Annotated in this window: 49 protein-coding genes, 1 tRNA gene and 1 pseudogene (1 of these 51 running past the window's edge); 14 read left to right on the plus strand and 37 right to left on the minus strand. The window is 72.9% G+C overall.

The genetic code is table 11. The features are described 5' to 3' along the window. Nucleotides 1-1,230, plus strand: the 3' portion of a protein-coding gene (locus ACGGAQ_RS01770) for a UDP-glucose dehydrogenase family protein (RefSeq protein ID WP_393043672.1). The gene continues 198 nt to the left of window position 1, outside the view; 1,230 of the gene's 1,428 nt are visible here — the last part of the coding sequence; its start codon lies off the left edge, out of view; its stop codon occupies nt 1,228-1,230. Nucleotides 1,231-1,380: 150 nt separating this feature from the next. Further along, on the plus strand, nt 1,381-6,279 hold the full coding sequence (locus tag ACGGAQ_RS01775) for an SCO7613 C-terminal domain-containing membrane protein (RefSeq protein ID WP_393043674.1): 4,899 nt from the start codon (nt 1,381-1,383) through the stop codon (nt 6,277-6,279). A gap of 213 nt (nt 6,280-6,492) precedes the next feature. Here the strand turns inward: ACGGAQ_RS01775 and purE are convergent, their stop codons facing one another. From purE to mca, 6 genes are all read right to left on the minus strand, one after another. Further along, nucleotides 6,493-6,984, minus strand: a complete 492-nt coding sequence (gene purE, locus ACGGAQ_RS01780; protein ID WP_393043676.1) for a 5-(carboxyamino)imidazole ribonucleotide mutase — start codon at nt 6,982-6,984, stop codon at nt 6,493-6,495. A gap of 31 nt (nt 6,985-7,015) precedes the next feature. Next, nucleotides 7,016-8,191 (minus strand): 5-(carboxyamino)imidazole ribonucleotide synthase, encoded by a 1,176-nt coding sequence (locus ACGGAQ_RS01785; RefSeq protein ID WP_393043678.1) that lies wholly within the window; start codon nt 8,189-8,191, stop codon nt 7,016-7,018. A 117-nt stretch (nt 8,192-8,308) separates the two neighbouring features. Next, the gene (locus ACGGAQ_RS01790; protein WP_393043680.1) at nt 8,309-10,345 is read right to left on the minus strand and encodes a thioredoxin domain-containing protein; all 2,037 of its coding nucleotides are present in this window, start codon (nt 10,343-10,345) and stop codon (nt 8,309-8,311) included. 40 nt (nt 10,346-10,385) lie between these two features. Further along, the gene (locus ACGGAQ_RS01795) at nt 10,386-12,866 is read right to left on the minus strand and encodes a putative bifunctional diguanylate cyclase/phosphodiesterase (protein WP_393045613.1); all 2,481 of its coding nucleotides are present in this window, start codon (nt 12,864-12,866) and stop codon (nt 10,386-10,388) included. Between the two features lie 230 nt (nt 12,867-13,096). Beyond that, nucleotides 13,097-13,390, minus strand: a complete 294-nt coding sequence (locus ACGGAQ_RS01800; RefSeq protein ID WP_393043682.1) for a hypothetical protein — start codon at nt 13,388-13,390, stop codon at nt 13,097-13,099. A gap of 48 nt (nt 13,391-13,438) precedes the next feature. Further along, complete coding sequence (gene mca, locus ACGGAQ_RS01805) at nt 13,439-14,320, minus strand: mycothiol conjugate amidase Mca (protein WP_393043684.1); 882 nt, start codon at nt 14,318-14,320, stop codon at nt 13,439-13,441. A 198-nt stretch (nt 14,321-14,518) separates the two neighbouring features. On the opposite strand from mca, the gene ACGGAQ_RS01810 reads away from it, so the two are divergent. Together ACGGAQ_RS01810 and greA are read left to right on the plus strand one after the other, a co-directional pair. Continuing rightward, the gene (locus ACGGAQ_RS01810) at nt 14,519-14,959 is read left to right on the plus strand and encodes a DUF4307 domain-containing protein (protein WP_393043686.1); all 441 of its coding nucleotides are present in this window, start codon (nt 14,519-14,521) and stop codon (nt 14,957-14,959) included. Nucleotides 14,960-15,127: 168 nt separating this feature from the next. After that, entirely contained in the window at nt 15,128-15,625 is a 498-nt protein-coding gene (gene greA / locus ACGGAQ_RS01815; RefSeq protein WP_354854199.1) for a transcription elongation factor GreA, read from the plus strand. A 102-nt stretch (nt 15,626-15,727) separates the two neighbouring features. Here the strand turns inward: greA and ilvA are convergent, their stop codons facing one another. From ilvA to ACGGAQ_RS01840, 5 genes are all read right to left on the minus strand, one after another. After that, the gene (gene ilvA / locus ACGGAQ_RS01820; RefSeq protein WP_393043687.1) at nt 15,728-16,948 is read right to left on the minus strand and encodes a threonine ammonia-lyase; all 1,221 of its coding nucleotides are present in this window, start codon (nt 16,946-16,948) and stop codon (nt 15,728-15,730) included. A 124-nt stretch (nt 16,949-17,072) separates the two neighbouring features. After that, complete coding sequence (locus ACGGAQ_RS01825; RefSeq protein WP_393043689.1) at nt 17,073-17,891, minus strand: DUF4328 domain-containing protein; 819 nt, start codon at nt 17,889-17,891, stop codon at nt 17,073-17,075. Between the two features lie 46 nt (nt 17,892-17,937). Then, nucleotides 17,938-19,347 (minus strand): amidase, encoded by a 1,410-nt coding sequence (locus tag ACGGAQ_RS01830; protein ID WP_393043691.1) that lies wholly within the window; start codon nt 19,345-19,347, stop codon nt 17,938-17,940. Between the two features lie 12 nt (nt 19,348-19,359). Further along, nucleotides 19,360-20,502 carry a cystathionine gamma-synthase gene (locus ACGGAQ_RS01835; protein WP_393043693.1) on the minus strand — a complete coding sequence of 381 codons (1,143 nt, stop codon included), beginning with the start codon at nt 20,500-20,502 and terminating at the stop codon, nt 19,360-19,362. Between the two features lie 113 nt (nt 20,503-20,615). After that, complete coding sequence (locus tag ACGGAQ_RS01840; protein ID WP_393043695.1) at nt 20,616-21,659, minus strand: YncE family protein; 1,044 nt, start codon at nt 21,657-21,659, stop codon at nt 20,616-20,618. A gap of 95 nt (nt 21,660-21,754) precedes the next feature. On the opposite strand from ACGGAQ_RS01840, the gene ACGGAQ_RS01845 reads away from it, so the two are divergent. From ACGGAQ_RS01845 to ACGGAQ_RS01860, 4 genes are all read left to right on the plus strand, one after another. Then, on the plus strand, nt 21,755-22,177 hold the full coding sequence (locus tag ACGGAQ_RS01845) for an HIT family protein (protein ID WP_393043697.1): 423 nt from the start codon (nt 21,755-21,757) through the stop codon (nt 22,175-22,177). A 74-nt stretch (nt 22,178-22,251) separates the two neighbouring features. Then, nucleotides 22,252-22,914 (plus strand): peptide-methionine (S)-S-oxide reductase MsrA, encoded by a 663-nt coding sequence (gene msrA, locus ACGGAQ_RS01850; RefSeq protein WP_393043699.1) that lies wholly within the window; start codon nt 22,252-22,254, stop codon nt 22,912-22,914. A gap of 363 nt (nt 22,915-23,277) precedes the next feature. Continuing rightward, the gene (locus ACGGAQ_RS01855; protein ID WP_393043701.1) at nt 23,278-24,207 is read left to right on the plus strand and encodes a ribonuclease Z; all 930 of its coding nucleotides are present in this window, start codon (nt 23,278-23,280) and stop codon (nt 24,205-24,207) included. Then, nucleotides 24,204-24,713 (plus strand): GNAT family N-acetyltransferase, encoded by a 510-nt coding sequence (locus ACGGAQ_RS01860; protein ID WP_393043703.1) that lies wholly within the window; start codon nt 24,204-24,206, stop codon nt 24,711-24,713. Before ACGGAQ_RS01855 ends, ACGGAQ_RS01860 begins: the two co-directional genes overlap by 4 nt. Before the next feature lie 95 nt (nt 24,714-24,808). Here ACGGAQ_RS01860 and ACGGAQ_RS01865 read toward each other — a convergent pair whose 3' ends face one another. Both ACGGAQ_RS01865 and ACGGAQ_RS01870 read right to left on the minus strand, forming a co-directional pair. Next, the gene (locus ACGGAQ_RS01865; RefSeq protein WP_393043705.1) at nt 24,809-26,179 is read right to left on the minus strand and encodes a cystathionine beta-synthase; all 1,371 of its coding nucleotides are present in this window, start codon (nt 26,177-26,179) and stop codon (nt 24,809-24,811) included. 72 nt (nt 26,180-26,251) lie between these two features. Next, entirely contained in the window at nt 26,252-26,608 is a 357-nt protein-coding gene (locus ACGGAQ_RS01870; RefSeq protein ID WP_393043707.1) for a YkvA family protein, read from the minus strand. Between the two features lie 150 nt (nt 26,609-26,758). On the opposite strand from ACGGAQ_RS01870, the pseudogene ACGGAQ_RS01875 reads away from it, so the two are divergent. From ACGGAQ_RS01875 to ACGGAQ_RS01885, 3 genes and pseudogenes are all read left to right on the plus strand, one after another. After that, nucleotides 26,759-27,840, plus strand: a pseudogene (locus tag ACGGAQ_RS01875) (SGNH/GDSL hydrolase family protein); the annotation flags it as partial. Beyond that, entirely contained in the window at nt 27,832-28,620 is a 789-nt protein-coding gene (locus ACGGAQ_RS01880) for an SGNH/GDSL hydrolase family protein (protein WP_393045615.1), read from the plus strand. The pseudogene ACGGAQ_RS01875 and the gene ACGGAQ_RS01880, both read left to right, overlap by 9 nt. 78 nt (nt 28,621-28,698) lie before the next feature. Then, on the plus strand, nt 28,699-29,961 hold the full coding sequence (locus ACGGAQ_RS01885) for an acetyl-CoA C-acetyltransferase (protein ID WP_393043709.1): 1,263 nt from the start codon (nt 28,699-28,701) through the stop codon (nt 29,959-29,961). Between the two features lie 7 nt (nt 29,962-29,968). Here ACGGAQ_RS01885 and ACGGAQ_RS01890 read toward each other — a convergent pair whose 3' ends face one another. The 4 genes from ACGGAQ_RS01890 to ACGGAQ_RS01905 all read right to left on the minus strand — a co-directional run bounded on the left by ACGGAQ_RS01890 (nt 29,969) and on the right by ACGGAQ_RS01905 (nt 32,240). Continuing rightward, entirely contained in the window at nt 29,969-30,289 is a 321-nt protein-coding gene (locus ACGGAQ_RS01890; protein ID WP_393043711.1) for a hypothetical protein, read from the minus strand. Between the two features lie 46 nt (nt 30,290-30,335). Beyond that, nucleotides 30,336-31,094 (minus strand): Bax inhibitor-1/YccA family protein, encoded by a 759-nt coding sequence (locus ACGGAQ_RS01895; protein WP_354854175.1) that lies wholly within the window; start codon nt 31,092-31,094, stop codon nt 30,336-30,338. Nucleotides 31,095-31,232: 138 nt separating this feature from the next. After that, entirely contained in the window at nt 31,233-32,048 is an 816-nt protein-coding gene (locus ACGGAQ_RS01900; RefSeq protein ID WP_393043713.1) for a Bax inhibitor-1/YccA family protein, read from the minus strand. Nucleotides 32,049-32,159: 111 nt separating this feature from the next. Continuing rightward, nucleotides 32,160-32,240, minus strand: a tRNA-Leu gene (locus ACGGAQ_RS01905). Nucleotides 32,241-32,341: 101 nt separating this feature from the next. On the opposite strand from ACGGAQ_RS01905, the gene ACGGAQ_RS01910 reads away from it, so the two are divergent. Next, nucleotides 32,342-34,201, plus strand: coding sequence for a hypothetical protein (locus ACGGAQ_RS01910; protein WP_393043715.1), 1,860 nt, complete (start codon nt 32,342-32,344; stop codon nt 34,199-34,201). Between the two features lie 58 nt (nt 34,202-34,259). On the opposite strand, the gene ACGGAQ_RS01915 is transcribed toward ACGGAQ_RS01910, so the two are convergent. From ACGGAQ_RS01915 to eno, 16 genes are all read right to left on the minus strand, one after another. Continuing rightward, nucleotides 34,260-35,591, minus strand: a complete 1,332-nt coding sequence (locus ACGGAQ_RS01915; protein ID WP_354854169.1) for an NAD(P)/FAD-dependent oxidoreductase — start codon at nt 35,589-35,591, stop codon at nt 34,260-34,262. Nucleotides 35,592-35,694: 103 nt separating this feature from the next. Then, a complete protein-coding gene (locus ACGGAQ_RS01920) occupies nt 35,695-36,258 on the minus strand; it encodes a hypothetical protein (protein ID WP_393043717.1) in 564 nt (187 codons plus the stop codon). 46 nt (nt 36,259-36,304) lie between these two features. After that, nucleotides 36,305-37,747 carry a DUF58 domain-containing protein gene (locus ACGGAQ_RS01925; protein WP_393043719.1) on the minus strand — a complete coding sequence of 481 codons (1,443 nt, stop codon included), beginning with the start codon at nt 37,745-37,747 and terminating at the stop codon, nt 36,305-36,307. After that, nucleotides 37,747-38,754 (minus strand): MoxR family ATPase, encoded by a 1,008-nt coding sequence (locus ACGGAQ_RS01930; RefSeq protein WP_357573301.1) that lies wholly within the window; start codon nt 38,752-38,754, stop codon nt 37,747-37,749. Before ACGGAQ_RS01930 ends, ACGGAQ_RS01925 begins: the two co-directional genes overlap by 1 nt. After that, complete coding sequence (locus ACGGAQ_RS01935; protein ID WP_393043721.1) at nt 38,754-39,341, minus strand: hypothetical protein; 588 nt, start codon at nt 39,339-39,341, stop codon at nt 38,754-38,756. Before ACGGAQ_RS01935 ends, ACGGAQ_RS01930 begins: the two co-directional genes overlap by 1 nt. 22 nt (nt 39,342-39,363) lie before the next feature. After that, on the minus strand, nt 39,364-40,173 hold the full coding sequence (locus ACGGAQ_RS01940) for a DUF4129 domain-containing protein (protein WP_393043723.1): 810 nt from the start codon (nt 40,171-40,173) through the stop codon (nt 39,364-39,366). Nucleotides 40,174-40,193: 20 nt separating this feature from the next. Then, nucleotides 40,194-40,934 (minus strand): uracil-DNA glycosylase, encoded by a 741-nt coding sequence (locus tag ACGGAQ_RS01945; RefSeq protein WP_393043725.1) that lies wholly within the window; start codon nt 40,932-40,934, stop codon nt 40,194-40,196. Next, a complete protein-coding gene (locus tag ACGGAQ_RS01950) occupies nt 40,927-41,613 on the minus strand; it encodes a dienelactone hydrolase family protein (RefSeq protein WP_393043727.1) in 687 nt (228 codons plus the stop codon). The genes ACGGAQ_RS01945 and ACGGAQ_RS01950 overlap by 8 nt, the downstream gene beginning before the upstream one ends. A 211-nt stretch (nt 41,614-41,824) precedes the next feature. Continuing rightward, complete coding sequence (locus ACGGAQ_RS01955) at nt 41,825-42,331, minus strand: hypothetical protein (RefSeq protein WP_393043729.1); 507 nt, start codon at nt 42,329-42,331, stop codon at nt 41,825-41,827. Between the two features lie 130 nt (nt 42,332-42,461). Next, nucleotides 42,462-43,475: an HAAS signaling domain-containing protein gene (locus ACGGAQ_RS01960; RefSeq protein ID WP_393043731.1), complete on the minus strand. Its 1,014-nt coding sequence runs from the start codon at nt 43,473-43,475 to the stop codon at nt 42,462-42,464. Continuing rightward, nucleotides 43,472-43,804, minus strand: coding sequence for a PadR family transcriptional regulator (locus ACGGAQ_RS01965; RefSeq protein ID WP_234584103.1), 333 nt, complete (start codon nt 43,802-43,804; stop codon nt 43,472-43,474). The genes ACGGAQ_RS01960 and ACGGAQ_RS01965 overlap by 4 nt, the downstream gene beginning before the upstream one ends. A 160-nt stretch (nt 43,805-43,964) precedes the next feature. After that, nucleotides 43,965-44,894: an exopolyphosphatase gene (locus ACGGAQ_RS01970; protein ID WP_393045617.1), complete on the minus strand. Its 930-nt coding sequence runs from the start codon at nt 44,892-44,894 to the stop codon at nt 43,965-43,967. Nucleotides 44,895-44,941: 47 nt separating this feature from the next. Then, nucleotides 44,942-45,463 carry an amino-acid N-acetyltransferase gene (locus ACGGAQ_RS01975; protein ID WP_234584104.1) on the minus strand — a complete coding sequence of 174 codons (522 nt, stop codon included), beginning with the start codon at nt 45,461-45,463 and terminating at the stop codon, nt 44,942-44,944. Further along, complete coding sequence (locus tag ACGGAQ_RS01980) at nt 45,460-46,017, minus strand: DUF501 domain-containing protein (RefSeq protein ID WP_393043733.1); 558 nt, start codon at nt 46,015-46,017, stop codon at nt 45,460-45,462. The genes ACGGAQ_RS01975 and ACGGAQ_RS01980 overlap by 4 nt, the downstream gene beginning before the upstream one ends. Before the next feature lie 34 nt (nt 46,018-46,051). Further along, nucleotides 46,052-46,690 carry a septum formation initiator family protein gene (locus ACGGAQ_RS01985; RefSeq protein ID WP_354854147.1) on the minus strand — a complete coding sequence of 213 codons (639 nt, stop codon included), beginning with the start codon at nt 46,688-46,690 and terminating at the stop codon, nt 46,052-46,054. A gap of 78 nt (nt 46,691-46,768) precedes the next feature. Continuing rightward, complete coding sequence (gene eno / locus ACGGAQ_RS01990; protein ID WP_393043736.1) at nt 46,769-48,052, minus strand: phosphopyruvate hydratase; 1,284 nt, start codon at nt 48,050-48,052, stop codon at nt 46,769-46,771. A 213-nt stretch (nt 48,053-48,265) separates the two neighbouring features. Here eno and ACGGAQ_RS01995 point away from each other — a divergent pair, with 213 nt between their 5' ends. Next, complete coding sequence (locus ACGGAQ_RS01995; RefSeq protein ID WP_393043738.1) at nt 48,266-48,958, plus strand: hypothetical protein; 693 nt, start codon at nt 48,266-48,268, stop codon at nt 48,956-48,958. A 19-nt stretch (nt 48,959-48,977) separates the two neighbouring features. On the opposite strand, the gene ACGGAQ_RS02000 is transcribed toward ACGGAQ_RS01995, so the two are convergent. The 4 genes from ACGGAQ_RS02000 to mfd form a co-directional block, all read right to left on the minus strand. After that, the gene (locus ACGGAQ_RS02000; RefSeq protein WP_393043739.1) at nt 48,978-50,597 is read right to left on the minus strand and encodes a DUF885 domain-containing protein; all 1,620 of its coding nucleotides are present in this window, start codon (nt 50,595-50,597) and stop codon (nt 48,978-48,980) included. Nucleotides 50,598-50,687: 90 nt separating this feature from the next. Further along, entirely contained in the window at nt 50,688-51,698 is a 1,011-nt protein-coding gene (locus tag ACGGAQ_RS02005; RefSeq protein ID WP_393043741.1) for a nucleoside triphosphate pyrophosphohydrolase, read from the minus strand. Between the two features lie 2 nt (nt 51,699-51,700). Further along, entirely contained in the window at nt 51,701-52,468 is a 768-nt protein-coding gene (locus ACGGAQ_RS02010; protein WP_393043743.1) for a hypothetical protein, read from the minus strand. Between the two features lie 98 nt (nt 52,469-52,566). After that, the gene (mfd, locus tag ACGGAQ_RS02015; RefSeq protein ID WP_393043745.1) at nt 52,567-56,208 is read right to left on the minus strand and encodes a transcription-repair coupling factor; all 3,642 of its coding nucleotides are present in this window, start codon (nt 56,206-56,208) and stop codon (nt 52,567-52,569) included. A 355-nt stretch (nt 56,209-56,563) separates the two neighbouring features. Between mfd and ACGGAQ_RS02020 the strand changes: the two genes are divergently transcribed. Next, entirely contained in the window at nt 56,564-57,478 is a 915-nt protein-coding gene (locus tag ACGGAQ_RS02020) for a cyclase family protein (RefSeq protein WP_393043747.1), read from the plus strand. The last annotated feature ends 193 nt before the right edge of the window (nt 57,479-57,671 follow it).

A 57,671-nucleotide genomic window follows, 5' to 3' on the forward strand; every position in this document is an offset into this window, starting at 1 on the left:
GGCGAGGTGCCGATCCACGAGCCCGGCCTGGACGAGTTGCTCAAGCGCAACCTGGCCGCCGGTCGGCTGCGGTTCTCGACCGACATCGCCGAGACCGCCGAGTTCGGCGACGTGCACTTCATCTGCGTCGGCACCCCGCAGCGGGCCGACGGGATGGGCGCCGACCTGTCGTACGTCGAGGCGTCCGTGACCAGCCTCGCGCAGCACCTGACCCGCAAGGCGCTGATCGTCGGCAAGTCCACCGTGCCGGTGGGCACCGCCGAGTGGGTCGAGCAGCTCGTCGGCAAGCACACCCCCGGCGACCTGGGCGTCGAGGTGGCCTGGAGCCCCGAGTTCCTCCAGGAGGGCTTCGCCGTCGACGACGTGCTGCGCCCCAACCGGATCGTGGTCGGCGTGAAGAGCGAGTGGGCCAACGGCATGCTCTACGCCGCGCACAAGGGCGTCTTCGACCTGGCCGCCACCGAGGACCGCGAGGTGCCCCTGGTGGTCACCGACTTCGCGACGGCCGAGCTGGTCAAGGTCGCGGCGAACGCGTTCCTGGCCACGAAGATCTCCTTCATCAACGCCATGGCCGAGGTCTGCGAGGCCAGCGGCGGCGACGTCACCCAGCTGGCCCGCGCGATCGGGTACGACCCCCGGATCGGCAACCGGTTCCTCCAGGCCGGCCTCGGCTTCGGTGGCGCCTGCCTGCCCAAGGACATCCGCGCCTTCCAGGCCCGCGCCCAGGAGCTGGGCGCCGGCGAGGCGCTGCGCTTCCTGCACGAGGTCGACCTGATCAACCTGCGCCGCCGGACCCGCGTGCTCCAGCTCGCGGCGGACCTGCTCGGCCGCCGCTCCGGGCCGGCCGGCCCGGACTTCTCCGGCACCCGGATCGCCGTGCTGGGCGCGACCTTCAAGCCCAACACCGACGACGTCCGCGATGCCCCAGCGCTCGCCGTCGCCGCGCTGTTGCAGAAGGCCGGCGCCGACGTGCACGTGTACGACCCGCAGGGCACCGAGAACGCCCGCCGCGCGGTGCCCGAGCTGACCTACGAGGCCGGCATCAACGAGGCGGTCGCCGGTGCCGACCTGGTCTGCGTCCTCACCGAGTGGGCGGACTTCCGCAACGCCGACCCGGTCGCCCTGGGCGAGCTGGTCGGTGGCCGCAAGGTCGTCGACGGACGCAACTGTCTCGACTCGGCACTGTGGACCCAGGCCGGCTGGGAGTACCGGGGCATGGGCCGCCCCTGACGGTTCGCCACTCACCGGCCGGTCGCGACGCACTCTGCGCGGCCGGCCGGTGATGTTGTTTGCCCCGGACCCGCCGACAAGTGTCGAAATCCGCGCCAGCTTTGGGCATGCTGCGACAGTGGGAGTCCACAGTGCGGGTGGAGGGGTGTCGTGGCGACCTTTCAATGCTCCTCGTGCGGCCGGGAGATCAAGCCGGCCGTGCAGTGCCCGAACTGCGGGGCCGACCAGCCCCAGTGGGTCGAGCATCTGGCGGACATCGAGCGCTCGATCGCGGAGATGAAGGCGCGCGACGCCGCCATCGCGCGCGAACAGCGGCAAATCGCCGCCAAGATGCAGGCCGCGCTCTTCCAACGGGACATCCTCGCCCACGCCGGTGAGGAACGGATCAAGCAGGCCACACGGCCCCGCCGGGTGCTGCGCCGCCGCCCCGGTCGCCGCCCGCCGACGGCCACCGCCGGCGCGCCGCCCCGGGTTCCGCGCCAGGGCACCCCGCCCAGCCCGGAGGATCCGCCGCCGCCCCCGCCCCGGGCGTCCTGGCTGGACGCCGACGACCCCGAGCACCCGCCGGAGGCGTCCTCGCGGGAGGTGCAGAACATCCCTCTCGGGTTGGGCGCGCTGCTGCTCGCCGTGGCCGCGGTGGTCTTCGCCGCGGTGGCGACGAGTTCGATGGACGCGCTCGCCCGCCTCGGCGTCCTGCTGGTCGCCACGGTGTTGATGCTGCTCGCGCCGCCAGCGCTGGCCCGGCGCGGGCTCACCTCCACCGCGGAGACGATCTCCGCGGTGGGTCTACTGCTCGTGCCGTTGGCCGGGTACGCGCTCTGGGCGGTGGACCGGATCGACGACGGCGCCACCTCCGGCGCCGTCTTCGCCGGTTTGATCTTCGCGGCCACCGCCGCCGTGTCCGTCGGGTACGCCGCCTGGACCGGGCTGCGCGCGCCCCGCTTCGCGACAGTGGTCGCCGCGCAGCCGGTGCTGCCGCTGCTCGCGTACGACCGGATCACCGGGCCGGGTGGCTGGGCGCTGGTGCTGACCCTGGTGGCCCTGGTCGACCTCTGGCTGGCCCGCTCCCCGATCGTGGTGGAGCGCCCCGTCCGGCAGGACCCGCCGGGCCCGGCCACCGGATCGGCGGCCCCCCGGCAACGTGCCGCCGAGGCGCGACCGGAGGCCGACCCGGAGGAGGCCGGCGAACTGATCGACGCCGGCACGGGCACCGTCGACGCCCGGCCCGCCCGCCCGGTGCCCGGGCTGCGCGAGCTGACCTGGTCGCTGCACGCGGTGGCCGTCGCGGTCGCCCTGGCGTACGCGGTCACCGCCCTGCTGCGGGCGCAGGCCGTGCCGACAGCGACCGGCGCCGGGCTGGTGCTCCTGCTGGCCGCCGCCGTCGGGCTGGCCGGCGCGCTGGTGCTGCGCCGCCCACCGCTGCCGGACGTGGCGGCCGGCATCCTCACCCTGGCCGTCATCGGCGCGTGCGGCCGGATCGTCTCCGTGGCCCTGCCCGGCCAGGCGTTGCTGCTGATCGCGGCGGTGATCACGGTGACCGGGCTGGCGGTACGCGCGGTCCCCGAGACCGCCCGACGCGGCCCGCAGATCGCCTCGGCGATCGCACTCACCGTCAGCGGACTGGTGGTCGCCGGAGGAGCACTGCGCGCCGGGGTCGCCCCGGTCCGGGCGGCACTGCCCGCGTGGAGCGCCGACCTCGACGGGTACCCGGCCGAGCTGGCCGCCGCCGTCGGCCCGACCACGTGGCAACTCGCCGCCGCCGCGTTCCTGCTCACCATCGCCGCGGTGCTGGCCCTGCCGCCGGAGATCCGCCGGGAGTTCGCGGTCGCCGGTGCCGCGCTGACGGCGCTCGCCGTACCGGCGTCGTTCGGCCTCGGCTGGGCCTCGGCGCCCTGGCCGATGGTGGTCACCGCGATCGGCATCGGGGTCATCGGCCTCTCCGCGCGTACCACCCGGGCCGCCCTGGCCCACGCGGCCGGCGCCGCCGTGGTGGGCCTGTTCGGCGCGGGCGCCGGCCTGTCCCGTCCGGCGCTCACCGCCGCGGTCCTGCTCACCCTCTTCGCGGCCGGCGCGCTTGTCGCGCTGGCGCCCCGGGTCCGGATCGCGTCGGCCGCCGCCGACACGGTCACGGACTGGGCCGCCGGAGGGGCGGCCTTCGCGCTGCCCGGAGCGGTGGCCGCGTTCGTGGCCGCGACCATGCCCGTCGACGAGACCCCCACCCCGGCCAGCCTCCGCGAGGCGACCGTCCCGGTGCTGGCGGCGAGCTTCCTGGCCGTCTGTGTGACCCTCGGGTACGCCGCCATGGTGCAGGTCTCCCAGCGGCGCATCCCGGCGCCCCTGTCGGTCGGCACCGGGCTGGGCGCGCTCGTCGTCACCGCCGCCGCCTTCGGCGCTCCCGGTGCGACTGTCGCCGACGCCTGGGTCGGGGCGCTGCTGCTGGTCGCCGCGGTGCTGCTCTTCCTAGCCCCGTCGATCGACGCCGGCCGCCGCTCGGACCTCACCCTGGACGGCTCGGACCTGGCCGCCGCGGCGGTGACCACCGCCCTGATCGCCACGATGGTGCGGATCGCCGCGGTCCTCGCTCCGGGTGGACAGCTGGCGGTCGCCGCCGGCCTGGTCCTCGTGGTGGCCGTGGGCGCCCGTGCCATGCCCGAGGAGTGGCGACGCGGCCCGGTCCTCGGCATCGCCGTCGGCGGCCTGCTCATCGGGGTGCTCGCCGGCTGGACGGCGCTGCGCGGTGGGGTCGGTGTGCTGGCCACCCCCGGGCCGATCTGGGACGGCGACCTGAGCGGCTGGCCGGCCGCGCCGACCGGCGGCGCGACCTGGCAGGCGCCGATCGCGCTGGTGCTGCTGGCCGTCGCCGCCGGCGTCCTGCTCCCGCCGCCCTGGCGGTGGGACGCGTCGGGCGTGGCCGTGGTGCTCGCCACGATCGGCGCACCGGCCGCGTTCGACCTGCCCTGGTGGTCGCCGGTGCTCGTCGGGGCCATGGTCGCCACCGTCTACGGGATGGCGGCGGTGGCCAGCGAGGAGGCCCGGGCCGGGCTGTCCCGGGCCACCGTGGCCGGGGTGGTCGCGCTGCACGGGGCCGGTGCCGGTCTGGTTCGCCCGTGGACCACCGCGCTGGCGCTGGGCAGCATCGCGCTGATCGGCATCGTGGTGGCCGCGCTGGCGCGCGTCCTGGCCGGGCCGCAGGTGGCCGACCTGGAGACCGAGGGCATGCCGCCGCACCTGGCGCAGATCGGTGGCGCGGCGGCCGGCGCCGCGCTGCTCGCGCTGCCCGGCGCGGTGGCGGCGCTGGCCGTCGAGTTCCAGCACTCGGCGCAGGTGGTGCTGACCGCCGCGCTGGCCGCGTCCAGCCTCGGTCTGGCCGGCGTCGCCGCGGTACGCCGGCACGTTCCGCAGTACCTGCCCTGGGTCAGCGTGGCCGTGGTCGGCGGTGCCAGCATCAGCGCGCTCGCCGCCATCCCCACCGGGCTCCCGGCCGGGGTCTACGCGGCCGCCGCCGCGTTGCTCGGTGTCCTCGCCGAGCTGATCCGCGCGGCGACCGTGCCGCCCACCGGTTCCGCCCAGCCGGTCCGCCGCTGGGCGGTGCTCCTCGACGGTGCGCTGCGGCGACTGCCGGACGACCCGGACCGGCGGCGGTGGCGGGTCAGCCCCTCCGCCGGCGCGCTCGCGGCCGCCGCGCTGCCGACCGCCCTGGCGGTCGCGTCGATCGCGCCCGCCCTGGTCGTCGCCCTCGTCGAGCCGCACCGCACGTTGAGCCGGATCTGGCAGGGTCCGCCGCCGGAGCTGCTCACGCCACCGCCGGACGTGGTCAACCCGACCCACGTGCTGACCGCGCTGCTGCTCACCGCCACGGCCGCCCTGGCCGCCACCGGGTTCAGCGGCGGACGGCGGTCCCGTGCCGTACCGGTGGTGCTACCCGGCGCTGCCGTCACGCTGCTGATCGCGCCCATCGCGCTGGGCAGCGGGTGGCCGGCGAGCACGCTCGCCGCGCTCTCCGTCTTCACCATCTCCATGCTCGGCCTGGCCCTGACCCCGCCACCGCCCCTCGTCGAGCCGGCCCGTTCGCTGCGGCTGACCCGGGTGCTGGTCTTCGCCATCGGCCTCGCCGCCGGTGGGGCCGGCCTGGCCGGCAGCCTGGCCGACCGGCACCTGACCCTGTTCACCCTCGGGGGCGCGGTCGGCGTGGGCGTGGTGGCGGCCCTGTTCGGCACCACCCAGCGGGCGCGCATCCTCGGCTGGCTCTTCGCCTCGCTGATGGCCCAGCTCTTCGTGCTCACCGCCGGCCTGATCGTCGGGCTGGCAGCGGTCTGGTCCGCGTTCGGGGTGCTCGCCGTCGGAGCGGTCCTGCAGGTGTTCGCCTCGACTCTGCCCCAGCTGCGCCGCCCCGAGGCGCAACGCGAGGCCGCCACCGTGCAGTGGAGCGGGTACGCGGCAGCCCTGATCGCGCTGGCGCTCGCCTTCGACTCCCCCCGGCACATCGCCGCCCTGCTGGCCGCCTGGGGGGCGGTCCTCGGCGTGGCGGCGACCCGTCCCGGACGACGGCCGGTGGAACGCCGAATCCTCTTCTGGGCGGTGGTGTTCTGCGAGATCACCGCCTGGTGGATCCTGATGCGCGTCGCCGACGTGGCACTGCCCGAGGCGTACACGCTGCCGTTCGCCGCGCTGGCCCTGCTGGTCGGCGTGCTCGAACTACGGCACCGACCGGATCTGAGCAGCTGGGTGGCGTACGGGCCGGCGCTGGTCGCCGCGTTCCTGCCGACGCTGGCGATCGTGCTGGCCACCGACTCCAGCACGCTGCGGCAGATGCTGCTGCTGCTCGGTGCGGTGGCGGTGCTGATCTTCGGCTCGTCCAGCCGGCAGCAGGCCCCGGTGATCGTCGGCGCGTCGGTCACCGCGATCGCCGCGATCCACGCGCTGTTCAGCCTCGGCCCGTGGCTGGCGCTGATCCCCGTGGGGCTCCTGCTGCTCGTCCTCGGGGCCAGCAACGAACGCCGCCGCCGCGCCCAGGAACGCCTCCAGACCGCGCTGCGCGGCATGAGATGAATCGGAGGGTCACGGCAGGGTGCGTGAGTGGGGACGGTGAGTGGGGCGGGTTCGTGCGTCGGTCACCGGTGAGTGGGCGGGGTTCGTGCGTCGTGCTTTCCCACTCGCGTGGGCCCTCCGCAGGGAGATCCGCACAACATCAGGGATGTTGCTGCTTCCGGCGCGCCGCAGGCAGCAACATCAGGGAAGTTGCTCGGATCTTCTGACCTCGGGTCAGGGGAGGGTGGCTTGGAGGGCTGCGTCCTTGGTCTTGATGAGCTGCTCCAGGTCCTGCTGGTACGTCGCCATCCGAGCGCGCAGGGTCTCGTCGGAGGCGCCGAGGATCCGGACGGCCAGCAGGCCGGCGTTGCGGGCGTTGCCGATCGACACGGTGGCCACCGGAATCCCCGCCGGCATCTGCACGATGGACAGCAGCGAGTCCATCCCGTCGAGGTGCTTCAACGGCACCGGCACGCCGATCACCGGCAGAGGCGTCACCGAGGCGACCATGCCCGGCAGGGCGGCGGCGCCACCGGCACCGGCGATGATCACCTTCAGCCCCCGGTCGGCGGCGTCGCGACCATAGTCGATCATCGCGACCGGCGTCCGGTGTGCCGAGATGACCCGCACCTCGTAGGACACCTCGAAGTCGTCCAGCACCTCGGCGGCGGCCCGCATCGTAGGCCAGTCCGAGTCGCTACCCATGATCAGTCCGACCGTGGTCACCGGGGTCCTCCTTGGTTCGCGGCCGCCCGGGTCACTCGTGCCCCAGGCGCAGCCAGCGTGCGGCACGCGCCGCCCGCGCCCGTACGTCGTCCAGGTCGTCGCCGAGCACCGTGACGTGCCCGATCTTGCGGCCGGGGCGTACCTGCTTGCCGTAGAGGTGCACCTTGGCGCCCGGCTCGGCGGCGAAGAGGTGGTGCAGCCGCTCGTCGATCGACATTCCGCCCGGCTCGCCGCCGAGGACGTTCGCCATCACGACCACCGGCGCGGTCAGCGCGGTGTCACCCATCGGGTAGTCCAGCACCGCCCGCAAATGCTGCTCGAACTGGGAGGTCCGGGCGCCCTCGATGGTCCAGTGCCCCGAGTTGTGCGGGCGCATGGCCAGCTCGTTCACCACGATCGCCGACCGGCCCGCGTCGTCGCGCACCTCGAACAGCTCCACGGCCAGCAGGCCGACCACGCCGAGCGCGGTGGCCAGGTCGATGGCGAGCTGCTGAGCGGCGACGGCCAACTCCTCGTCGAGGCCGGGCGCCGGGGCCAGCACCTCGACGTTGATGCCGTCGCGCTGGACCGTCTCGACGACCGGGTACGCGGCCACCTGCCCGAACGGCGAGCGGGCCACCTGCACGGCGAGTTCGCGACGCAGCGGCACCCGCTCCTCGACGATCAGCCGGGTGCCTCCGGCGAGCAGCGTGGTCGCCAGCTCGGTGGCCTGGGTGGCGTCGTCCACCATCCATACACCCCGACCGTCGTAGCCGCCCCGGGCCGCCTTGAGCACCACCGGCCAGCCGACCTGCTCGCCGAAGCCGACCAGGTCGGCGGGCTCGCCGACCGGCCGCCACGCCGGATTGGGAGCGCCCAACTCGGTGAGGCGTTCCCGCATCACCTGCTTGTCCTGCGCGTGCAGCAACGCGTCCGCCGGCGGGTACAGGGTCACCCCTTCGGCCGTCAGGGTGCGGATGTGCTCGTTGGGCACGTGCTCGTGGTCGAAGGTGACCACGTCACAGCCCTTGGCGAAGGTGCGCAGGGCGGCCAGATCGGTGTGGTCGCCGTACTGGACGTCGGCGGCGACCAGCGCCGCACCGTCGTCGGGGGCGCTCGCGAGCACACGCAGTGACTGGCCGAGGGCGATCGCGGCCTGGTGGGTCATCCGGGCCAACTGGCCGCCACCCACCATGCCGACAACAGGCAGACCGGTACGGGAATCCATAGCGCGGCCAGCCTATCCGGGCGGCCGCCGCGCCGATCCGCAGGGCCGGTGACCCATCTCGCCAACGCCCCGCCGACCGCCCGGTGCGCGGCGCCGGCAACTACCGGGCGCTACGGCTCAACCCAGCTCGGCGACCAGGTCTTCGACCGAGGTGACCGGTCGCTGGCAGACGAAACCCCGGCAGACGTACGCGGCGGACCGTCCGTCGACCAGCGGCCGGTCGGCGAGCAGTGGCACCCCGGGCTGGTCCGGGCGACCGGCGACCACCACCGCTCCGGGCGGGGCGTGCCGCCGGGCCGCAGCCACCAGCGGATCGCCGGCCGGGTCGTCGGTCGCCACAGCGATCTCGTACGGCCCGGAAAGCAGCGCCTCGCCGACCATTGCCGCGTACCCGGCGAACCGGGCGTGCCGCCCGACGATCGGCGCCACGGTGGCGAGCGCGGTCTCGGCGGCCTCCCGATAGTGCGTCTCCCCGGTCAGCGCGGCGTACGACACAAGACCGGCGATCAGCGCCGACCGACCCGACGGGGTGGCGTTGTCGGTCGGATCGGCCGGCCGGGCGACCAGCCGCTCCGCGTCGTCGGCCGTGTCGTAGTACGCGCCCCCGGGCGCGGCGAAGTGCTCCAGCGCGGTGTCCAGCAGTTGACCGGCCAGGCTGAGCCAGCGACCCTCGCCGGTGAGCTGGTGCAGCGCGCAGAACGCCTCGGCCACGCAGCCGTAGTCCTCCAGCACTCCGGCCGGCTCACCGACCCTGCCGTCGCGCGAGACCCGGCGCAGCCGGCCGTCGACCAGGTGCACGGTGGCCAGGTGCTCGGCGGCGTCGCGCATCGCGCCGTCGGCGACGATGGTGACGCCCTCCATCAGGTTGGCGTCCTCGTCCTGCGGCGACGCGTACAGCGCGGCGACCTGGAGGAACTCGGCGATCGCGGTGATCGCCAGCCCGTTCCAGGCGGCCACCACCTTGTCGTCGCGGGCCGGCTGGGGCCGGGTGTCGCGGACCGCGAGCAACTGCCCGACCACCCGCTGCCAGCGGGCCCGGACCTCGGGCGCGACGTCGTCGACGTCCCGGGCGAGCCGGAGCACGCTCATGCCGTGCTCGAACGTGCCCTCGTCGGTGACGGTGAACAGGTCGGCGGCGAAGCGACCGTCGTCCTCGCCGAGCGCCTCGACGAGCTGCGCCGGCGTCCAGGCGTAGGTGAGCCCCTCGACGCCCTCGGTGTCGGCGTCCAGCGCGGACGCGAACCCCTCCCCCGGCCGGTGCAGTTCGTCGGCGAGGAACCGGGCCGTGTCCCGGGCGACCCGACGGGCCAGCGGGTCGCCGGTCAGCCGCCAGAGCTGCGTGTAGACGCGCAGCAGCAGCGCGTTGTCGTAGAGCATCTTCTCGAAGTGCGGCACGGTCCAGTGCGCGTCCACCGAGTACCTGGCGAAGCCGCCGGCGAGCTGGTCGTAGATGCCGCCCCGGGCCATCGCCTCGGCGGTGTGCCGGACGATCTCCAGGCTGCGCGGGTCGCCGGTGCGCTGGTGGTGGCGCAGCAGGAAAAGCAGGTTCATGTGCGGCGGAAACTTCGGGGCGCCCCCGAACCCGCCGTTCGTCTCGTCGTACTCACTCGCGAGGTTGGCGGCCGCGGCGTCGAGCAGCGTGGCGTCCAGCGGGGCGGTGGGGCCGCCCACCGCCTGTGCGCCGCCGATCGCCTCGACCACGGCGGCACCCTGGCGCAGCACCTCATCCCGCTGGTCCTTCCAGGCGGTGGTGACCGACTGGAGCAGGCGGGTGAAGTTGGGGCGCGGGAAGTAGGTGCCGCAGAAGAACGGGGTGCCGTCCGGGGTGGCGAAGACAGTCATCGGCCAGCCGCCCTGGCCGGTCATCGCCTGGGTGGCGGTCATGTAGACGGCGTCGACGTCGGGTCGCTCCTCACGATCCACCTTGATCGACACGAAGTTGTCGTTCAGCAGGGCGCCGACCTGCTCGTTTTCGAACGATTCGTGAGCCATGACATGGCACCAGTGGCAACTCGAATAACCCACCGAGATGAGCACCGGGACGTCCCGTCGCTTCGCCTCGGCGAATGCCTCGTCGCACCAGGGCCACCAGTCGACCGGGTTGTCGGCGTGCTGGAGCAGGTACGGGGAGGTCGCGTCGGCGAGTCGATTCACCCGACGACCATAACCACCCCGGCCGGGACGCGCCGGGCGGTCAGGAGGCGCCGTCGGCGCGGAGGCGGAAGACGTTCGACTCGGCCGAGTCGCGCAGCGACCCGAGCACCGCGCCGATCTTGTCCGCCGGCATCGGCTTGAAGAAGTGGTAGCCCTGCGCGGACGTGCAGCCCAGCTCGGCAAGGGCCAGCCGCTGCTCGGCCGTCTCCACACCCTCGGCGACCACCCGCAGCCCCAGCTCATGGGCGAGCCCGACGGTGGTCCGGACGATCGCCGCGGCCTCCGGCGAGTCGGCCATCCGGATCACGAAGGAGCGGTCCACCTTCAACTCGTCCACGGCGATCCGGGTGAGGAAGGTCAACGAGGAGAAGCCGGTGCCGAAGTCGTCCACCGCGAGCTGCACACCCATCGACCGGAGCGTGGCGAGCACCTCGTCGATGATCTCCAGCTCGCTCATCACCACCGTCTCGGTGATCTCCAGGACCAGCCGGTGCGGCGGCACCTGATGTCGGCGCAGCGCGTCGGCGATCTCCGCCGGCAGGCGCGGGTCGAGCAGACTGCGCGCGGAGAGGTTGACCGAGATCGGAACGTCCAGCCCTTCGCGGGCCCAGCCGGCGGCCACGCCGAGCGCCTTGTCCAGCACGTAGCGGGTGAACGTGCCGAGCTGCTCGCTGTTCTCGACCGGGCGGATGAAGTCGGCCGGGTTCAGCCAGCCACGGCGGGGGTGCTGCCAGCGGATCAGCGCCTCCACCCCGGTGGGCGCGCCGGTGGCCAGGTCGACCGCCGGCTGCAACGCCAGCACCAACTGGTCGTCGACCTTCAGCGCCTCGCGCAGCTCGGCCAGCAGGGCCAGCTGGTCGGTGCTGGCCGCGTCCCGGGTGCTGTCGTACGCGGCGACGCTGCCGCCGCCCTCCTTGGCCTGGTACATCGCGATGTCCGCGCGGCGCAGCAGCTCGGTCAGGTCGGCGGTGCCGGCGTCGGCGACCACCACCCCGACGGAGACCTCGATGGACATCCGCACCCCGGCCACCTCGGTCGGCGCGGCCAGCCGCTCGGCGATCTCACGAGCCTGCCGCAGAGCGTGCGCCATCGGCGCGGCCCGGTCGCCGAGCACGGGGACCGAGGTGAGCAGCAGCGCGAACTCGTCGCCGCCGAGCCGGCCGAGCAGGTCACCGGGGCGGGCCAGCGCGCTGAGCCGGTTGGCGGTCAGCCGCAGCAACTGGTCGCCGGCCGCGTGCCCGAGGGTGTCGTTGACTTCCTTGAACTGGTTGATGTCCAGCAGCAGCAGCGCCACCGGGTGGTCGTGGGCGAGCTGCCGCAGCGACTGGTCGCCCTTGCCGAGCATCGCCGTGCGGTTCGCCAGCCCGGTGAGCGGGTCGTGCACCGCCTCGTACGACGATCGGGCGGTGACCAGCCGCAGCTCGCGATGGGTCGCGGCGTCGTGCAGGGCGGCGGCGAGCGCGTCGCCGAAGGCCGCCACCGCGTCCCGTTCCCGGGTCGCGGGTGGAGCGGAGCGCGGGAACCGGACGCGTAGCCGGCCGACCGGCGCGGCGCCCACCGACAGGGGACGGACCAACTCGTACTCGTCGGGCTCCGACCGGTCCGGAGGGCTCACCTCCCGGTCGAGCAGCTGACCGCCGGCGTCTCCCCGGTAGCGACGCCACCTGCCGTCGGCCCGGGCCACGTCGACGTCGACCAACTCGGCGTTGAACAGCGCCAGCGCGCCGGTCACCGCCGCGCTGGCCACGCCTCGCTCGTCGAGCTGGTTGAGGGCTGCGGTGGCCTCGGCGAAGGCACGCCACGTCCGGCGTTCCTGGTCCGCGCGCAGTCGGTAGCGGTAGGTCTGTTGCAGCAGCCAGAGCAATGGCGGGAGCAGCAGCAACCAGCGCGGATCCAGCTCCAGCAGCGCGATCACGACCAGGCCGACCGCCACGTTGCCCACGAACATCAGCAGCTTGCCGCGCAGCGCGGCGAGCAGCGGCGGCCCGATGGGCAGACCGTGCCGCAGACCCAGCGTCACCCCACCGAGCCACGCGGTCACCAGGAGGTAGGTCACCGAACCGGCGATCACCGCCAGCGCCAGCATCGGCGTCGGCGAGGCGAGCAGCGGATGCCCCAGGGCGGTGGTCACGGTCACGGCCAGCGCCGACGCGGCAGTCAGCGACGCGGCGATCCGGACGATCTCCAGCGGCGGGCGGCGGTCGCTGTGCAGCGACAGCGCCGTCCAGGCCAGCCCGGTGCCGAGCAGGGTGGCCGACGGCAGCCAGCCGGCCGGCGCGAGGTAGAGGCAGACGATCAGGGCGGCCTCGCCCCAGGTGATGCTGACCATGCCGGCGGAGGTGCGGAAGCGAAGCCGGGCGAGTTGGGCGACGGCGAGGACGGCGACGGCGATGCCGAAGCGGGCCGGACCACCAAGAGGATCATCGGACGGCAGCCCGGCCGGAAGGGTCAGACCGACCACGGCGGCGGCCAGAGCCGTCACCGTCACCGCAGCCGTCAGCACGAGCAGCCGGGCAGGCATGCCGTGCACCCCGAGCCGGTCGAACGGGTCGCCGCCCGTGCCGGAGGTCATCGACCTCCCCCGTCAGCCGACCGACCGACGGTACGGCGGGCGGCCGGTGCTGTGACGGTCATCGGCGCCCCCTTCCGCGCACGGCTCGGGGACTTTTGGTCCCCCCGGCGGAAGGCTAAGCCAAACCGGGTGGTCGCAACAGGGGTCCACCACCCGGTTCGGCGTGAATCATGCGCGGACTACCCGTTCCGCTGCTGCTGGTGCCCATTGGGAGCGCGCGTGGATGAATCATGCGCGCTGGTCCCGTCTGTCGGATCGACGACTGAATCGTCAGCCCCGGTCGCATCGGTCGGCCGCCCCTGCTGGGGAAACCGGTCGGGCAGACGCCGCAGCCGGGCGTTCATGTTGCGGATCAGCAGGATGGTCGCGGCGGACAGCAGCAGGATGAGGAAGAGGCCCATCGGTCCGGCCAGACCACCCGTGCGGGTGTCACCGAAGTTGTTCTCCGCGAGCACCTGGGCAGCGGTCAGCATGGCGTTCCTCCGATGTGCGATTGCCTACCAGGGTAGCCCCGGCCGGAATCAACCCGCGTGCGCCGTCTCCCGCACTCCGGCGAAGAGGTCGGACTCGGGCAGCGGGCTGTCCACCACGGTGCGCGCCAGCTCGAAATCCTCCGTCGGCCAGGCACGCTGCTGCAGCTCCATGGGCACGTGGAACCAGAAGCCGTCCGGGTCGACCTGGGTGGCGTGGGCGCGCAGCGCGTCGTCCCGGACGGGGAAGTATTCGGCGCAGTCCACCCGGGTGGTGATGCGGGGGCCCTTGTCCGGGCGCTCGTCCCAGCGCTTGAGCCAATCCTCGTATGGCGACTCAGCGCCGGTGGCGAGCATGGCCTCGTGCAGGGCCATGATCTTGGCCTTGGAGAAGCCGATGTCGTAGTAGAGCTTCAGCGGCTGCCAGGGGGCGCCCAGCTCCGGGTAGCGCTCCGGGTCGCCGGCGGCCTCGAACGCGGCCACGCTCACCTTGTGGCACATGATGTGGTCGGGGTGCGGGTAGCCACCCTCCTCGTCGTACGTGGTCACCACGTGCGGACGGAACTCACGCATCAGGCGCACCAGCGGGCCGGCGGCCACCTCGACGTCCTGGAGCGCGAAGCAGCCCTCGGGCAGCGGCGGCAGCGGGTCGCCCTCGGGCAGGCCGGAGTCGACGAACCCGAGCCAGGCCTGGTCGACGCCGAGGATCGCCCGCGCGGCGTCCATCTCGGCGCGCCGGATGTCGGCGATGTTGGCCCAGACGTCGGGCCGGTCGAGCTTGGGGTTGAGCACGCTGCCGCGCTCACCACCGGTGCACGTCACCACCAGCACGTCCACACCCTGGGCGACGTACTTCGCCATCGTCGCCGCACCCTTGCTCGACTCGTCGTCCGGGTGCGCGTGGACGGCCATGAGACGCAGCTGCTCTGCCAACTTCGGCGCTCCTCGTCTGTGCCGGCCGGTGGACCCGACCGGGCTCGACCGGCTGACCTGCCGGGACCCACCTCGCCCCGCTGCCGGTCGGCACCGCGGGGCCCGACCTGCCATTCCTGCCGTTTGGCCGGGCTGGGAGGATGGACTTCTGCCATTCTTGCCGATACCGCCGACAACAACGCCAGGAGATACCCGCCGGTGACCGAGACGCACGCCACAATTTCACCGGGCGCGCCGGTTTTCCCCGCCGGCCGCTACGGTCGCCGCCGGGCGCCCGGCAACGGCCGCCGTCGTACTCTGCTGGCCGCGCTGGTGCTCCTGGTGCTGGTGGCGGTGCTGAGCCTGATCTCGCTGCGGCTCTACCGGCAGTACGGCGACCCGGTCTACGACGCTCAGGTGATCACGTACACCGACATCACGGACAGCCAGGTGGTCGTCGACTTCCGGGTGACCGTGCCGGCGGGCGGCTCGGCGGTCTGTGTGCTGCGCGCCCGGGACCGCGCCGGCGTCGAGGTGGCCCGCGAAGAGGTCACGGTGAGCGCCGCACCCGGCGACCGGCACGTCACCACCCGGCACCGTCTGAGCACCTCCGCCCGACCGTTCATCGGCGAGGTGCTGCGCTGCCGGCCTCCTGCCTGAGCTGCGCAGACATCACTCGGCAACGGCTGCGGGCAACCCGTCGCGGCGCGTCGACGGCGAGTGCCGGAGGCGGACACCGGCGGTGATCGCCGCCACGCTGTGTCGTACCGCACTGGTAACTTGGTAGTTCACCTGTCAGCCAGCCACGCACAACTGAGGAGAACGCCTGTGTCCACTGGCAACGAGGCGCCCGCCACCTGGCTGTCCCAGGACGCGTACGACCGCCTCCAGGCCGAGCTCGACGAGCACATCGCCAACCGTCCGGCGATCGCAGCCGAGATCAACGCTCGGCGCGAGGAGGGCGACCTACGCGAGAACGGCGGCTACCACGCCGCCCGCGAGGAGCAGGGCAAGGCCGAGGGTCGCATCCGCTACCTGCAGGAACTGCTGCGCACTGCCAAGGTCGGCGAGGCCCCGACGGCCGACGCGGTGTCGCCCGGCATGGTCGTGACGATCTACTTCGACGACGACGCCGACGACACCGAGACCTTCCTGCTCGGCTCACGGGAGATCGCCGCCACCACCGACCTCACCGTCTACAGCCCCGAGTCGGCGCTCGGCAAGGCGATCCTGGGTGGCCGCTCCGGGCAGACCTGCACCTACACGGCCCCGAGTGGCGCCGACATCAAGGTGACCGTGGTCAGTTTCGAGCCGTTCTCCGGCTGAGCGTTCCGCGGCTGCGCGCCGCGGTCACCGCGCCGGCAGCCTTTCAGGGCACCTGAGAGCCGTCTGACGCGTGCCGCCGCCGAGGCGTGACACCCACCCGTGTCACGCCTCGGCGGCGAAGACCACCTGGTAACCACTGGCCCGCAAGGCGCTGATCAGCGTGTCGGAGTGCTCCACACCACGGGTCTCCACCGACAGCGCCACCTCCACCTCCCCGAGGCCCAGGTGCGGATTGGCCCGCTGGTGCTCCACGTCCACCACGTTGGCCCGGTGCTCGGCGATCTGGCTGAGCAGCGACGCGAGTTGCCCGGGCCGGTCCGAGCAGCGCACCGTCACCCGCAGGTAGCGACCCGCGGCGGCCAGCCCGTGCTCGATCACCCGCATCATCAGCAGGGGGTCGATGTTGCCGCCGGAGAGCACCGCGACCACCGGCGTCTCCACCTCCACCACGCCGGCAAGGAGCGCGGCCACGCCGACCGCCCCGGCCGGCTCGACGACCTGCTTGCCCCGCTCCAACAGCATCAGCAGGGCCCGGGAGATGTCCTCCTCGGTGACCGTGACGATCTGGTCGACGAGCTTGCGGACATGGTTGAACGTGATCTCCCCCGGTCGCCCGACCGCGATGCCGTCCGCGATGGTGGCGAAGGCGGGCAGCCGGACCGGTTCCCCGGCCACCAGGGAGGGCGGGAAGGCCGCCGCGCCGGCCGCCTGCACGCCGATGATGCGGACGTCCGGCCGCAGTGCCTTGGCGGCCACCGCCATGCCCGAGATCAGGCCGCCGCCGCCCACCCCGGTGATGATCGTCCGCACGTCCGGGCACTGTTCGAGGATCTCCAACGCCACCGTGCCCTGCCCGGCGATCACGTCCCGGTGGTCGAACGGGTGGATGAGCACCGCTCCGGTGCGCTCGGCGTACGTCTGCGCCGCCACCAGCGACTCGTCGACCGTGTTGCCGGCCAGCTCGACCTGCGCGCCGTACCCCTTGGTGGCGGCGACCTTCGGCAGCGGCGCGTTGACCGGCATGAAGACCGTCGCGTGCGTGCCGACGAGCCCGGCGGCGAGAGCCACGCCCTGGGCGTGGTTACCGGCGCTCGCCGCGACCACGCCGCGTTCGCGCTCGGCCGCCGACAGCCGGGAGATCCGCACGTACGCGCCGCGCACCTTGTACGAGCCGGCGCGCTGCACGTTCTCGCACTTGAGCCAGGTCGGGCCGCCCAGTGCCGCGCTCAGTGGCCGGGAGGGCTCCAGCGGGGTGGTCCGGACGACGTCGGCGAGCAGTTTCCGCGCAGCCCGTACGTCGTCGAGGCCGACCAGTTCCGTCATGCCCCCGATCGTGCCACCCGGCCCCGGGGCTTCCTGCGGCGACACCGGGTTGATCCACTCGACATCGCCGATGCCGCGGTATCAACCGCGCCCGGACACCGCCACATCAGCGATCCCGCGCGGATCACGGCATCGCCGGCCACACCGGCGCCGCCGGCCAGACCGGGGCGGTCGGCCACACCGGGGCGGCGCGGGCGATCCGGGCCTCCTGCGCGGCGGAGATCCGGTGGATCAGCAGGATCAGCGTCACCGCGGCGATGGCGCAGCCCAGCGCGGGCAGCGTGTTGCGGAGCAGGGAGTCCCGGTAGTAGTCGACGTACGCCTGGTAGCCGGCGTCGGTGAACGGGGTCTCCGGCAGCCCGTTGTACGCCTGCTCGTCCAAGCGGCTGCTCACCCGGTCGCCGACGCTGAACACCAACCAGGCGCACCACCAGACGACCACGAGGGTCGGCGTGAACCGGCGCCAGAGGCTGTCCCGCGCCACGCCCGCCACGACCCGGGCCGGCACCACGAAGTTCGCGAAGGGCACCAGCCAGCCGGCGATCGCCCAGCCGGCCCCCAGCGTCGGCAGGGCGCCGGGGAAGGCGTCGGTGTTCTTCCGCGCCCGCCACGTCCAGATGATCACCAGTACGGCGGCGGTGAGGTGCGCCACCACCATGGGCAGCGACAGCAGCCCTCCGACGACCGCCGCGCCGAGCAGCAGGTCCACGTCGTCGGTGGCCATGGCCTGCCGGGCCATCGCCATCCCGATCAGCGGGGACAGCGCCACCACCAGGTAGAGCAGAGCCGTCGCGCCGACGGCGATGTTCACGGCCAGGCCGATCCCGCGTACGCGGTAGGTCGGCAGACCCGGCGTGACGGCGGGCTGGCCCAACGGCGTGTAGCAGCGCTGGCAGTCGTTGTGCTCGGGGGACGTGGGGTCCCCACAGGTCTGGCAGCGCATTGGTGTCCCCCGGGTCCGCGCGACGTTGCGCGCACACGGTAGACGATCATGCAGCGGCCGGCGACCCCGTTCCGACGAGGGGATAGCCGGGGGCGTGACGCGACCACGGGGCGGCCATCTCGAACTGACCGGCCACGCCGAGCAGCAGCAGTTCCGAGCCGGGCGGGCCGACGATCTGCACGGCGACCGGCAGGCCGTCCGGCCGGCGGCCCACCGGCACCACGATCGCCGGCAGACCGGCGATGTTCCACGGCGCGGCGTACGGGGCGTACCGGATGTTGGCCGACATGTTCGCCCGCCAAGACCGCTCGGACCAGCGCCCGGCCTCCGGCGGCGCGCTGGCCAGCGCGGGGGTGAGCAGCAGGTCGACCGAGTGGTCGGTGAAGAAGTCGACCGAGCGCTGCCGCCAGGCGGCCCGGTCGGCCTCCCGGACGTAACCGCGACGCTGCGCCCACTCGCCCAGCGCGACGTGCCGCCGGGTGCGGCGCTGCAGGCCGCGGCGGTCCAGCCCGGCGGCCCGGACGTCAGTGGCGGCCGCGGCGAACCAGGTGGCGATGCCCTGCAGGCCCAGGGCCGTGGGGTAGACGGGATCGGCGGGCACGGTGTCGTGCCCGGCGGCGGCGAGCAGCCGGCCGGCGGTGGCCACCGCGTCCCGGTTGGGCGCGTCCGGAGAGACGCCGCGCACCGGGGAGCGCAGTGAGACACCCACCCGCAGCCGCTGCGGCGGGACCAGCTTCTCCGCACGCCGGCCGGCGAGCACCGAGAAGCCGACCGCGGCGTCCGCGACGGTGCTGGTCAACATGCCGTGCTCGGTGAGGCCGAACCAGTCGTCCGCGCCGAGCTGGCAGGGCACCACGCCCCGGCCGGGCTTGAGACCGACCAGGCCGCAGCAGGCCGCCGGGATCCGGATCGAGCCGAGCCCGTCGTTGCCGTGCGCGATCGGCACCAGACCGGCGGCGACCGCGGCGGCGGCGCCGCCCGAAGAGCCACCGGGGGTACGCGTGTTGTCCCACGGGTTGCGGGTCACCGCGCTGTCGTCGTCGGTGAGTGCCCACAGCCCCAGCTCGGGCATCCGGGTGACGCCGAGGATCACCGCGCCCGCGCCGCGCAGCCGACGCACCACCTCGTGGTCGGCCTCCGCGACGTCGGTCCGCACGGCTGCCGACCCGTTCCAGGTGGGCAGGCCGGCGACCGGGGTGTTTTCCTTGACCGCCACCGGCACGCCGGCCAGGGGGAGGTTGGCCAGGTCCTCCTGCTCGTCGACCTTCTCGGCCTCGGTGATCGCCTCGCCGCCGCGAACGGCGCGGAAAGCGGCCAGCTCGCGGTCGGCCGAGGCGATGTACTCCAGGTGGTCGGCGACGACCTGGGTGGCCGAGACGTCGCCCCGGCGTACGCCCCGGGCGATCTGCTTGGCGGTCGCCCCGACCCAGGTCGCCTTGATGTCCTGCACGGCCATCCTCCCCAGCGGTCAGCCCAGTGCCTGCTCCAGATCGGCGAGCAGGTCGTCGACCGTCTCGATGCCGACAGACAGTCGCACGAGATCGCCGGGAACTTCAAGCGGCGAGCCGGCAGCACTTGCGTGTGTCATCCGGCCCGGGTGCTCGATCAGGGATTCCACGCCGCCGAGCGACTCGGCGAGCACGAAGAGCTTCGTGCGGTTGCAGATCTGGACGGCGTGGTCCTCACCGCCGGAGGCGCGGAAGGAGATCATGCCGCCGAACCGACGCATCTGCTTGGCAGCCACCTCGTGACCTGGGTGCGAGGGCAGCCCCGGGTAGATCACCTCGGCCACCTGGGCGTGTCCGTCCAGGTACGCGGCGAGCCGCTCGGCGTTGTCGCAGTGCCGGTCCATGCGTACCCCGAGGGTCTTGATGCCGCGCAGGGTGAGCCAGGCGTCGAACGGGCCGTTGATCGCGCCCATCGCGTTCTGGTGGTAGCGCAACTCCTCGCCGAGCCCGGCGTCGGCGACGACGAGCGCGCCACCGACCACGTCGGAGTGCCCACCGATGTACTTGGTGGTGGAGTGCACCACCACGTCCGCGCCGAAGGCGATCGGCTGCTGGAGGTACGGCGAGGCGAAGGTGTTGTCGACAACCAGCAGCGCGCCCGCGTCGTGCGCCACGGCGGCCAGGGCGGCGATGTCGGCGATGCCGAGCAGCGGGTTCGTCGGCGTCTCCACCCAGACGATCTTCGTCCGACCGGGCTGCACGGCGGCCCGGACCGCGGCCGCGTCGGAGACCTTGGCGGGGGTGAACTCCAGGCCCCAGCGCTGGGCCACCCGGGCGAAGAGCCGGTAGGTGCCGCCGTACGCGTCGTCCGGGATGATCACGTGGTCGCCCGGCTGGCAGACGGCCCGCAGCAGGGTGTCCTCGGCAGCCAGGCCGCTGGCGAAGGCGAGGCCCACCGGCCCGCCCTCCAGCGCGGCCAGGCACTCCTGAAGGGCGTCGCGGGTCGGGTTGCCGGAGCGGCTGTACTCGTAGCCGAGCCGGGGCGCGCCGACGGCGTCCTGGGCGTACGTGCTGGTCTGGTAGATCGGCGGGATCACCGCGCCGGTGCGGGCCTCAGGGTCCTGACCGGCGTGAATGGCGAGCGTCTCGAAGCCGTGGTTCATGCTGGTGAGGCTAGTGCCCCGGCGGAGGGGGCCGGAACGGAACCCGCTCTCCGGGCGGGGGCCGGGCCGTCCGGTCCGGCCCCCGCGCGCCAGCCCAGGGGCCGGCGGGCCGGTCAGCCGGCGGGAACGGGCAGGACGTGCAGGGTGGCCCGGTTCCTCCCGGTCCAGTCGTAGGAGACCGCGTACAGCCGTAGGCCGTTCGGCGACCAGGCCAGCGCACCCTGGCTCAACTCACCGCCACCGAGCACGAAGCGGGTCAGTTCGGTGCCGTCCGGCCGATAGACGAACAGGTACGACGTGTCGGCTGCGGCGGCGATCCTGGTGCCGTCTCGGGACGGCTCGACGGCGGTCGGGTACGCGCCGGTGGGGAAGGTCGCGGAGGGGGTGGTGATGTCGGCGAACGGGAACGCCTGCACTTCATAGGGGGCACCGGCTGCGGTGTAGAGGGTGGTGCCGGTCGGGTCGAGGGCGATGTCCCGCAGGTTGCTGCCGATCACCGTCCAGTCGTTCGTCCGCAGCAGGGTCAGTGTTCCCCCGGCTCCGATCGCGTACGCGTAGACCGACGCCGGGCTCAACGACATCTGCCCGGCCAGCAGCACCGAACGGTTCTGGCTGGCGGCGGCCAGCAGCGGAGCGCCGTAGAAGTCCTGAGTGGTGGCCATCGCGGTGGTCACCCGGGCCGGCTGACGGCCCAGGTCGATCCGGCCGATGTTGCCGCCCCACTGGTCACAGCCGTAGCCGAACCACAGGTACCGCCCGGTCAACGCGAGCGACGACGGGCACTCGCCCGCGCCGGTGTCGTACCGGGCCGACTCGACGAGTGAGCCGGTGTCGAAGGCGGCGATGGCGTTGGCCGTGGGCAGCGCCACGTAGAGGGTCTGCCGGTCGGCGCTGAGCAGCAGGTCGGAGGGGCCGGGCAGACCGGACAGGGTGCCGACCACCGCGCCCGTCGCGCTGGCCACCACGACGTCGGTGGAGTTGGGGCCGCCGCTGACAAAGACCCGGTCGCCGGCCGACACCACGTCGCCCACCGTGGTCAGCGGCAGCGGGGTGGCGGTCTGGGTGGGGGCCGCGTGGACAGGGGCCGCGATCACGGTGGTGAGCAGCCCGGCGGTCAGCGTCGCCAGGGCCAGGGTCGTGCCTCTGCTGATGTGCAAGGTACGTCCTTTCAGAGCATCGACGTAAATGACTACCACAGTCGATGCCTGCGCGGGGGGGCGTGCCCGTCGGACCCTCCGCATAGCCTGGGGCGATGAGCGGGTGCGTGTTCTGCGGGATCGTGTCGGGTGACGTGCCGGCGTTCCGGGTCGCGGACGAGCCGGACGGGGTGGCGTTCCTGGACACCCGTCCGGTGTTCAAGGGGCACGTGCTGGTGGTGCCCCGCGCGCACCTGGTGACCCTGGCCGAGCTTCCGGCCGACCTGCTGCCCGGCTACTTCGCGCTGGTCCAGCGGCTGGCGGTGGCGGTGGAGGCCGCTCTGGGGGCGGGTGGGACGTTCGTGGCGATGAACAACAAGGTGTCCCAGTCCGTCCCGCATCTGCACACCCACGTGGTGCCGCGTACCAAGGGCGACGGGCTGCGGGGCTTCTTCTGGCCGCGCACCCGGTACGCCGACGACACCGAGGCACAGACCTACGCCGACCGGATCGCCGCCGGCCTGGGTGGCGGGGCCTGAGTCACAGTGGCACGGGTAAGGAAGAAAGACCCACCGGTGTTACACGCTGGGAGAGGTACGAGAGGAGTCCCACCGTGTTCCTGCGCCGTATGAACGCCGAGATGATTTCGCCCGAGCAGGCCCTGCCGGGCCGGCCGATCGCCATGCCGGTCGCCGACCGCCACGAGGTGCTGGGCACCCCGCTGAAGGGCCCGTTCCCGGAGGGTCTCCAGGTCGCCGTCTTCGGCATGGGCTGCTTCTGGGGTGCCGAGCGGCTGTTCTGGACGCTGCCCGGCGTCTACACCACCTCCGCCGGCTACGCGGGCGGCATCACCAAGAACCCGACGTACGAGGAGACGTGCTCCGGCCGGACCGGGCACGCCGAGGTCGTCCAGGTGGTGTACGACCCCAGCAAGATCACGTATGAGGACCTGCTGAAGGTCTTCTGGGAGAACCACGACCCGACCCAGGGCATGCGCCAGGGCAACGACGTGGGCACCCAGTACCGGTCGGCGATCTACACGACCACCGACGAGCAGCGGGCCATCGCGGAGTCGTCCCGGGACGCCTTCCAGCCGATCGTGAGCCGGGCCGGCAAGGGTGAGATCACCACCGAGATCGCCCCGCTCGGCAGCTACTACTTCGCCGAGGACTACCACCAGCAGTACCTTGCCCCGACCAAGAACCCGAACGGGTACTGCAACCACGGCCCGAACGGGCTGAGCTGCCCGGTCGGCGTGGCGCGTACCGCTGGCTGACCCACCTGCTTGAGCGTGATGCCCGGCCGCCGACGAGGTGGCCGGGCATTCCCGTCTGGCCCTGTGATCGAAATCCGTTGCCGCGCCCGGCGAGAACTCGATAACGTGGCCGTACACGTGAAAGGAGGTGGTCCAGACTTGTATAGCAATCGGACTCGTGAGGTGGCTGTCAGCTAGCCGCTGTCCTCGACAGTGATCCGTCCGCCGCGAGGCGGGCAACCAGTACGACCGTCGAGACCGTGTGGCAGCGGTGCGGCGAATCCACGACAGCCACCCGACCCCCGGGGTGCCGGCCAAGTCCAGCCGGCCCGCGCGACAGCGCGGAGCGCCCCGGGGGTCGCTCCATATCTGTGGGAGATCAGCGTGTCGATGCGCGAGCTGGTGATTCTCGGGACGGCCAGCCAGGCCCCCACCCGGCAGCGCAACCACAACGGGTACGTGCTGCGCTGGGACGACGAGGTGATCCTCTTCGACCCCGGCGAGGGCAGCCAGCGGCAGCTCCTGCACACCACTGTCACCGCGACCGACCTGACCCGGATCTGCGTCACGCACTTCCACGGCGACCACTGCCTCGGCCTGCCCGGCACCATCCAGCGACTCTCGCTGGACCGGGTGTCGCATCCGGTCGCCGTGCACTTTCCGGCGGGCGGCGCCGAGTACTTCGCCCGACTGCGGCACGCCACCTCCTTCTACGAGACCGCCGAGCTGGCGGTCACGCCGATCGAGACCGACGGTCAACGGATCACCCTGAGCTGCGGCACGCTGGAGGCCCGCCGGCTGCGGCACCCGATCGAGACGTACGGCTATCGGCTGGTCGAGCCGGACGGCTGCCGGATGCTGCCGGAGAAGCTGGCCGCGTACGGCATCGCCGGTCCGGCCGTCGGCGAGCTGATCCGCGTCGGGCACCTGGACCTCGACGGTCGTCGCGTCACCCGCGACGAGGTGAGCGTGCCCCGGCCGGGGCAGCGGTTCGCCTTCGTGATGGACACCGGCCTCTGCGACGGGGTGTACGCCCTGGCCGAGCACGCCGACCTGCTGGTCATCGAGTCGACCTTCCTGGAGTCGGAGGCGGCGCTCGCCGCCGAGGTCGGCCACCTGACCGCGGCGCAGGCCGCGCGGGTGGCGACCGAATCGGGGGTACGCACGCTGGTGCTCACGCACTTCTCGCAGCGTTACCCCGACCCGCGCCGGTTCTTCGACGAGGCCCGCGGGCATTTCGACGGCGACCTGGTCATCGCCGAGGATCTGACCACCGTGCAGGTTCCGCCGCGCCGGGTAGCCTCGGCCGAATGACCGTCACGCTCCGCCCCGCGACCGGCGACGACCTGATGGCGGTGGGTGCCCTCCACCAGCGTTCCCGGGTCGCCGCGTACTCCGCCTTCCTGCCGGTCGAAGCCCTGGCCGACCCGACACCGGAGGCGATGGGGCGGTACTGGGTCGAGCGGTGGCGCTGGGAGCAGGACACCCACCGGATGATCGTGGCCGAACGGGCCGGGGCGCTGGTCGGGTTCAGTTACCTGGGCCCGGACGACGAGGACGACCCCGCCACCGGGCTGCTCAACGCGATCCACCTCGACCCGCGCGAGCAGGGCCGGGGCGTCGGTCGCGCGCTGATGGTGGACGTCCTGGACGCCATGCGCGCCCGGGGTTGGCGTCGCGCGGCGCTCTGGGTGCTGCGGGAGAACGCGCACGCCCGCTCGTTCTACGAGCGCGGCGGCTGGACGTCGACGGGTGTGGAGCGCGACGAGCACATCGGCACGGCCCTCACCCCGCAGGTCCGCTACACCCGCCCCCTCTGAAGAGCCATCGCGCAGCTGCAACTGACGCAACAGTGGCTGTCGAGCGGTATACCTCAGAGGTATGAATATGACTCTGAGGTATACCGCTCACTCGTCTAGTGGGCGCCCAGGTGGGCCAGGAGGTCCTGGCGGGTGAGGACGCCCTTGGGCTTGCCGTCCACCAGGACCAGCGCGGCGTCGGACTTCTCCAGCAGACCGACGGCCTCGCTCACCGGCTGGCCGCCACCGATCATCGGCAACGGGTCACCCATGTGCCGCTCGATGGTGTCGTGCAGGTGGGCCTGACCGGTGAACAGCGCGTCGAGCAGGTCCCGCTCGGCGATCGAGCCGGCGACCTCACCGGTCACCACCGGCGGCTCGGCCTTGAGCACCGGCAGCTGCGAGACGCCGTACTCGCGCATGTAGTCGATCGCGTCCCGGACCGTCTCGGTCGGGTGCACGTGCACCAGCTCGGGCAGGCCGCCCGGCTTGCTGGCCAGCGCGTCGGCCACCGTCGGCTCGTGGCCGGAGTTGTCCAGGAAGCCGTACCGGGCCATCCACGAGTCGTTGAAGATCTTGGAGAGGTAGCCGCGACCGCCGTCGGGCAGCAGCACCACCACGACGTCGTCCGGGCCGGCCTTGCGGGCCACCTCCAACGCGGCGACCACGGCCATCCCGCAGGAGCCCCCGACCAGCAGGCCCTCCTCGCGGGCCAGCCGCCGGGTCATCTCGAAGGACGCCTTGTCGGAGACCTCGACGATCTCGTCGGCCACACCCCGGTCGTACGTCGTCGGCCAGAAGTCCTCGCCGACGCCCTCCACCAGGTACGGCCGGCCGGTGCCGCCGGAGTAGACAGAGCCCTCCGGGTCGGCGCCGATGACCCGCACCCGCCCCTCGGACGCCTCCTTCAGGTACTGCCCGATGCCGGAGATCGTCCCGCCGGTGCCGACGCCCGTCACGAAGTGCGTGAGCCGGCCCTCGGTCTGCTTCCACAGCTCCGGGCCGGTCGTCTCGTAGTGCGAGCGCGGGTTCGCCGGGTTGCTGTACTGGTCGGGCTTCCACGCGCCGGGAATCTCGCGGGTCAGCCGGTCGGAGACGTTGTAGTACGAGCGCGGGTCCTCCGGCGCGACGGCGGTCGGGCAGACCACCACCTCGGCGCCGTACGCCCGCAGCACGTCCTGCTTGTCCTGGCTGACCTTGTCGGGGCAGACGAAGACGCACTTGTAGCCCTTGAGCTGGGCTACCAGGGCGAGCCCGACCCCGGTGTTGCCGCTGGTCGGCTCGACGATCGTGCCGCCGGGCCGCAGCAGGCCCGCCGCCTCGGCGTCCTCGACCATGCGCAGCGCGATCCGGTCCTTCACCGAGCCGCCCGGGTTGACGTACTCGACCTTGGCGAGCACGGTGGCCTGGATGCCCTCGGTGACGTTGCGCAGGCGGACCAGCGGGGTGTTGCCGATCATGTCGACGACGTTGTCGTAGTACTGCACGGTGTGCCCTTCGTTGCGGCGCCGGCGACGGCGGCCGGGCAGACGTATCCTCGCCGCCCAGCGTACGTGCCGTCAGTGCACCAGACCCCCGGGGATGACCGAGCTGCGTCGGGCCTCCCATTCGAGGAAACGGTCGGTCTCGGCGAGCACGCTGCCGGCCAGCCAGGTGATCATCACCGCGTCGTCGGCCAGCCCGAAGATCGCCAGTGGGATCTCCGGCAGCAGGTCGATGGGCGAGACGATGTACGCCGTGGCCGCCGTCATCAGGGCCAGCCGGAGGCCACCGTCGTACTCCCCCCGGGTCGTGGCCCGGATCATCCGGGGCAGCGCCGCCAGTCGGGTGCCCAGCGAGGGCCCGCCGCGCGCCCCCGCCGCCAGTGCCCGCGCCAAAGCCGTGAACGCCGCGCTGCGCTTCAGTGTCTTCCCCATCGTCGCGCTCCTCTCCGCCGGATCAGCGTGGCGGGTCGGCGCAAGTCGGCCGGCCTCCACCGGACAGGTACCCCGTCCCGTCGGTTTCCAGGCACTCCCGAGCCGGGACGACGACAGCGGCGTGTCGGGCCGGCGCGATAATGTCGGCATATGGGGGTGGCTGGTTCTGTCGTACCCGTTGGGCCGCGCTGGCGGCAGGCCTGGCGGATCGCCCGGCTGGCGGCTATCGGGACGGGCGCCACCGCGGCGGCCGCGGTGGCGACTGGCGGGGTGCTGCTCGGCCAGGCCCGCCAGGCCCGGCGCACCATCCCGATGGCCGAGGCCCCGCCGCCGCGCTGCGACGGGATGTACGGCGCGAAGTTCCCCGGCCCCCCGCTCACCATGGTCGTGCTCGGTGACTCGTCGGCGGCCGGCTACGGGGTACACCGCCGCCGGGAGACACCTGGGGCGCTGCTCGCCACCGGGCTGTCCCGGCGCCTGCACCGGCCGGTTCTGGTGCGCCGTTTCGCGGTGGTCGGCGCCATCTCCGCGGCGCTCCGGCACCAGGTGGAAGCGGCGTTGGAGTGCGCGCCGGACATCGCGGTGATCCTGATCGGCGGCAACGACATCACCAACCGCACACCGCGCGGCCTGGCGGTGCGCTACCTGGTCGAGGCGGTCCACGCGCTGCGCGACGCCGGCTGCGAGGTGGTCGTCGGCACCTGCCCCGACCTCGGCGCGATCCGGCCGATCCAGCCACCGCTGCGCTGGCTGGCACACCGGTGGAGTCGCCAGCTCGCCGCCGCCCAGACGGTGGCGGTGGTCGAGGCGGGCGGCTCGACGGTGTCCCTCGGCGACCTGCTCGGCCCACGGTTCGCCGCCGAACCGCTCCGAATGTTCGCCTGGGACCGGTTCCACCCCTCCGCCGAGGGGTACGCGATGGCCGCCGCCGCTCTGCTGCCGACGATGCTCTCGGCGCTCGGCTCCGGGCCGGAGCGACGGGCCACACCGGCGCGGGGCGAGGGCGTACGGTCGCTGCCAAAGGCCGCACAGGAGGCGGCCCGGCACGCCGGCACCGAGGTCAGCGGCACCCAGGTCCGGGGCCGCGACCGAGGACCGGCCGGCCGGTGGGCGCAGCTGCGTCGCCGGGCGTTCTTCGGTGTCAACACGGTGCCGCAGTCCGGCTCCGCGACGGACACCTCGACAGTGGAGGGACTGGCATGAACGAGCGCAGCGAGCGGGGCGTGACCGCCGGTCTTCCCGGCCGCCTGGGTCGGGCGGCGGCGCTGTCGCTGCTCGCCGGCACGGTGGGCGGTGCCGCTGTCCTGGCCGGTGAGGCGTTCGTCGCCCGGCACCGGCGCTACGCCGAACCGGAGCTGGGGCTGGCGTTGCGGGCCACGATCGGCCGGGCCGACGCCGCGCCGCTGCGGCTGGTGCTGCTCGGTGACTCGTCGGCGTTGGGCGTGGGCGTCGACCGCCTCGACGACACCATCGGCGGGCAGTTGGCCAACCTGCTCGCCGAGGGCCCGACCGGCCGCCGGGTGCACCTGTCCAGCGTCGGTGTCTCCGGGTCCCGCTCGACGGACCTGGCCACCCAGGTCGCCCGGGCCCTGCTCGGCGAGCGGCCCGACGTGGCGCTGATCCTGATCGGCGCGAACGACGCCACCGGGCTGCGCCGGCCCGCCGACGCGTCCGCCTATCTCGGGGCGGCGGTGCACCGGCTGCGGGAGGCGCGCGTCGAGGTGGTGGTGGGCACCTGCCCCGACCTCGGCGCCGTACGCGCCATCGCGCCGCCGCTGCGTCAGCTGGTCGGCTGGTCCGGGCGGCGGATGGCCCGCGCGCAGACCACTGCGGTGTTGGAGGCGGGCGGCGCGGTGGTCGACCTGGCCACCGAGACCGGGCCGGTCTTCCGAGCCGACGCGGGGACGCTCTGCCACGACGGCTTCCACCCGTCCGCCGACGGCTACCGGGTGTGGGCGCATGCCCTGCTGCCGGCCGTCGCGGCCGCGGCGGCGGTCGCCTCCCGGCGCTAGAGCACGCCCGGCTGGGGTGACATTTCCCGCCGCGCCTGCTTCTTCCGTGCCATGTTACCGGCGGGTTAACGTTGGCTCATGCCGATTGAGTCGTCCCGCGACGCCGTCATCGTCGCTACCGCCCGCTCCCCCATCGGCCGGGCGCACAAGGGGTCCCTGCGCGATGTCCGCTCCGACGACCTCGCCGCGACCATCGTCCAGGCCGCACTGGACAAGATCCCCGAACTCGACCCGACCACCATCGACGACATCTACCTCGGGTGCGGCCTGCCCGGCGGTGAGCAGGGCTTCAACATGGCCCGCGTGGTGGCCACCCTGCTCGGGCTGGACACCGTTCCCGGCGCCACGCTGACCCGCTACTGCGCCTCCTCGTTGCAGACCACCCGGATGGCGCTGCACGCGATCCGCGCCGGCGAGGGCGACGTGTTCGTCTCGGCCGGTGTCGAGATGGTCTCCCGCTACGCCCGCGGCAGCTCCGACGGGCTGCCTCCCGAGGCGCAGGCCCTCGTCGGCGGCGGCTGGGAGAATCCGCGCTTCGCGTCGGCCGCTGAGCGCTCGAAGCGCCGCGCGCAGGGCGGCGCCGAGGTCTGGGCCGACCCGCGCGAGGCCGGCGAGCTGCCGGACATCTACCTGACCATGGGGCAGACCGCGGAGAACCTGGCCCAGGTGTACGACGTGACCCGCGCCGACATGGACGAGTTCGGTGTCCGCAGCCAGAACCTCGCCGAGAAGGCCATCGCCGACGGCTTCTGGGCTCGGGAGATCACCCCGGTCACCACGCCGGACGGCACCGTGGTGAGCACCGACGACGGCCCCCGCGCAGGCGTCACCCTGGACGCGGTGGCCGGCCTGAAGCCGGTGTTCCGCCCGGACGGCCGGATCACCGCGGGCAACTGCTGCCCGCTCAACGACGGTGCCGCCGCCGTCGTCGTGATGAGCGCCCAGCGGGCCGAGGAGCTGGGCCTGACCCCGCTGGCCCGGATCGTCTCCACCGGCGTGACCGCGCTGTCGCCGGAGATCATGGGCCTCGGACCGGTCGAGGCGTCCCGGCAGGCGCTGCGCCGGGCCGGCATGACCATCGACGACGTCGACCTGGTCGAGATCAACGAGGCGTTCGCCGCCCAGGTGATCCCCTCCTACCGGCAGTTGGGCATCCCGGAGGAGAAGCTGAACGTCATGGGCGGCGCGATCGCGGTCGGCCACCCGTTCGGCATGACCGGCGCCCGGATCACCGGCACCCTGCTCAACGCGCTGGAGTGGCACGACAAGACCATCGGTCTGGAGACCATGTGCGTCGGCGGCGGCCAGGGCATGGCCATGGTGCTCGAACGCCTGAGCTGACCCGACGTCAGAGCGCGCCGCGGGTCGCCGTCACCTCGGCGGCGGCCCGCGCCAGTGCTTCGGCATCGGCCCCGGCGGCCAGCAGGTCGGCCGTCACCACCCGCAACTGGTCGGGCAGGGCCAGGTCGTTGTCCAGCCGGGGCACGGTCCGGCGGGGCTGTCCCTCGGCGTCGGCGGCCAGATTGGCGATCTCCTGCACCAATCGGTGCATCAGGTCGGCGCGGGGCACGTTGCCACTGGTCGCGGCCGCCGCCCAGCGCGGCTGCTCCCAGTGCCCGACCTGGCGGACCAGCAACTGCACGGCCCGCTCCAACTCCGCTGCGCTCATCGCCGCCGAGTCTACGGCCGGCGCCGACCCCGACATTCCGGGCCGCTCAGCGGCGCAGGTAGCTGAGCAGCCGTAGCAGCTGCCAGTAGAGGAAGACCAGGCCGGTGAGCAGGCCGAACGCGCTCAGCCACGCGTACCGGCGGGGTCGGCCGTCGCGCACCGAGCGCTCGACGAGGTCGAAGTCGAGGATGAAGCTGAACGCACCGGCGATGATCGCCACGACCGAGAAGGCGTACGGCAACCAGCCGACCTCCCCGCTGACGCTGTAGACCGCCAGCCCCGGCCGCCCGGAGATCAGGTACGACACCAGGTTGACCACGCTGAGCACGGCGATACCGAGCAGCGTGCCGATCACCAGGCGGGCCAGCCGGGGCGTCGCGCGGATCACCCGGGCCCGGTACAGCGCTGCCATGCCGAGGAAGACGCCGAAGGTGCCGGCCACCGCCTGCACCACGATCCCGGGGTAGACCTGCTGGAAGGTCCGGCTGGCGACCCCCAGCAGCAGCCCCTGGAGCACCGCGTAGCCGACGATCGGCACCGGGTTGGTGATTCCCCGCAGCGAGATGACCAGGACCAGCACGATCGAGGCCAGGGCGCTGCCGGCCAGGGCCGCCCCCAACCACACCGCGTCGGGCACCACCGCCCAGGACACCGCGGCGGCCGCGCCGGTGAGCAGGAGCAACCCGACGGTACGCACCACCACGTCGTCGACGGTCATCGGCTCGACATCGCGGGAGCTGACCACCCGGGACTCCAACCGGCCGGTCTCGTCCAGCCGGTTGAGCACCGGGTTGTTGCTGCGCACCGTCGCCTCCTTCGCCCGCGTACCCCTGGCAGTCACTCTGCCCCGGACGGCCCGGCGGCGGCGGCGAAACGGCGCGGACGACGGCGCCCGCCCCCACGGTGAGCGGGAGCGGGCGCCGGTCAGCGGGAACGGACGAGATCAGTCGTCGCCCTGGAAGTAGCTCAGCAGGCGCAGGATCTCGATGTAGAGCCAGACCAGGCTGACCAGGATGCCGAACGCAGCGACCCAGGAGTAGCGCTGGGGCAGGCCCATCCGAACGCCGTCCTCGATTTCCTTGAAGCTGAGCACGAAGCTCAGCGACGCGACCACGATGCAGACGAGGCTGAAGCCGATCGCCAGCGGGCTGCCGTCCCGCAGACCCGTGTTGACGCCGAACAGCGCCAGCACCAGGTTGATCAGCATCACCGCGGCGAGGCCGATGATGGCCGTCGACACGATCTTCACGAACATCGGGGTGGCCCGGATGATCTTCGCCTTGTAGACCATCGTCATCACGAAGAAGATGCCGAAGCTCGCCACGGCGGCCTGGAGCACGATGCCGTCGTAGAAGGTCTCGAACGCCTTGCTGACCATGCCGACGAAGACACCTTCGACGACCGCGTACGCGATGACGAGCGCCGGGTTGGCCATCCGGGAGAACGAGATGATCAGGCCGAGCACCAGGCCGACGACCGCCGCGCCGATCCAGGCGGTGCCGACCAGCGCGTCGGGCACGAGCACCCAGGCTGCCGCGGCGGTGATGCCGAGGATGCCGAACAGCGCGACCGTCTTGACGACCACGTCGTCGACGGTCATCGGTGCCACGGCGGGCGGTGCGGCCGGGTAGCCGGCCTGGGACGGGTACTGCTGCGGAATGCCGGGCTGTCCGTACGGCCCGGTCGGTGCGTACCCGGCGGAGCGCTCCCGCTCGGCCGCCTGGCCGAGCCGGGCGAGCACCGGGTTCGAGGTCTTCACTGTCTGGCCTCCCTCAGGGGGTCGTTTGCACGTGAACGTGCCCCCCAAGAGTAAACTGCCCGGCCCACTCCTGGTGATCACGATGGGAACGCGGACGCCGTGGCGGCTGGGTGCCCGGGGCGGGGGTCGAACCCGCACGCCTTTCGGCAGCCGCTTTTAAGGCGGCCGTGTCTGCCGTTCCACCACCCGGGCGGGTGGCACCCGCGCGCCGACACGCACGGTGCAGTGTCACCGTAGCCGGTCCGCGGCGACCCGGCGTACCCCGCCGGGCTGGCCACATTAGGGTCGATGCCGTGAGCAGCGCAGCCCCAACGGCCCCCGACGCCGCCCCTGACCAGGTCTTCCGCCTCGACGATCAGGTCAACCGCCGACCCCGGGCCGTCCGGCTGCTGGCCGCCGTCCGCCGCCACCGGGCGGATCTGCTGGTCGCGTTGGTCTGGGTGGCGCTCGCCGGCTGGCTGACCCACGGCCTGTGGCCCGACCCGGGTGGGCGGACGTTGGCGCTCAACCCCGAGGACCAGACGCTCTACGAGTGGTTCCTGGCGGTCGACGCGCGGGCGCTGCTCGGCGACTTCCACCTGCTCACCGACCGGCTCAACGCCCCGGACGGTGTCAACCTGATGGCCAACACCACGGTCATCGCGCTCGGCGTCGTCTGCGCGCCGATCACCCTCCTGCTCGGCGCGCCCACCACCTTCGCGCTGCTCGCCGCCGCCAACCTGGCCGGCACCGCCCTCGCCTGGTATCTGCTGTTCCACCGGACGCTGCGCGCCCACCGCCTCGCTGCCGCGCTCGGCGGCGGACTGTGCGGCTTCGGCCCGGGCATGATCTCGCAGTCCAACAGCCACCTGCACATGACGGCGCAGTGGCTGGTGCCGGTGATCGTCTGGCTGGTGCTCCGGCTGCTCCGCGCGTCCGACCCCGGCCCCACGACAACCGACGCGGCGGGCCGCGCCCGATCGGTCGGCCCGGACCGACGACGGATGATCAGCTCCGCTGCCGGTCTGGCCGCGGCCGTCACCGCGCAGGTCTTCATCGGCGAGGAGGTCCTCTTCCTCTCCGCCGTCACACTCCTGGTGATGGCGATCAGCTACGCCGTCGCGGACCGGGACCTCGCCCGGCGCGCACTGCCCGGATTCGCCGGCGGGCTGGCGATCGCCGCCGGCCTGGCGCTGCTGGTGCTCGGCTACCCGCTCTGGTTCCAGTTCGCCGGGCCGCAGGGCGTCGCCGACGGGATGTTCAGCCCGGCCTACTTCTCGGCCGACCTCAGCAGCTGGTGGGCGGTCTCCCCGCTGTCGGTCGCCGGCAGCGACGAGGCGTCCCGGCTGACCACCGGCCCCGCCGAATACAACACCTTCCTCGGCTGGCCGCTGCTGCTGATCACCGCCGCCTGCGCGGTCTGGGCCGGCCGGCGCCGGCTGGTGCTCGCCTGCGTGGTGGCGGCGTTGGTGATGGTCGCGCTCTCCCTCGGCCCGGAGGTGGTGCTCGGCGGCACCCGCACCGCGCTGCCCGGCCCGTACGCCCTGCTGGCCGGGTTGCCGGTGGTGGACGGCGCGCTGCCGATGCGGTTCGGCCTGGCGCTGCTCCCGATCGTGGCGACGCTGCTCGTCGTGGCCGTCGACCGGGCACTGCGCGGCACCGGCCGGGCGCGGCGGCTGGTGCCGCTGGCCGTCATCGCCGCCCTGCTGCCGATCTTCCCGACCCCACTGCCGACCGCCGAGCGGCCCGCCGTGCCGGAGTTCATCACCGGCGGGCACTGGCGGCAGTGCGTCCGCCCGGGCGGGGTGCTGGTCCCGGTGCCACTGCCCACCCCCAAGGAACCGTGGCCGATGCGCTGGGCAGCCGCCGCCGACGCCGGGTTCGGCCTGCCCGAGGGGTTCTTCATCGGCCCGTACGGGCGCGGTGGCACCGCCGCCATGGGCACCTTCAAGCAGCCCACCTCGGCCCTGCTGGCCGACGTCGCCCGCCGCGGCGACCAGCCGGCCATCGGCGACGAGCAGCGCCGGCAGGCCGCCCGGGACGTCGACTTCTGGGGCGCGTCCTGCGTGGCGCTGGCCGACGACGCGCCGCACGCCGACAGCCTGCGGGCGACCCTGGAGCAGCTGTACGGCCCGGCCACCCGCGTCGCCGACGCTTGGATCTGGCGGGTCTGACGCCGAGTACCGCGAAAGGGCCCCTCCTGAGCAGGAGGGGCCCTTTCGTTCAGTTTGCTCAGACGCGCGGCGCGCCCACCGGCTGGGACGCCTCGACGAACTCCTCGCGCGGGTCGTGCAGCTGGCCCAGGGCGACGACCTCACGCTTGAGGAAGAACGCCAGCGACCAGTCCACCACCACCCGGACCTTGCGGTTGAACGAGGGAATCCGGCTCATGTGGTACGTCCGGTGCATGAACCAGGCCGGCCAGCCGGTCATCTTGATGCCGTACACCTGGGCGACGCCCTTGTGCAGGCCGAGGCTGGCGACGCTGCCGGCGTGCTTGTGCTTGTAGTTGACCGGCTCGCGGCCCCGGATCACCGCGACGATGTTGTCGGCCATCCGCGCCGCCTGACGCACCGCGTGCTGGGCGCTCGGCGAGCAGAAGTTGCCCGGCTCCTTGGTCAGGTCCGGCACGGCGGCGCAGTCACCGGCGCTCCACGCGCCCTCGATGACCCGGTCACCGTCGACCACCTGGAGGGTGGGAATGCAGGTGACCCGCCGGCGCTCGTCACGCGGGAAGTCCGTCGCGTCCAGCATCGGCGACGGCTTCACGCCGGCCGTCCAGACGATCGTGTCGGACCGGAAGCTGTCCCCGTCGGAGAGCTTGACCACCCCGTCGACGCAGGACTCCAGGCGGGTGTCCAGCCGGATGTCCATGTTGCGCTTCATGAGCTGCTGCACCGTATAGGCGCCCATGTCCCGGTCGACCTCGGGCAGCACCCGCTGGGTGGCCTCGACGAGCACCCAGCGCATGTCCTCCGGCTTCAGCTCCGGGTAGTAGCGCAGGGCGTCCCGGGCCATGTCCTCCATCTCGGCGAGCGCCTCGATGCCCGCGTAACCGCCACCGACGAACGTGAAGGTCAGCGCCGAGCGGCGCACCTCCGCATCCGGGGTCACGGCCGCGACGTCCAGCCGGTCCAACACGTGGTTGCGGAGGTAGATCGCCTCACCGATGGTCTTGAACCCGATGCCCTGTTCGTGCAGGCCCGGAATCGGCAGCGTCCGGGACACCGAACCCGGCGCGACGATCACGTGGTCGTACGCGATCTCCCGGGCCGGGCCGACGATCGGCTGCACGGTGGCCACCTTGCGGTCGTGCTCGACCCGCGTGACCGTTCCCGCCACCACCTTGCACCGGCGCAGCTCCCGCCGCAGCGGCACCACGGAGTGCCGGGGGGAGATGTTTCCCGCCGCGGCCTCGGGCAGGAAGGGCTGGTAGGTCATGTGGGGCTGGGGGTCCACGACGATGACCTCAGCCTCACGGGAGCTGAGCTTCTTTGACAGGCGCAGGGCCGCGTAGAGACCGACGTGCCCGGCACCCACCACAAGGATCCGCTTCGGATTCACGTCATCTATCTTTCCCCGCCCGGCTCAGGTAATCCCGCTCGCGCCCCCCATCTGTGACGGAACACAACCCCTGTGACCTGCATAACTCTCTCGTCTCAGGGGTTCACCTTCGCCGCAGCAGCCAACCCAGCAACGCGACGAGACCCACCGCCACCACCAGCCCCAGCACGGTGACCCACTGATAACCGGCCTCCCCGCCCAGGCCCGCCGCCTGCAACAGCAGCACCCCCAGCACGGCCGTACCCAACAGCACCGCCGCCACCCGCAGCAACCACCGGGTGACCAGCTCCGGATCCACCACCGCGTCATACGGCAGCAGCGCCGCCAGCGCGCACAGGGAGTGCCCCAGATACAACAGCGCGGCGACGGCGAGCAGCCGCCACAACGCCACCGGTCGGCCGTATCCGTCGGTGGCGAGCAGCCAGCCACCGACCATGACCAGCGCCACGAAGGTCGGCCACAGCCGCCGCGGACCCACCGCGGGCAGCAGCGCGGCCACCGCCAGGAGCAGCAGCGGGCGGCCGGTCAACACCTCGGCGGGAAACGCCAGCGCCAGCCCGGCCAGCGCGGTGACGAAGATCGCGGCCCGGACCATCAGCGGAACGGCGCTGATCCGTGCAACAGCGCCCTGAGCAGCCCGAACCCGCCCGGTGATCGCGTCGATCATCTGCACTCACCCTCGATCCGCGCCGGGTACCAGCCCTCTCGACCGCTCACCGGGAACCGACCCTTGGGGCCGTCGCCAGCCGCGCCACGTCCCGCAGCACCTGGTCCAGGCTGCCCGCGCCGGCCCAGCGCACGACGGGCACGCCGTGCTCCCGGAGCTGCCCGATCATGGTTTCCCGGTCCAGCCGCCACAGGCGGTACGCCACCTCGGCCCAACCCCGATCCTTCGGCGGCGTCAGGTTGGCCGGCAGCGTGTCGACGGCCACCACGAACCGGCCGGAGCGGGCCAGCCGCGCCAGCATCTGCGCCGACCGCTCGTCCAGCAGCGGGGTGAGGACCACCACCAACGCGTCCGAGGAGAGCTGCTGCGGGCCGAAGACCTGGTCGTACGGCTCGTGCTGGGACGCTTCGGCGCGCACGTCGAGCAGCCACTCCAGGACGGTCAGGTACTGCCGGCGGCCGGCGGCCGCGCGCAACCGGCGGGCCCCCGGCCCGTACTCCACAAGCGACACCCGGTCGCCCCGGTGCAGGTAGTGCTCGGCGATCGCCGCGGTGGCCCGCACGGTGGTGTCCAGCACCGAGGCGGAGCCGTCCACCCCGCCGGAGCGCCCGGCCTCGGCGAGCACGTCGAGCAGCACCACCACCTCGGCGTCCCGGTCGGAGAGGGTGGCCGCCACGTGCAACTGCCGGGCGCGCAGCGACACCCGCCAGTCGACGCGACGGAGCCGGTCGCCGGGGGCGAAGATCCGTACGCCGGCCAGCTCGCCGCCCTCACCGGGCCGGCGGGAGTGGTGCGCGCCGACCAGGCCAGCGGCGCGGGGCATCGCCTCCACCGCCTCGAACGGTTCGGTACGCGGATAGACCCGCACCGCGACCGGCTCGGTGAACACCGCTCGGGAGACCAGCAGGCCACCCGCCGTGGCGACCCGCGCGCCGGCCGGACCGACCGGGTGCCGGCCCCAGCGCAGCGCCCGGCCGGCCAACTCCAGGTCCACCGCCGCGGCGGCGGGCACCGAGGTCACGAACGGCCGATCGGCGACGGAACGGCCGGTGCCGGCGGACGTGCCGGCAGCGGGTGAGCCGTCGGCGGGCGGGGCATCGTCGGCGGGGCCGGTGCCGGCGAAACCGGCCCGGATGATCCGCAACCACGGCGAGACCCGGGACCGCACCACCACGAGGTCGTAGTCGACCGCGTCCGGGTTGCCGACACTGACCGCGGCCGACACCTCGCCACCCTCGACGAGCGGTCCGTCGTCCCCGGCGGTGATCCAGACCTGGGGCAGCGTCGTGGGCCTGCGGCGCAGCGCGTACGCGGTGCCCAGCGCGAACGGGGCGGCCAGCACGACGAGATCGACCCGCCCCAGCAGGACCCCCGCCACCAGCAACAGGCCGGCGAGCAGCACCGCGCGGCCGAGCGCCGGGGTGGGCGCCCAGCCGGCGGCCGACTCCGGCTCGGTGGATCGCGGCGCGGGCGCGGTCGGGCCGGTCATCAGCGCCGGAGCCCGCCGGCGGCGTAGCTGGGCAGCGCTCCGCTGGCCGGGGCGGGCGTCGCCTCCAACACCTCACCCACCACGAAGGCCGGGTCAACGCGGCGCAGCCACATCTCCGGGCGCAGGGTGATCCGGTGGGCCAGGGCGGGCGCCGCCACCTCCTTGACGTCCTCCGGCACCACGTAGTCCCGGCCGCCGAACACCGCGCGCACCCGGGACAGCAGCAGCAGCGCCAACGAGCCACGCGGCGAGGCGCCGACCAGCACCGACGGATGTTCCCGGGTGGCCGCGGTCAACGACACGATGTACCGGCCGATGGAGTCCTCCACCACCACGTCCTCCAGGGCGGCCTGCATCGCCCGCAGGGTGGCGGCGTCGACGACCGGTTTGATGTCCGCCTCCTCGCGGCGGCGGCCCATCCGACGGCGCAGCACCTCCCACTCCTCCTCGTGCTCCGGATAGCCGAAGGAGACCCGCAGCAGGAACCGGTCCAGTTGCGCCTCGGGCAGCGGGTAGGTCCCCTCGTACTCGATGGGGTTGGCGGTGGCCAGCACGTGGAACGGCTCGTCCAGCTTGTACGTCACGCCCTCCACCGAGACCTGCTTCTCCTGCATCGCCTCCAGCAGCGCGGACTGGGTCTTCGGCGGCGTCCGGTTGATCTCGTCGGCGAGGAGCAGGTTGGTGAACACCGGCCCGGCGCGGAAGGCGAAGTCGCCGTTGCGCTGGTCGTAGAGGAAGGAGCCGGTGACGTCGGCGGGGAGCAGGTCCGGGGTGAACTGGAGCCGGCGGAAGTCCAACCCGAGCGCCTGGGCGAAGGAGCGCGCGGTGAGCGTCTTGCCCAGGCCGGGCAGATCCTCCAGGAGCACGTGCCCACCGGCCAGAATCCCGGCGAGGACCAGCTCCAACGCGTCCCGCTTGCCGACCACGACGGTGCCGACCGCGTCCAGGACGGCCCGGGCCAGGCGACCGACCTCGGCGGCGGGCATGCTCCGGTCCACGTCGTTCATCAGATCTTCTCCAGTTCGGCGACGATCACCGCGAGATCGCGCGGCGACGGGGGGCGGCGGGGCGGGGATTCCAGGAACGTCCACAGCCGGTCACCCAGCAGGGCACGGGCGCGGGCAGGGTCCGACTCGCGGGTCACGGCGTGCTTCAGGCGCAGCCGCTCGTCGGCCAGTTCCGCGAGCCGGGGCAGGATGACCCCGGTGAAGCGTTCGGGTCGCGTCGTGGACCAGTCCAGCGGGAGTTCCCAGCCGTTGATGGCGGCGCGCAGCGCGTCCCGGGCGCCCCAGTTCCAGGTGCCGTCGTCGTCGTACTGATGACGCGGAGCACGGGACATCGCCGCCGGTGGCGGCGCGAGCGCGGCAGCGACCCGGCGCACCGCGGACACCGCGAACACACCGGCCACCAGGATCACCAGCGACACCTGCAGACCGACCGCCCGCAGACCGACGACCAGCACGGCGACCAGGGCGGCGTTGCCGGCCAGGGCCCGGAAGACGCGCCCGGCCCGGCCACCCCGCTCACGCTCGGCCTGCCTCGGCCGCTCCTCCTCGAAGGTGAGCAGGTCGTCGATGCTAGCGCTGCCGCTCACCGTCGCACCATCCCCGGCCGGTTCACGACGACACCTCGGGGGCGCCCGTCGTCACGATGGTGAGTTCACCGCGTAGCCGCCGCAGCGCGGCGCGGGCCTGGTCGCGGGTGCCCTCGTCGACCTCACGCGTGGCGTACCGGGCCTCGCGGTAGACGTGCGCGAACTCGGCCAGCACATCGGCGCTGACGATCGCCGGGACCCCGGTCGACGGGTCACCCCGCAGCAGCCGGGTGACCAGGTCGGTCGGGGTGTCGCCGGGCCGCCGGGGCACACCGGCCGCGGCGGCGGCCTCCTCGAGGCGTACCCAGCAGGCGATCACCGCGACGCGGGGATCGGTTGCCTGGTCGTCCAGCTCCACCAGGCCGGCGTCCAGGGCGGCGACCACCTCGCGGGCGGTGCCCTCGGCCGTACGCCGGGCACGCTGCGCTGGGAGCGCCCGCGAGGTGCGGCGCAGCGCGCCACGGAGCAGGAGCCAGCTGAGATAACCCAGCACCGCGAGGATGGCCAGCCCGAGCAGAACCATCGCCACGGTGGCGATCCACTGCGGGATGTGCGCCTGGGTGGCCTCGCCGGCGTCCCTCGGCTCGACCGGGATCGACGGCGGCGGCGACGGCGTATCCGTCGGGTACTCGGGCACCCAGGGGACGTTCTCCGCGGCCGGCGGGATCTGACTGGCGCCGATCGACGAGTGCGCCGAGGCCAGTGCGGCGGCCGCGAGCAGCGCCGAGACCGCACCCACCGGCCACCATCGGCGCAGCAGGCCGAGCACCGGGCGGACCACACCCGACCCGGCGAGCGGGGACGGCGTGGGCGGGCGTGTTCCGTTCGTCATCGCCACCACCCCACGCGTTCTCAGTCCACTTCGGCCAGCTGCTTGGCCCGGCCGAAGACATCGTCCAACATCCCCGGTGTCAGCCGCCCGGTGAAGGTGTTCTGCTGGCTGACGTGGTAGCAACCGAGCAAGTCCGGCACGGCCGCGCCGGACCAGTGTGCCCCATGACCGAACGCCGGTCGCGGGCTGGGCGGGCGCTGCCCGTACACCTGGCGCAGCACCGGCCACCACGCGGCCCAGGCGAACGCGCCGAGCGCGACCACGACGCGCAGGGTGGGCCGGATCAGCGTGACCTCGCGGTGCAGCCAGGGCGCGCAGGTGTCCCGCTCGTCCGGGGTTGGTTTGTTGTCCGGCGGAGCGCAGCGGACGGCCGAGAAGATGCGGGTGTCGCGCAGCGCCAGCCCGTCGTCGGCGGCGACGCTGGTCGGCTGGTTCGCCAGCCCGGCCCGGTGCAGGGCCGCGAAGAGCACGTCACCCGAACGATCGCCGGTGAAGATCCGGCCGGTGCGGTTGCCACCGTGCGCGGCGGGCGCGAGCCCGAGGATGGCGATCCGCGCGTCGGCGGGGCCGAAGCCCGGCACCGGTCGACCCCAGTACTCCTGGTCGCGGAAGGCGGCCCGCCGGGTGCGGGCCACCTCCTCCCGCCACCGGACCAGCCGTGGACAGGCGAAACAGTCGCTGACCGCCGCGTCGAGGTCGGCCAGGTCCGTCGCCCGCGCGGCGCGGGCGACGACCTGGTCGGGCGTACGCGGCTCAGCCAAGCTTGGCCCGGAAGAGTTCGAGGGTGCGGGCCCAGGCGCTGGCGGCGGAACGCTGGTCGAACGCCTCCGGCCGGTCGTCGTTGAAGAACGAGTGCGAGGTGCCCGGGTAGTCGTAGAGCTGGCAGGTGCCGCCGGCCTCCTCGATGGCCCGGCGTGCGGTCTGCACACCCTCGGCGGCCGAGGTGCCGTCCTCTTCGGAGCAGTGGATGACGGCCGTCTTGCCGGCGTAGTCGACCCAGTCGGGGCGCATCGACTCCCAGGGCAGCACGGGATAGAAGCCGGCGGTGGCGACGATCCGCTCGGAGAGGGTCGCCGACCAGAGGGCGAGGCTGCCACCGGCGCAGAACCCGACGGCGCCGACCTTGCCGGTGACCTCCGGGCGCCCCGCGAGGTAGTCGGCGGCGCCGGCGATGTCCTTCGCCGCCTCGTCCATCCGCATCGCCAGCAGCAGACGCTGCGCCTCGTCCGGCTCGCTGGTGGTCTCACCGTGGTAGAAGTCCGGGGCGAGGGCGACGAAGCCGGCCTCGGCGAACCGGTCCGCGACCGACCGGATGTGCGGGACGAGACCCCACCGCTCCTGGATGACGATGACGGCGGGGCTGGCCGTGCCGCTCGCGGGTATCGCGAGATACCCCTCGCTCGTACCCCCGTTGCTGCGGTAGCTCACCATGTCGCCCATCGGCCGTCCTCCTAGCGGTCAGTCATCGTTGGCTGGTCGCCCAGTGGTCCTACGTGCCGGTAGCCTGCCATGCCGCGCCTCCGCCGGGAAGACGCCGGAACAGTGGCATTCACCTCCTGTTCGCCGGACGGTGACCGGGGTACGCCGACGGCGGCGGGGAACGCTCCCCCACCGCCGTCATCGGTCTCTCAGCTCGGTCTGACCTTTTCGGTCAGGCCTTCTTGGTCAGGCAGAGCACGTACCCCTTCTTGCCCGACTCGATGCTGTAGAAGACGTACCCCTCCTGGTCTTCCTTGAAGAACTCGTTGCAGGTGGTCTCGGCCTTGGCCTGGGCTTCGGTCTGCCCGTCGATCCGACCGACCACGCTGTACGCGGCGTCGGTGGAGGTGCACTCGACGACCTTGGCGCCGTCGACCTCCTCCTCCTTGTCGCCCTTGATCTCGGGCAGTTCCGCGATGCAGTCACCGGCCTTGGCGTCGGCCGTCTCGTCCTTGTTCATGAAGCTGCCGATCGCCGCGCCGAGACCGAACTTCAGGCCGGCGATGACGAGAAACACGACGATCGCGCCGATGATGCCGAGCGCCTTCTTCCCACCGGACTTCTTCGCCTCCGGCTCGGCCGGGGGCGGCGTCTCGACACCCGGCTGAGCGGGCGTCTCGACGGCCGGCTGCTGCGGCGCGGCGTCGGACGCGGGGGGCGGTGCGACCTGCTCTGACACGGGGGTTCCTTCCGAGGGGTGGATGAGCAGACGACACCGTAACGATCATTGATTTCCGGTGTCGTCCCGCTCGCCTCGTCCGTTCAGCTATTTCCCAGCATCGTGTGCATGATCTGGTTCACATCGCCCGTCAGCTCGTCGCGGTCGGGGTCGGGACGCCACTCGGTGTGGCACTCGGCGTCACGCTCGGGCTCGCCGTGCTCGGCGCAGGAGTCGGAACCGACGGGGTCTCGCTCGGTGTCGACGTGTCGGTCGGCTGCGGCTCGATTGTCGGCGGGACGGGCGCTCCGGGGGCGCGCGGGCCGAAGGGCGCCTGGCTCGGACAGTACGGGTACGGGCGCAGCAGCGGGTTGCCGTACTCGTCGACGCGGCCTTCGCAGTCCGGGTAGCCCAGGCGGATCGGATTGCCGTTCTGATCGAACAGCCGGGCGTTCTCCACCAGCCGGCCTTCACTGTCGTAGACGAAGACGTCCCGGACGTTGTCGTACGGGCCGTTGATCGACGTCGGGTCGATGCCGTAGTCGCCGTAGCGCATCCGGTCCTCGGCCTGCATCAGGGCGGAGAGCGCGAAGACCACCAGCACCGCGCTGCCGACCTGCACCGCCGAGCGCGGCCAGCGGGTCAGCTGAGCCGAACGGCGACCGAGCCAGATCGAGGCGAGTACGAAACCGATCAGCATGATCAGGCCGGCCAGCAGCTCACCACCGAACCGGGGCAGCACGCCGAAGCTGCCACCCGTGGTGATCACCGTGACCAGCATCGCCGCCAGATAGCCGCGCACCACCCACCAACCCGGGCGCAGCAGACGGAGGAAGTCGCTGGCCGTGGCGTACCCCAGGGGTGGGCCGAGCCGGGCGTCGATCGCGCGCAGCCGGCCGCGGAGCCGGACCACTGCGGTGGCGACCCGCTGGTCGAGGTTGCGCCCACCGCCCACGCCGACGCCGGCTGCGGCGCGCAGCTCGGCGGCGTACGTCTCCGGCTCACCCAGCCGCTCGACGAGGGTGCCCTCGGCCTCGGCGGCGACCTCGGTGAGATGGTCGGCGAGATCCTCGGTCAGCTCGTTGAGCCGGTCGGGCGGCAGGTCGGCCAGAGCGGCCCGGACCCGCGCCACGTAGTCGGTGATCTCCTGCTCCGTGACGGTCATGCCGCCAGCCCCCGATCGTCGAGCAGAGTGTCCATTGTGGTGGCGAACGAGCGCCAGAGCTTGCCGGAGCGGGTCAACTGGTCACGCCCGGCGGCGTTGAGTGAGTAGTACTTGCGGTGCGGGCCGGTTTCGCTCGGCACGACGTACGTGGTGAGCAGGCCGGCGGCGAAGAGACGGCGCAGCGTGCCGTAGACCGAGGCGTCGCCGATCTCCTCCAGACCAGCCTCGCGGAGCCGGCGCAGGATGTCGTAACCGTAGCCGTCCTCCTCCTTGAGGACGGCCAGGACGGCCAGATCGAGCACGCCCTTCAACAACTGTGTGGTGTCCACGCATTGCACACTAGTGTGCAATGCGAAGTACCGTCAACGATTCCACGCCGACGGACGGGGTTTGGTCTCAGATCAACACGAAATCGCCGATATCGGGGTGTCCGGACCAGCGGGACACCGCGATATCGGCGATGCGAAGTCGATCAAGGCCGCGCGTGGCCTACTGGAGGCTCCAGGCGATGCCGTCGAGGATGTCGTGCTCCGAGGCGACCACCGAGGGCATCCCGGCCAGCTCCATGATCACGCGGAGCACGAGCGCGCCCGCCCCGATCACGTCGGCCCGGCCCGGGTGCATCACCGGAATCTCCAGCCGCTGCGCGCTGGTCCGCGACAGCAGGTCCGCGGTCACCCGCGCCACCGCCTCGTACGACACCCGGGCGTGGTGGATGCGCTCCGGGTCGTACTCCCGCAGGCCCTGGGCGATGGCGACCACTGTGGTGACCGAACCGGCGAGGCCGACCAGGGTGGCCGCCTCGCGGCCGGGCACCGCCGCGAGCGCCCGGTCCACCACGGCGGCGATGTCGGCCTGCGCGGCGGCGATCTGCTCGGCCGTCGGCGGGTCGCCCGCCAGGTGCCGCTCGGTCATCCGGACGCAGCCGATGTCCACGGAGATCGCCGACCGCACGCCGGACGCCCGGTCACCGACCACGAACTCGGTGGAGCCACCGCCGATGTCGACGACCAGGAACGGCTCCAACGCGTCGGCGGGCAGGCCGCGCACCGCACCGGTGAACGACAGCCGGGCCTCCTCGTCGCCGCTGACCACCTCGGGCGGCACCCCGAGGGTGCGCTGCACCATCTCCGTGAATTCGGCGGCGTTGGCGGCGTCGCGGGAGGCCGAGGTGGCGCACATCCGCACCCGCTGGGCGCCCAACTTCTCGATGTCGGCGGCGTACGACGCCAGCGCCACCCGCGTCCGCTCGATCGCCTCCGGCGCCAGCCGGCCCGTCCGGTCCACGCCCTGGCCGAGCCGGACGATCTCCATCCGCCGGGTCACGTCGGTCAGCGGGGCCTGCGGCCCGGCCGACTTCTCGGGCAGGTCGGCGACCAGCAGTCGGATCGAGTTGGTCCCGCAGTCGATGGCCGCCACACGCGTCGTCACCCGGCAACCCTACGACAACCGGCGACCCGCGCCGCTCACAGCCGCAGCAGCATCCGGGTGTTGCCCAGCGTGTTCGGCTTGACCCGCTCCAGGTCCAGGAACTCCGCGACACCCTCGTCGTACGAGCGCAGCAGCTGCTCGTAGACCGGCTGCGGCACCGGAGCGCCGTCGATCTCCCGGAACCCGAACGAGCCGAAGAACCGGGTCTCGAAGGTCAGTACGAAGATCCGCGCGACGCCCAGCTCCCGGGCCGCGTCGATCAGCTCACCCACCAGCCGGTGCCCGATCCGCTGGCCACGGCAGGACGGGTCGACTGCCACCGTGCGGATCTCGGCCAGGTCCTCCCACATCACGTGCAACGCTCCGCAGCCCACCACGACGCCGTCGTCGGGCCGGACCGCCACGCGGAACTCCTGCACGTCCTCGTAGAGGGTGACGGTGGCCTTGCTCAGCAGCCGCCGGTCGTCGGTGTACGTGTCGACCAACCGGCGGATGCCCCGTACGTCCCCGGTGCGGGCACGCCGCACCAGGATCTGCCCCTCGGCCTGCGCTGTCATTCGGCCGAGGGCACGTCGACGCACCTGCCGCTCGCCCACCAGGGCTCGACAAGCGCCAACGTCTCGTCACCGAACGGGTTCACGCCGGGGCCGGCGCCCAGGGCGTGGCCGAGGTGCACGTGCAGACACTTCACCCGGCCCGGCATCCCACCGGCGGAGATGCCGGCGATCTCCGGCACCTCGCCGATCGCCTCCCGGCGGGCCAGGTAGTCCTCGTGCGCGGCCCGGTAGTGGGCGGCCAGCTCCGGATCCGTCGTCAGCCGGTCGGCCATCTCCCGCATCAGCCCGGCCGACTCCAGCCGGCTGCACGCCGCGGTGGCCCGGGGGCAGGTCAGGTAGTACAGCGTCGGGAACGGGGTGCCGTCGGCGAGGCGGGGCGTCGTCTCCACCACGTCGGGCAGGCCGCACGGGCAGCGGTGGGCCACCGCCCGGGTGCCCCGGGGCGTCCGGCCGAGCTGCGCCGCCACCGCGGCCAGGTCGGCCTCGGTGGCCGGCTCCCGCTGCGGCAGGGGTACGGAATCCGCCGCCGACTCCGGCGGTGGTGCGACAGTCACGGTGCTCGTCTCTCCTGGTGTGCTGGTCGGTGGTTCACTTGCCCGGCTGCTGGCTGTCCGCCGCCCGCACACTCGACCAGAGCGTGTCGTACCAGGTCGTCGGACCGGCCGGGGCGCCCGAGCCGGGCGACTTCCCGGCGTCGCGGGCGGCGCCCTCCGGGTCGTTCAGCACCACCATCATCTTCTCGCCCGGCCGGCCCATGAAGAACCGCTCCCGAACCTGCGTCGTGATGTACTCGTCGTCCTTCCACTTCGCGGCCTCGGCGGCGAGCTTGGCGATCTCGGCCTCCTGCGCCGCCTGGGCGGCCTCCATCCGCTCGATGTCGGCCTGCTGGTCCAGGTAGACGCGCACCGGATAGGTGTACGCGAGGGCGAGCGCGATCAACACCGCGCACAGCACCGTGGCCCTGCCGGTGAAGCGACGGGGATGGGGCGCGGCCAGCCGCTTCACGGCGCCGCCCGAGGCCGTACGCCGGGCAGCGGCCGGACGGTTCGCGGAGCGCACGCCCTCGGCGCCCCGGACCGCGCCCGGCGCCCGACCGGCGGCGCCGCGCGGTTCGGCGCGTACGCCGGCGTCCCGGAGCGAGCCACGGGTCGCCCGGCCAGCACCCGGCCGGCCGGACTGACCCGGTCGACGGGCGGGACGTTGACCACCCGGTGTGCGGCGCTGCATCGTCACACCCCTCCCCCGAGGCTCCATGCGTTACAGAGATTGCCGGGAAGCCCCGGGGTGGGGCTTCCCGACCACGTCTCAGGCCGAACGGTAACGCGGGAACGCACCCGCGCCCGCGTAGCGCGCCGCGTCGGCCAGCTCCTCCTCGATCCGGAGCAGCTGGTTGTACTTGGCGACCCGGTCCGAGCGGGCCGGCGCGCCGGTCTTGATCTGGCCGCAGCCGGTGGCCACCGCCAGGTCGGCGATGGTGGTGTCCTCGGTCTCGCCGGAGCGGTGGCTCATCATGCACTTGAAGCCGGCCCGGTGGGCCAGGTCCACCGCGTCCAGGGTCTCGGTCAGCGAACCGATCTGGTTGACCTTGACGAGGACGGCGTTCGCCGCCTTCTCCGCGATGCCGCGGGCGATGCGCTGCGGGTTGGTCACGAACAGGTCGTCGCCGACGATCTGCACCCGGTCGCCGATCGAGGCGGTCAGCGTCTGCCAGCCCGTCCAGTCGTCCTCCGCCAGCGGGTCCTCGATCGACACGATCGGGTACTCGTCGGCCAGCTTCGTGTAGTAGGTGCTCATCTCCTCGGCGGACTTCGCGGCGCCCTCGAAGGTGTAGGTGCCGTTGTCGAAGAACTCCGTGGCCGCCACGTCGAGGGCGAACACGATGTCGGTGCCGAGCCGGTAACCGGCCTTCTCGACCGCCTCGGCGATCAGGTCCAGGGCGGCCGCGTTGGTGGGCAGGTTCGGCGCGAAGCCACCCTCGTCACCGAGCCCGGTGGACAGGCCCTTCTTCTTCAGCACCGACTTCAGCGCGTGGTAGACCTCCGCGCCCGAGCGCAGCGCCTCGCGGAAGGTGGGCGCACCGATCGGCGCGACCATGAACTCCTGGATGTCGACGTTGGAGTCGGCGTGCGCGCCACCGTTGAGGATGTTCATCATCGGCACCGGCAGCAGGTGCGCGTTCGGGCCGCCCAGGTAGCGGAAGAGGCTCAGCTCGGCACTACCGGCAGCCGCCTTCGCCACCGCCAGGGAGACCCCGAGGATGGCGTTCGCGCCCAGCTCCGACTTGCTGTCGGTGCCGTCGATGTCGAGCATCTTCTGGTCGATGAGCCGCTGCTCGCTGGCCTCGTACCCGATGATCTGGTCGACGATCTTGTCTTCGACGTTGGAGACCGCCTTCTCCACGCCCTTGCCCTGGTAGCGGTCGGCGTCACCGTCGCGCAGCTCGATCGCCTCGAACGCGCCGGTAGAGGCGCCGGAGGGCACTGCGGCGCGGGCCACCGTGCCGTCGTCCAGGCCGACCTCGACCTCGACCGTCGGGTTGCCCCGCGAGTCGAGAATCTCCCGGGCGACGATTCCCTCGATGGTTGCCACTGAGTCGCTCCTCGTTGTTGTGATCCGGTCCGTGGGTGGGCCGCGACGGTGCGGCTGAGGCAGGTGTTGAACGCAGCGTATCGGGCCGCGGGATCGGGCACGGCGTCGCCCGCGCACCCGAGTCGCCCCGCACTGACGGACATTCCCGGATTTCCGGGCGTCAACCGGCAACGGGTTTGCGCTGCGCCGACTTGATCCACCAGGCTGGTCGTCATGCCCGCCGCCTCGACCACCCTCCGCATGCTCGCCGTGTCGGTCATCGCGTCGCTCACGGTCACCGGCTGTCAGACATACGAGGACGCCGGCACCGCCCTGGGTCGCTCGGATCTCGTCAACGACCTCGCCGCCCGCCTCGACCGGGCGCTGGAGTTGACCTACTCGGCCGACTACCAGCTGCCCGGCGGCCAGACCGCCGCGATCGTGCAGGCGCAGGATCCGGCCCGCTCCGCGTACACCTACCCGGGTGGGCGGCTCACCGTCACACCGGACGCCGTCACCCGCTGCACGGCGACCGGCGGTCGGATGGCGTGCACGCTCGTGGCGCCACCCACCCCGGGCAGCAAGCCCACCGTGGCGCTCTTCACCGAGGCGAACCGGCAGGGTCTGGTCACCCCGCCGGTGGTGGTCGGGCTGCTGACCGCCGCCGCGCTCGACCCGCAGGCGGTGATCAAGCAGAGCGACACCACGGTCGCCGGGCATCACGCCGCATGCGTCGAGGTGCAGCGCTCGGACGGCGACTTCAGCGCCTGCGTGACCACCGAGGGCGTGCTCGGCAGCTTCCTCGGCTCGGTCGACGGCAAACCGATGGAGCTGGCGTTGAGCAGTTACTCCGAGACGGTGGAGGAGAACGCCTTCGACCCGCCCGCCGGAGCCGGCGTGGTGGACCGTCGACCGGGTGGCTCCTGACCGGCTCGACCGAGCCGGGTCAGATGCCCAGCAGGGTGCGCAGGTGGCGCGGCGGCGGGCAGTCCTGGGCGAGCATCGCGTCGTGCCAGTCGCGCACCGACACCCCGTCCGGGCGGGCTGCGGCGATCTCGGCCATCTCGCTGTACCCGACGAAGTAGGTGGAGAGCTGCGTCGAGGTGAGCAGCGAACGGCGCCACTTGCCGGCCGCCTCGCCCTCCTCCTGGAAGCCGCGCCCGATCATGAGCGCCATCGCCTCGACCTCGGGCAGCTCCTCGGCGTGCACCAACTGGTCGAGCAGGGCGTTGATGGTCATGCGCAGCTGCATCTTGAGCTGCTGCAACCGCACCGGCAGGCCGCCGAAGCCGAGCCCGGCCATCAGCTCCTCGGCGTACACCGCCCAGCCCTCGACGAACGGGCCGGAGCGGGCCAGCGCCCGCACCCGCGTGCCGCCGACGTGCCGCCGGGCGTGGGCGAGCTGGAGGAAGTGGCCGGGCACCGCCTCGTGCACGGTGAGGTTGCGGACCATGTGATCGTTGTATTCGCGGTAGAAGGAGTCCACGCGCAGGGCCGACCAGTCCGCCGGGGTGGGCGCGATGCAGTAGAAGGTCGGCAGGGCGGCGGTCTCCAGCGGGCCGGGCGAGTCGCAGTAGGCCACCGCGACCCCCCGGGCGAACTCCGGCATCTCCTGGATCACGCACCGGTCGTCGACCAGGGTCACCAGGTCGTGCAGGCGGACGAAGTCGGTCGCCTCGTCCAGGGTCACGCCGGCCAGCTCGACGATTGTCGAGTCGTCCGGGTGCTCGGCGGCGAGCACGTCCAGCGCCCGGCGTACCGTCTCGTCGTCGGCCCGGCCACCGACCAGCTCGACGGCCGCGTCGCGGATCTCGGCGGTGACCCGGTCCAGGTTGGCCCAGGCGCGGCGCTGGATCTCGGCGGCCCCCAGCTCGGTGTCCAGGGTGTGCCAGAGCCGCGCCTCCCAGCGGCGGCGGCCCAGTCGCGGGTCGCGGCCGGCGCCCGCGTCGGCGGCCAGGCCGGCGCGCAGCCAGGCGACGAACTCCTCCAGCGCGGCGATCGCGGCGGTGGCCGCCGGCTCGACCCGGTCGAGGGCGCTCGGCGCCTGGGCGAGCAGCGGCGGCAGCTCGTCGCGGATCAGCGCGGCCGTGCCGGTGAACTGCCCGACCGCCGTCTCGGCGTGGATCCGCGGCATGTCCCGCAGCGTCGCGCGGGCGGTGGCGAGGGCATCCGGTACGGCGGCGAGCCGGCCGGCCAGCTGCGTCAACCGCACCTCGGCCGGGGCGTACGAGCGGGCCAGCAGCGGGTGCAGCAGCGGACCGGGGTTGTGGTGCAGCGGATCCCACTCGTGCGACCGGATCTCGGTCAGCTCGAACAGCTCCCGGTCCACGAAGGAGGTGAGCAGCGCGTGATCCACCTGCTCGTCGACGTCCAGCGCGTCGGGGTCCAGTTCGGACAGCGCGTTCGCCGCGTCGGAGAGCATCACCCGATCGGCGGCCAGCGCGTCGGCGGACAGATCCGGCAGCCGATCGTCGAACCGGTGATCACCGGCCGAGGTGGCAACCCCCGGCCGCGACTCCAGCAGAGCCTCGACAACCCGCTCCGCGAGTACCCCAAACTCCTCCACCGGCCCCACCCTACCCAGCCCTCCGCGCCCACCTCGGTGATCAAGAGGTTTGGGTCAGATCCGAGCCGGATTCTGACGCGAACCTCTTGATCACCGAGGGTCGACGGGTGGGGGTGGGGGTGGGGGTGGGGGCTCGGTTTCGGCGGCTCGGACGGCTTGGGCGTAGGCCAGGGTGGCCCGGCGGAGGGCCGCTTCGGGGTCGATACCCGCCTCGCGGGCCGCGACGACCGTTGCCAGCAGGCTCGCGCCCAGTCGCGCTTCGGCGTCCACCTGCGTGGCGGCCAGCGGAGGGGGGACCTCGATGCCGTTGCGGGTGGCGCGTTCCAGGATCTGCGCGGCCAGGGCCAGGGCGGGTTGGCTGAGCGCCACACCGTCCAGGACGGAATCGCGCGCCTTCTCGGCCCGCTTGATCCGCTCCCAGTTGGCGGTGATCTCGTCCAGCGTGCCCGCCTCGGCGCCGGCGAAGACGTGCGGATTGCGCCGGATCATCTTGTCGACCAGGCCACCGGCCACGTCGTCGATGGTCCACCGCTCGCCCTCGGGCAACTCCTGGGCGAGCCGGGCGTGCAGGACCACCTGCAACAGCACGTCGCCCAACTCCTCACGCAGCGAGTCGGTGTCGTCCGCGACCATCGCGTCGTACGCCTCGTAGCTCTCCTCCAGCAGGTAGCCCGCGAGGCTGCGGTGCGTCTGCGCCCGTTTCCACGGGTCGCCGCCCGGCGAGGCCAACCGGTCCAGCACGGCCACCGCGTCGAGCAGCCGGGCCCCCGGCGGGTCCCACGAGCCGTACATCAGCTCCAACTCGGCCAGCCCTGGCTGCCGGGCCAGCCGCAGACCCAACTCCCGGGCCAGGGCCTCGTCGCCGGCCGGGCCGGCCAACCAGACCGCCGTGCCGTGCGCCGCGACCGTGTCGAGCAGCGGCTGTGTCGCCGGGCCGTCCACGACCCGCACCTCGGTGCCCGCCTGACGCACGGCCGTGGTCAACTCGCTCTCCGCGCCCGCCAGGACCGGATGCTGGCGTACGACGTCCCAGGCGGCCGAGGTCAGCAGGCCGGCCGGCAACCGGGGTGAGGTGACCAGCAGGACGATCCGTGCCGTCATGCTCAGCTGGCCGTGCCCTCGGCGTCCGGGTTCGCGCTCGACGGCACCGTGTCCGGGGTGGAGACGTCGGTGACCGTTCCGGAGCCCGCCTCGCCCAGCGGCACGCTCACCGCGGGAGCGTTGCCCTCGAAGGTCAGCACCGGGAACTCCAGCGGCCGGTACCGGGGGTTGACTGTCACGTCGTGGCTCTCGACCGCCTCGACCAGCGACCTGCGGGTCGCGAGCGCGGCGCGCAGCTGGTCGCGCGACTGCTCGCCGTCGAGCTGACGGGCGGCGTCCTCGTCGCTCACGTTGGCCGGGATCTTGGCGGCCTTGCGACCCGCCGCGATCACGTCGGCCAACTCCTTGTCGGTCGGGGCGACCGCCTCGCCGGACGGCACCCCGGACAGGCAGGTGTAGAGCTCGGCGACCGAGCGCACGTACCGGGTGTCGGGCGAGAGCCCGAACTGCTGGGCGGCCTGCTCGGGCGACACCTGGGCGCGCGGCTGGTAGTTCTTCTCCTTGGACACCCGCCCGCACACCTCGCCGAGCACCAGCACGCTGGTCACCTGGGCCGGGCCGGGCAGCGGCGGCCGCTCAGCGGCGGACGGGTCCTCGGCCGGGGGCGTCGGGTTCTTCGCCCGCAGGTCGTCCAGCATGGCGTTGACCGCATCCTGGGTGATGCGGTGATCCCCGACGTAGGCGGCGACACCGGGCTCGGCACGGCAACCGGAGAGGGCGACGATGCCGACCGCCACGGTGGCGACGGCGACAAGACGGCGAGCACGCATGACCGTCACTCTCTCACGCCATCACCCGGCGCTGTGACGCCCCCCACCTCCACCGGCCCGTCCGCCGCTCCCGCTGAACGGCCGGGGCGCCGCGGCGCTCAGCCGGCCGCGGCGACCAGCGGGGCGGGGGCGCCCAGCACGTCGGAGAGCAGTTGCGCGCACCACTCGAGCAGCGCCTGGTCACGCAGCGGCTCGCCGCCGATCCGACGGGTGGTCGGTCGGGGCACGCTGACCTGGTCGGTGGCCTGCTTGTAGACGGCGTCCGGGTGGTAGCGCTTGAGCCGCATCTGCTTCGAGTCGGGCAGCGGCAGCGGCCCGAACCGGATGTGCTTGCCCTGCATGGTCACGTCGCTCAGTCCGTACCGGCGGGCCAGCAGGCGGAACCGGGCCACCGCCACCAGGTTCTGCACCGGGGCCGGCGGCTCGCCGTACCGGTCGGTCATCTCGGCGACGACCTCGCGCAGACGCTCCTCGTCGCGTGCCTCGGCGAGCTTGCGGTACATCTCCAGGCGCAGCCGCTCCACACTCACGTAGTCGTGCGGCAGGTGGGCGTCGATCGGCAGGTCGATCTTGACGTCGGTCTCCTCCTCCGGCCGCTCACCCTTGAACGCGGAGACCGCCTCGCCGACCATGCGCACGTACAGGTCGAAACCGACGCCCTCGATATGCCCCGACTGCTCGCCGCCGAGCAGGTTGCCGGCGCCCCGGATCTCCAGGTCCTTCATGGCCACGTACATGCCGGCGCCCAGCTCGGTGTGCTGCGCGATGGTGGCCAGCCGCTCGTGGGCGTGCTCGGTGAGCGGCTTCTCCGGCGGGTAGAGGAAGTAGGCGTACGCCCGCTCCCGCCCCCGGCCGACCCGGCCTCGGATCTGGTGCAGCTGGGCCAGGCCGAGCAGGTCGGCCCGCTCCACGATCAGGGTGTTGGCGTTCGGGATGTCGATGCCCGACTCGACGATCGTGGTGCAGACCAGGACGTCGAACTCCTTCTCCCAGAAGCCGACCATGACCTTCTCCAGGGCTTCCTCGCCCATCTGGCCGTGCGCCACCGCGACCCGCGCCTCGGGGACCAGCTCCCGCAGCCGCCGCGCCGCCCGATCGATCGACTCGACCCGGTTGTGCAGGTAGAAGACCTGCCCGTCGCGGAGCAGCTCACGGTGGATGGACGCGGCGACCTGCCGGTCGTCCTGCGCGCCCACGAAGGTGAGCACGGGGTGCCGCTCCTCCGGCGGGGTGGCGATGGTGGACATCTCCCGGATGCCGGTGATCGCCATCTCCAGGGTGCGCGGGATCGGGGTGGCCGACATGCTCAGCACGTCGACCGAGGCCCGCAGCGTCTTGAGGTGCTCCTTGTGCTCGACGCCGAACCGCTGCTCCTCGTCGACGATCACCAGACCGAGCTGCTTGAACCGGGTCGCGGTCTGGAGCAGCCGGTGGGTGCCGATGACGATGTCGACGGTGCCGTCGGCGACCATCTCCAGCGTCCGCTCGGTCTCCTTCGGGGTCTGGAACCGCGACAGCTGCCGGATCTGCACCGGGAACTGGCTCATCCGCTCGGCGAAGGTGTTGTAGTGCTGCTGCACCAGCAGCGTCGTCGGCACCAGCACCGCCACCTGCTTGCCGTCCTGCACGGCCTTGAACGCCGCCCGGACCGCGATCTCGGTCTTGCCGTAGCCGACGTCGCCACAGATCAGCCGGTCCATCGGGACGGTCTGTTCCATGTCCCGCTTGACCTCGTCGATCGCGGCGAGCTGGTCCGGCGTCTCCTGCCACGGGAACGCGTCCTCCAGCTCCCGCTGCCACGGGGTGTCCGGGCCGAACGAGTGGCCCTTGGACGCCTTGCGGGCGGCGTACAGCTGGATGAGCTGCGCGGCGATCTCCCGGACCGCCTTGCGAGCCCGCGCCTTGGACTTCTGCCAGTCCGAGCCGCCCATCTTGTGCAGCGTCGGCTGCTCACCGCCCACGTAGCGGGAGAGCTGGTCGAGCTGGTCGGTCGGGACGAACAGCCGGTCGCCGGGCTGGCCCCGCTTGCTGGCCGCGTACTCGATGACCAGGTATTCCCGGCTGGCGCCGTTGACGGTGCGCTGCACGAGCTCGACGTACCGGCCGATGCCGTGCTGCTCGTGCACCACGAAGTCGCCGGCCTTGAGCTCCAGCGGATCGATGGTGTTGCGCCGGCGGCTCGGCATCTTGCGCATGTCCCGCGTCGAGGTGCCCCGACCGCCGGTGACGTCGTTGCCGGTGAGCAGCACGAAACGGGACGCCTCGTCGACGAACCCACTGCCCAGCGCGCCGCAGGAGACGACCAGCTCGCCGGGGGCGGGCGCGGTCGGCACCTCCTCGGTCAGCCGGGCGCCCAGCCCGGCGTCGCGCAGCACCTCCACCGCCCGCTGGGCGGGGCCGTGGCCCTCGAAGACCAGCGCGATCGACCAGCCCTCGCCGGCCCAGCGCTTGAGGTCGTCGACCACCCGCGCCGTCTCGCCGTGGTAGAGCGGGGCCGGCTGCGCGGCGAGGGTCACCGCGATGGCGTCGTCCGGGGTGACCACGGCATGCTCGGGCGCGTCCTCCCAGGGCTGGCGCGTCTCGGCGGTCTCGGCTTCACCCAGACCGAACGGGGACAGCGTCCACCACGGTTGGCCGAGGCTGGCGGCGGTGGCGCGGACCTCGCCCAGGGTGCGGAAGGCGGCGGCGCCGACGTCCACCGGGGCCTGGCCACCGACCGCGGCGGCGGCCCAGCTGGCCTGCAAGAACTCCTCCGAGGTACGCACCAGGTCGTGCGCCCTCGTGCGGATGCGCTCCGGGTCGCACAGCAGGACGTGGGTGCCGGCCGGCATGGCGTCCAGCAGCAGCTCCAGCGAGTCGGGGCCGACCAGCACCGGCGCCAGCGACTCCATCCCCTCCACCGGGATGCCCTCGGCCAGCTTGTCCAGGATCTCGGCCAGCTCCGGGTGCTGCTCGGCGAGCGCCGCGGCCCGCTCGCGGACCGCCGGGGTGAGCAGCAACTCGCGGCAGGGCGGCGCCCAGAGCAGCGGAACCTGCTCGATGGTCCGCTGGTCGGCGACGGCGAAGGTGCGGATCTCCTCCACCTCGTCGCCCCAGAACTCCACCCGGGACGGGTGCTCGTCGGTGGGCGGGAAGACGTCCAGGATGCCGCCGCGCACCGCGAACTCGCCGCGCTTGGTGACCAGGTCGACCCGGGCGTACGCCATGTCGGTCAGCCGGCGGGCGACCTCCTCCAGGTCCGCCTCCTCGCCGGCGGCGAGCTGCACCGGCTCCAGGTCACCGAGCCCCTTGAGCTGCGGTTGCAGCAGTGAACGGACGGGCGCCACGACCACCCGCAGCGGCCCGGTGCCGCCGTGTGCGTCGGTCGACTCGGGGTGCGCGAGGCGGCGCAGCACGGCCAGCCGGCGGCCCACCGTGTCGGAGCGGGGAGAGAGCCGCTCGTGCGGCAGCGTCTCCCAGGAGGGGAAGACCACCACCTGCTCCGGCGGCAGCAGCGCACCCAGCGCGGCGGCCAGGTCGTCGGCCTCCCGGGTGGTGGCGGTCACCGCCAGCACGGGTCGCCCGGCCCCGCCACCGGTGCCGTCGGGGTCGGCCGCGACGGCGGCCACCGCGAACGGGCGCAGCGCCGCCGGAGCGGTGATGTCGAGGCCGTCGACCTGGGCGGCACCGGAGCGCGCCAGGTCACGCGCCCGGGTCAGCCCGGGGTCGGCCAGGGCGGCGGAGAACAGACCGGTGAGCAAGGGAGTCCTTCCAGAAAGTCGACGCACACGACGGCGGCCCCTCGTCCAGTCGGACGGGGGGTGCACGCCAACAAGCCTATCCCCGCCGACCGACAGCCACCCCCTTCCGCCCAGGTCGCGTCGCCCCGCGCCGCGCACCCCCGGCCCGGTCCGCGGCCCGCAGGCCACCCCTCGTCCCAAGATCCACGCAACTTCCCGGAAGTTGCTGCTTCCGGGGCGCGGGAGGCAGCAACTTCCCTGATGTTGTGCGGATCTTGCCGCAGAGGGCGGCGGGCGAGCGCTGACCGGGCCCCGAGGCGGTCGGAAACGGGAAATAGATCTTGACCGCCGCCAGCGGGCGTGGTCGGGTTTCGGGATGGGTGAGCAGTGGCGCGCACAGTTCGACGCGGAGGTGAGCTTCGCCAACGGCGGCGGGCTGCGCACCGAGGGCTTCCGGCTGGACATTCCGGGTCGGGAGATCACCGACGACGATCTAGCGGCGTTGTTCGTCCGGCACCTCGGGCTGCTGATGGTCGCCGAGGTCCGGATCAGCGCGAAGACGATCATCGAGGAGCCGCACAAGGGCGGCCGGGGCGTCGGCGTCGACTCCTCCGGCGCCGATCGCCGGCTGGTCGAGCTGAGCCACGTGATCCGCGACGGGATGACCACCCTGCCGGGGTGGCCCGGTCCTCGGCTCACCGACTGGTTGACCTTCGCGGCGTCCCGCGAGCGGTACGCGCCGGGCATCGAGTTCCACGTCGCCCGGATCGACATGATCGCCAACACCGGCACGTACGTGGACACTCCCGCCCACCGCTGGTCAGGCGGCGACGACCTGACCGGGGTGTCGCTGGACCGCCTCGCCGACCTGCCCGGGGTGCTGGTCCGCGTACCGGCCGGCACCCGAGCCGTGGACCGGCTGATGCTGGCCCCGTACGAGGTGGCCGGGCGCGCGGTGCTGCTGCACACCGGGTGGGATGCGCACTTCGGCACCGAGCGGTACGGCGGGCCGGAGGCGCCGTACCTGACCGGGGACGCCGCCCAGGCGCTGGTCGACGCCGGCGCGGCCCTGGTCGGCATCGACTCGATCAACATCGACGACATGAGCCCGGCGGCCGGAGGCGTACGCCCCGCACACAGCACCCTGCTCGCCGCCGGTGTCCCGATCGTGGAGCACCTCACCGGCCTGGGCGCGCTGCCGCCGAGCGGGTTCCGCTTCACCGCGGCCCCACCGATGGTGGCCGGCATGGGCACCTTCCCGGTCCGCGCCTTCGCCGTCGTCAACCCCTGATCTCCGCCAACTCTCCGACCCGCGGACCCTGGCCGACCAACCGACCTGGGAGCCGCACGAGCCGGGCGACACGGGAACGGGCCGGGGCGACCGAACCGGCCCAGGTCAGCCGGCACCGGCCGGACAAAACCCGCAGAGCCGGGTCGGAGCGATCCGCCGCAAGGGGTGGACCAGGGGTTGGCGAGTGACCAGA

It is taken from the genome of Micromonospora sp. NPDC047557, assembly GCF_043205095.1.
GTDB lineage: Bacteria > Actinomycetota > Actinomycetes > Mycobacteriales > Micromonosporaceae > Micromonospora.

Coding starts and splice junctions, on each gene's coding strand:
- ACGGAQ_RS01785 (WP_393043678.1), bottom strand. CDS start 8,191: ATGGATTCCCGTACCGGTCTGCCTGTTGTCGGCATGGTGGGTGGCGGC.
- ACGGAQ_RS01795 (WP_393045613.1), bottom strand. CDS start 12,866: ATGCCTGCCCGGCTGCTCGTGCTGACGGCTGCGGTGACGGTGACGGCT.
- ACGGAQ_RS01800 (WP_393043682.1), bottom strand. CDS start 13,390: ATGCTGACCGCTGCCCAGGTGCTCGCGGAGAACAACTTCGGTGACACC.
- ilvA (WP_393043687.1), bottom strand. CDS start 16,948: ATGACGGAACTGGTCGGCCTCGACGACGTACGGGCTGCGCGGAAACTG.
- ACGGAQ_RS01825 (WP_393043689.1), bottom strand. CDS start 17,891: ATGCGCTGCCAGACCTGTGGGGACCCCACGTCCCCCGAGCACAACGAC.
- ACGGAQ_RS01830 (WP_393043691.1), bottom strand. CDS start 19,347: ATGGCCGTGCAGGACATCAAGGCGACCTGGGTCGGGGCGACCGCCAAG.
- ACGGAQ_RS01835 (WP_393043693.1), bottom strand. CDS start 20,502: ATGAACCACGGCTTCGAGACGCTCGCCATTCACGCCGGTCAGGACCCT.
- ACGGAQ_RS01845 (WP_393043697.1), top strand. CDS start 21,755: ATGAGCGGGTGCGTGTTCTGCGGGATCGTGTCGGGTGACGTGCCGGCG.
- ACGGAQ_RS01860 (WP_393043703.1), top strand. CDS start 24,204: ATGACCGTCACGCTCCGCCCCGCGACCGGCGACGACCTGATGGCGGTG.
- ACGGAQ_RS01870 (WP_393043707.1), bottom strand. CDS start 26,608: ATGGGGAAGACACTGAAGCGCAGCGCGGCGTTCACGGCTTTGGCGCGG.
- ACGGAQ_RS01885 (WP_393043709.1), top strand. CDS start 28,699: ATGCCGATTGAGTCGTCCCGCGACGCCGTCATCGTCGCTACCGCCCGC.
- ACGGAQ_RS01890 (WP_393043711.1), bottom strand. CDS start 30,289: ATGAGCGCAGCGGAGTTGGAGCGGGCCGTGCAGTTGCTGGTCCGCCAG.
- ACGGAQ_RS01920 (WP_393043717.1), bottom strand. CDS start 36,258: ATGATCGACGCGATCACCGGGCGGGTTCGGGCTGCTCAGGGCGCTGTT.
- ACGGAQ_RS01925 (WP_393043719.1), bottom strand. CDS start 37,747: ATGACCGGCCCGACCGCGCCCGCGCCGCGATCCACCGAGCCGGAGTCG.
- ACGGAQ_RS01930 (WP_357573301.1), bottom strand. CDS start 38,754: ATGAACGACGTGGACCGGAGCATGCCCGCCGCCGAGGTCGGTCGCCTG.
- ACGGAQ_RS01940 (WP_393043723.1), bottom strand. CDS start 40,173: ATGACGAACGGAACACGCCCGCCCACGCCGTCCCCGCTCGCCGGGTCG.
- ACGGAQ_RS01950 (WP_393043727.1), bottom strand. CDS start 41,613: ATGGGCGACATGGTGAGCTACCGCAGCAACGGGGGTACGAGCGAGGGG.
- ACGGAQ_RS01960 (WP_393043731.1), bottom strand. CDS start 43,475: ATGACCGTCACGGAGCAGGAGATCACCGACTACGTGGCGCGGGTCCGG.
- ACGGAQ_RS01975 (WP_234584104.1), bottom strand. CDS start 45,463: ATGACAGCGCAGGCCGAGGGGCAGATCCTGGTGCGGCGTGCCCGCACC.
- ACGGAQ_RS01985 (WP_354854147.1), bottom strand. CDS start 46,690: ATGCAGCGCCGCACACCGGGTGGTCAACGTCCCGCCCGTCGACCGGGT.
- ACGGAQ_RS01995 (WP_393043738.1), top strand. CDS start 48,266: ATGCCCGCCGCCTCGACCACCCTCCGCATGCTCGCCGTGTCGGTCATC.
- ACGGAQ_RS02005 (WP_393043741.1), bottom strand. CDS start 51,698: ATGACGGCACGGATCGTCCTGCTGGTCACCTCACCCCGGTTGCCGGCC.
- ACGGAQ_RS02010 (WP_393043743.1), bottom strand. CDS start 52,468: ATGCGTGCTCGCCGTCTTGTCGCCGTCGCCACCGTGGCGGTCGGCATC.
- ACGGAQ_RS02020 (WP_393043747.1), top strand. CDS start 56,564: ATGGGTGAGCAGTGGCGCGCACAGTTCGACGCGGAGGTGAGCTTCGCC.